Origin of the sequence: Seonamhaeicola aphaedonensis, assembly GCF_003386195.1 — a bacterium.
Classification (GTDB): domain Bacteria; phylum Bacteroidota; class Bacteroidia; order Flavobacteriales; family Flavobacteriaceae; genus Seonamhaeicola; species Seonamhaeicola aphaedonensis.
On record NZ_QRDX01000003.1, the window covers coordinates 346,028 to 403,698 of the forward strand.

Genomic DNA, 57,671 nt, shown 5'->3' on the forward strand with positions numbered 1-57,671 from the left:
CGTCGTTTGGTCCTTCCTTATTTTGATTAATTTCTTCCTGTTCGCTCTTTTTTAAATCATCTGTGGCTTGCTGTTGTTCTTTTTTTATTTCATTTTCTTCTAGCTTATCCTGAGGAATCTCCATAGGTTTTTTTAAAGCTTTATTGTCCTTTTTTAAATCTTCAAGCTCTTTTGTGAAATCTTCAAATTCTTTGTTTAGTTTTTCTTGATTTTCGGGAGTATTATTTTTATTGTTTTCCTGTGAAAGCTTATCTTGTTCTTCAGATAATTTATTTAAATCATCAGCTAACTGCTGAAGTTTCTTTTCTACATAAAAGCGTTTCGTTAACTCTAAAAGTTGTTCTAAACTTCGCTTTTTATTTTTATTTTGTTTTGCAAGCTCCTCTAGCTTATCAACCAACTCTTCTTTACTAATTTTATCTTTTAGTTTTTCTAATTCTTCAAGTAGTTTTTCATCTTTTTCAAGCTGTTCCTCATTATCCTTTAAACGCTCTTTTAAATCTTCTTTAAATTCATCTTGAATAATTTCATCTTGAAATTGTTCTAAATTTTCTTTGAATTTTTCATTGAAATTTTTCATCATCTGGTCCTGTTGTTTCTGACGCTTTAAAAATGACTCTAATTTCTTTTTATCGTTGAAATTTAAACTTGATTTTTCCTTTTGTGTTCTCGATAACTCCTCAAGTGTTTTTTCCTGTTCTTCAAACTTCTTAAAAGATTTGTTCAAATCCTTGATGGTTTTACTCTGGTCACTTAATTGTTTTTGAACCTCCTCCTCTTTGGTTCGCTTTCTGTAGGTATAAATACTACTTTTTACACTTTTATATTTGTTAACAACATCATTATCAAATACTTGAAAATATAAATTATAGGAAATACCATCTTGAATTTCTAAGTTATTAGGAAAAGCACTTATAAATTCTGAAACATTTGAGTTACCAATAGGAATATTTTCTGTTTGTTTAGCTTCTTCATCGTTAGATGGATAATAAACCAATTGTAATTTATGAAAACCATAATCATCTGTTGCTTGACCAAAGAAATACAATGTTTGCAAATCAAGGGTATCCATTTGCATTTTGATGTTCAAATCTGGAAATTGGTCTTTAACTACATCTATTCTAAAAGATAAATTCTCATAATTTATCAAATTTTTGTTGCTAGTACTTACACGGTAATCTAAATTCTTCAATACGCGCTTAGACGCTTCAAAAACACCCTTATTAGAGGCGCTTAGTTTGAGCGTATCTTCTGCATAAAGATTTACAAAGTCAGTTGACTTGGTTTCAAATTTCCAGGTAATAGAAGTACCTTCAGGTACTATAGCGTTACCCGTACTCTTTAAGCTTTCGTCTTTCTTTTTTGTATATTTAGGATAATCTAAATACATCTCAAAACCCAACAGCGATGGCGCTTCAATAATCTCCAAAGCATAGGTTTTAGATGTGACATTATTTGCAGATAACACAAAATCTATTGGGGCTTTAGGTTGGGTAAAAGTATGTTCAAACACTCCAACTCCAGTATTGTGCAAAAAGTAAACTTCATTATTATACTCAATTTGAACACTCTCTGGAATTAAATCCCCTACTGTTCTAACTACCAGTTTATAATCCTTATTTTCTATAGTTTGTAACTTGTCATTTACCACAAAAAACTGAAAAGGTGCTGGTGGTTCATACTCAGTTTTATAATGAACTACTCTCTTATAACTGTTACTAAACCAATTTAAATTATCGGTTAAAAAAGTAATTAATAGTATTAAAACAGGGATTGCAGCATACTTTAAATACTTTACGTTTTGTTTGAAATTGATGGCCAATTTAAATGGAATGGGCTTTAATTCAAGTGATTTCTGTTCAATACTAGCCAATAATAATTCCGATTGGGTGTGGTTTTCATTCAGCTGAAGAACATTCAACAATTTATCGTTCACTTCAGGAAAATGATTGCCAATTATTTTTGAGGCATCCTTGTAATTAATGCCGGTTTTCAGTTTAAATAATTTTGCAATAGGTGTAATTATAAACTTTATCAAAAGTGCTAATTCTACAGCAATAAATAACCAAAATAAAACTGTTCTAGCTTTAGTACCCAACCATAAAGCGTACTCAATAAATAAGGTAAACAATAGATACAATAAGCCTATGGCAAAGAACAAAATAACACCTTTAAGCAATTCATTGGTGTAATATCGCTTTATAAAACCTTCTAGCTTATCCTGTATTTTCCTGAAACTATCCATATGATTTTATAAAAATAGTATAAATCACTAAACCAAAACCTTTAATGTTTGTTAAACCTTTTGTAAGCTAATATTAAAAGCCACAACTAACATTCCAAACATCTTAAAATGAAATATTATTTGTCACTAATTATTGCCTTGGTATGCACTTCCATTTTTGCTCAAAGTGCATGGACTAAAAAAAAGGGTGAAATATATACCCAACTAGCTTTTACAACAATAAACGATTACAACCAAATATTTGGGAATCCCGATTACCAAACTGAGCGTAACCTAACAGATAATACATTTCAGATTTATGGCGAATACGGAATAACAGACAATATTACAATTATGGTTAACTTACCTGTAAAGCTAATAGAAGCTGGAAGTTTGGCTAACAATTCAGCATCCATGACAAGTTCCAAGTCTATCACAAGACTTGGTAATATTGATATTAGTATAAAACATCTTCTTTCAAATAAAAAATGGATAATCTCTACAGAAATAAATCTGGAAGCAAATACGAGTGCTTTTGATAATTCCTCTGGGATAAGGACAGGATTTAACGCCTGGTCTTTTACACCAACTATTAACTTTGGCAGAAGTTTTAAAAAATATTACACCCAGGTATATACCGGACTAAACATTAGAACAAACGGCTATAGTACTAATTTTAAATTAGGTGGTGAAGTTGGAACTAAACCTCTAAAAAAATTAACTCTCATAGCTTTTGTTGATATTCTAAAATCTTTTAAAGATGGTTCGGTGGAAATACCTCCAAACAATTTGCAAACCGCACTTTATATAAACAACCAAGAGTATGGTGCTTTCGGACTTAAAATAATTGGAGCGCTTGGTGAAAAATATGGCATTAACGCTGGATTTGGTGGCGCTTTTTTTGGTAGAAATGTTGCAAAGTCACCAGCCCTTACTTTAGGGGTATATCATAACTTTTAATCTAATCTTTTAGTTAACTATCCTAAATATCCTTTTATCTTTGCAGTCAAATTAATTAATAATGACCAAAAACGTTCGTGTGCGTTTTGCACCAAGCCCTACCGGACCATTACATATTGGAGGTGTTCGTACGGCACTTTTTAACTATCTATTTGCCAAAAAACATGGTGGTGATTTTATTTTAAGAATAGAAGATACCGATCAAAACCGTTATGTTGAAGGTGCTGAAAAGTACATTATTGAGGCCTTGAATTGGTGTGGAATACCTTTTGACGAAGGTCCTGGAAAAAACGAAAAATATGGGTCTTACAGACAAAGTGAACGCAAAAGCATATATAAACAATATGCACAACAACTTATTGAAAGTGGTCATGCTTACTACGCATTTGATACGGCAGAACAACTAGATTTTCACAGAAAAGACCACGAAGCTAAAGGGAAAACGTTTATCTACAATTGGCATAACCGATTAAAGTTGAGTAATTCTCTATCGCTTTCTAACGAAGAAGTCAAAGCAAAAATAGAAGCAGGAGAAGATTATGTTATTAGATTTAAGGCGCCTCAAAATGAAAAACTTCATTTAAAAGATATTATTCGTGGTGATATTAAAATTGATACCAACATTTTAGATGATAAAGTACTATTTAAAAGTGATGGAATGCCAACCTATCACTTAGCTAACATTGTAGATGATCATCTCATGAAAATCACTCATGTAATACGTGGTGAAGAGTGGTTGCCTTCTTTAGCCTTACATTATCAATTATACCAAGCTTTGGGTTGGGAAACACCAGAATTTGCCCACTTACCTTTAATTTTAAAACCTACAGGCAAAGGAAAACTAAGCAAGCGTGATGGAGATAAATTAGGCTTCCCGGTATTCCCTTTACAGTGGGAGGACCCAAAAACACACGACATATCAAGAGGTTATAAAGAAGATGGGTATTTCCCAGAGGCCGTGGTAAACTTTCTTACCTTTTTAGGCTGGAACCCAGGAACAGAACAAGAAATTTTTAGTTTAGAAGACCTTGTTAAGGTTTTTGATTTAAACCGTGTGAACAAAGCTGGAGCCCGTTTTGATCCTGATAAAATTAAATGGTTTAATCACCATTACATGCAAGAGCAACCCGAAAGTGAATTAGCCGAAGCCTTTAAAGAGCAGTATGAACAATTAAGTGATATTGATGTTAATTATATTGAGTTAGTTATTGGCTTAGTTAAAGAACGTGCTACCTTTGTTTCAGATTTTTGGGATTTGAGTTATTTCTTCTTTCAAGCTCCAAAAAGCTATGATGAAAAAGCTTCAAAAAAAGCACTCAAAGAAGATACAAAAGAGATTCTTAACGCTGTTATACAGCTCATTAATGATACGGAAGATTTTACCGTAGAAAGCCTTCAAACAAATATTAAAGGCTGGATTACTACTAATGAAATAGGTTTTGGAAAAGTTATGATGCCATTACGATTAGCTTTAGTAGGTGCTTTACAAGGACCAGATGTATTTGATATTATGTTTATGATTGGTAAACCTGAAACCGTGAAGCGTATTCAAGCTGTAATTAAATCTCTGTAAACTGTCGTTAACTAATTAAACTCTCTCATTCCCTAATTCTTATTTAGTGAATCATTAAATAGAGCGTTAAGTTTGTTTTTGATTAAACATTTTTCAGATGAAAAATATACTAGCTTTAACTCTATTCTTGGTAATGTCATGCCTTTTAAATGGTCAAACAATTTTAAAAGGAAACGTTTGGGATGGTGAATTTAATTATTCTGGAGTTAGTATTTCTTTAGAAAATACAGAAATATTGAATTTTTCAGATTTTGATGGAAACTTTCAATTGGATATTCCTAAGCGTATTGAAAAAGGTAATGTAATCTTTCAATACGTTGATTTAGCAATCAAAATTGAGAACTTCAAATTTAAAACTTCAATTATAGATTTAGGTAAAGTAATTATTCCGCTTTTAAAACATATTGATCCCTCTGAATACATAAAACTGCCTAAAGAAAAACAAAAAAACATTCAACCGGTTACTTGTTGGGGGCAAATTCTAGGTTATATCAAAAAAGATGTGTTAGAAGAAGATAGTCTAATTTTAAACTGTAATAAGAAAATTGAAAACTATTCTTTTAACTCAAAAACAGGAACAATTGTTTTAGACTATTCAGAAATTAGAGACTGTCTTAAAACGAAATCATAGCCCCAAAAACTAACATGTTCTGGTTTCCTTTAAAGTTTGATTCTCCTCCTGTTGCATCTAAACCCTGACTATTAAGTTTCTTAAAAATATTGGTAAAACCATAGATATATTGGGCTCTTAGCTTAATGAATTTATATCCAACTGATGCCCCTACCAATCCGTTAAGGTTAAAACGGGTAATAGATGAAATATCCTCTGCATTTAAACTGGTATAGTTATTTATGTAATACGCCTTTTGGTCTTCGTTTTTAATCTCTAATTTCCCGTTATATTGAAGCATAGGGCCTACATCAAGCGTTAAATAACTACCTAGTAGTTTAATATGCCCCAACAAAGCCAGTTGAGCCGCAAACATTTTATATTCAATAAACTCTTCCTGTCCTACAATCATTTCTGGCCTTGCTGAAATCTTAATGTTATTCTCAGAAAGTTGCATACCATAACTCATATCATACCACTTATGAGGTAAATCTACAGTTGCAGACATGCCAAATAAAAAACCATCACCTTGCTCAATAATAAAATTATCTGTATCTATACTAAATTTGGTTATGCCACCAAAAACACCTATACCATTTGTGATATTATAATTTCTTGGTTGAGCAAAGCCAATTGTAACAAAACATAGTACAAAAGCTACTAATAATATAAATTGATTTTTTTTCATTGAATCTGAAGTTGTCTGCGCAAATATAACTTAAATTAGTAACACATTCTTTTAACCATTTAATATATAACTATGGGCTCTTACTTAATTTATCCAATTATTTTTTTAGGATTAATAGTTTTAATCTCTTCATTCTTTATTGTAAAACAACAAACGGCTGCCATTATTGAACGTTTTGGGCGTTTTCAAAGTATTCGTCATTCTGGACTTCAATTAAAAATTCCTTTAGTTGACAGAATTTCCGGAAAGGTCAGTTTAAAAATTCAACAACTAGATGTTATTGTTGAAACCAAAACTTTAGACGATGTATTTGTGAAGTTGAAAGTCTCTGTTCAGTATTTGGTTATTAGAGATAAAGTTTATGAAGCTTTTTATAAATTAGAATATCCTCACGATCAAATAACCAGTTATGTTTTTGATGTGGTACGAGCCGAAGTGCCTAAAATGAAGCTTGATGATGTTTTTGTGAAAAAAGACGATATAGCTATTGCTGTTAAATCTGAACTACAAGACGCCATGTTAGATTATGGTTATGATATTATAAAAACGCTTGTAACTGATATTGATCCTGATTCCCAGGTAAAGGAAGCCATGAACCGCATTAATGCTGCTGAACGTGAAAAAATTGCTGCTCAGTTTGAAGGAGACGCACAACGTATTTTAATTGTTGAAAAAGCCAAAGCAGAAGCAGAAAGCAAGCGCCTGCAGGGGCAAGGTATTGCAGACCAACGTAGGGAAATTGCTCGTGGATTAGAAGAGTCTGTAGAAGTACTCAACAAAGTTGGTATTAACTCACAAGAAGCCTCTGCATTAATTGTGGTAACACAACATTATGATACTTTACAAGCTATTGGTGAAGAAACCAACAGCAATCTAATTCTATTACCTAATTCTCCACAAGCTGGAAGCGATATGCTTAACAACATGGTAGCAAGTTTCACCGCTAGCAATCAAATTGGTGAAGCCATGAAAAAGCAAGCTAAGAAAAAAGACAATGAATAAACTTACCAAAACTGTTATAATCCTGCTAGTGTTTAGCGGGATTACTTTTGCCCAAACAAGTGAAGAATTGAAGGCATCTGCCTTACGAGATGCTAAAATCACCTCGGAAGCCACTCTTAAATTTGATTTTGAAACAGTTTTTAAACATACCTATCCACCAATAATCGAAATAATGGTCGGGTATGAAACTGGAATGGAATTTATAAAGTCTACTTTTGATAAAATGAAAAGTGAGGGTTTTGAATTTGAAAATGCAGACATAATTAGCGTGTCTGATATTGTTTTTGAGCAAGATGAATACCGCTGTTATATTGAAGGTTTCAATCAAATGAAAATTAACAATATGCTTATAAAAGCTAAAAGTTATATGTTGGGGATTTACAACCCTGAAAAGGAAATTTGATACTTTTTAGAAGCTAAACAACTAAAAAATCCAGCTATAGCAGATATGATTTTACCCGATTTTAAAACCGAATTAAACATCCCTGATGATGAAATGACAACCGAGCAATTATAAATTAAAAAGACTACTTTAAACACGTGTTAAAAGTAGTCTTTTCAACTATTATAAGTTGTTTTCACTAATCGTTTTTAGTGACTACAGCAACTTCCGTTTTACTTTCATCAGAATTGCTTTTCCAGGGTTTGTAATTTTTGTATGCTGGCCCCTTTAATTCAGTTCTTTTTGAATTAAAAGCTATTTGAACATATTCTTTTTTGGAATTGTCTTTCCAAACCTTTCTATTTTTGTACGCTGGACCTGTTAATTTCTCTTGTTTTACGGCTGTATAAACCAACGTAGGTGTACTATTGTCTTTCCAGGGTTTATAATTTTTGTATGCGGGTCCTTTTAGGTCGTTCTTTTTTTGTGCATAAACCCCAAAAGAAATAAAAACCAATGCTAGTGTGAAAATAAGTGTTCTCATAGTCAGTTATTTTTAATTGTTAATCAAATATAAACAGACAACACCCTGTTTAGGGTTCATGGAAATCACTTAATTTATATCCGTATTAATACGGATTTTTAGCTAATAAGTTTCATTTTAACAGCCTTAATGATAAGTTCTGCAGTGTTTTTAACGTTAAGTTTCTTTAAGATGTTAGCCCGATGCGTCTCTATAGTTCTTGAGCTAACATAAAGCTCTGCAGCAATTTCCTTAGTTGTGTTTCCTTTTGAGATTAACAGTAAAACCTCTGCTTCTTTTTTGGAAAGTATGTCTTCACTAACAGTGTTCTCAGACATGTAGTCAATCATTTTCTCAGATATATTGGGAGAAAAATACTTTTTATCTTCACTAACTATACGAACTACTTTTACAAGCTCCTCTTGATCAGTATTTTTTAATAAATAACTAAAAGCCCCCATTTTTGCACATTTGGCTATATAATTTCCATCGTCATGCATAGAAATGATGATAGGCTTAACATTGGTATTTACACTCTTGAGTTTATTGAGGGCTTCAAACCCATCCATGTTGGGCATAGTAATATCCAGAAGAACAATGTCTATATCTGGATGGGTTTTAACAAACTTAATTAACTCCTCTCCATCACTAACACATTGTACAACCTCAATATCCTCGTGCCTTTTTAGTAGTTCTTTTAAACCATTTCTAAAAAGCTCATGATCATCTGCTATTACTAATTTAATTGTTTTCATGCTATATGGGTAATTCTATGTCAAAAGTAGTACTCCCTGGTTTAGATTGCATTTGAATTTTTCCATTACAAATTTCAACTCGTTCTTTTATGTTAATGATGCCAGAACCCAAGGATACATGATCTTCATTAAAACCCAGTCCATCGTCAAAATAAAACAATGATACAAAATCATCAAACTCAGACAATGTAATTCTGATATTTTTGGCTTTGGCATGTTTTAAGGTATTATTAACTAGTTCTTGAGTTATTCTAAAAATATGAATTTCTTGATTTTTAGTAATATTACTGTTTGCTGGTTTCAAAAGGTCTTCGAAAATAATTGAGATTCCAGAGGCTTTTTTGATGTCTCTTGTAAAGTTAGTAAGTGCAGCGCCTACACCAAAATCATCCATTATTGAAGGAGATAAGGCATTAGACATAATTCTAATTTCAGAAATAGTATTATCTATTATTTTTCCCATTTCTAAACGTAAATCTTTATCATCTACATGGTTATCTATGTAAAACTTTAAGGATGTTAATAATGGTCCCAAACCGTCGTGGAGTTCTCTAGAAAGTCGTTGTCTTTCGTTTTCTAAACCTTCCACCAATTGTCGTTTGTTATTTATACGGCTTATATGCTCATTATTTCTAAACTCTAAAAGCTTGTCTCTCATTTTAAGTAAACTCTTTCCTAAAACATCCTTTTTACTTTTAGGAGTATACTGTGTGTTTAAGTTCATACTACCTATCTCTTTCGAAAAATTTACAGCACCTTGAAGGGATTTTTTTAAATCAGCTAATGCTTCAAACATTTCATTTATTTCATTGGAATTTTTAGCAAACTTGCTAATTTCATTATAATTACCCCCTGCCATTTCCTTTAAACTGTTTTTCATGTTTAAAATAGGTTTGATAATGATTCTAGTTAAAAACAGAGAAATTAAAATAACAATTACAATAACTAAAAACATTAATACAAAGAGTCTCTTTTTTAGGCTTTTTAATGGTGCCTCTACTTCATCCTTATCTATTTCTGAAAGAATTACTAGTTTAAGATTCTCTACTGCAATTAGCCCATAAACACCATAAACGTCAATATTTCTGTAATCTTTGTATAATCCTTTACCCAATTTATTATTTAAAGCATTGGTTACACCTACTGTTTTTACAACAATGTTATGTGGTGTAGAATCTTTAAAGAATCGAGACTGGGTTCGCATTCTGTAATCCTCTCCAACCAGATAGGACTCTCCTGTCTCGCCCATTCCGGTGCGTTCCAACAAAATGTTCATTATTTTTTTATAAGGAATAGTCCTTACGCGACAATCTCCATCACTAGCATCAACTAATCCAATGGTGAATTCACGATTTAAATCATATTTAGTAAAATCATAGATGCCGGTTTCTAACACTTTATTGGGTAAGCTTAGTTGTAAAGAATCATCATGAAACATATCATCTGATGAACTCCTAAAACTCTGCCATTCGGCTTTAATCAACTTTTCTACCTGAAGTCTTTTTAAAGTCTTTATAGAATTTAATTGTTGGAGAATTCTATTTGTTAGTACCTCTGAAAACTGATTATAAAATGTAATGGATAGCACGATTGCTACCAAAAACACCAGCCCATTTATAATTAATAATATGTGAGATTTTAAGCTAATATCCTCAAGGATTTAATGGATTAAACCAATGTTACAAATATAATATATAAAGTAATTTTTTACTTAAACGGGTGTCTTTCCTCCCATTTTCGCATGGGGTTCATGTATTTAACCACACATTTCATAACCGTATTGGCAATAAGATTATTAGTGTGCTTCAAGTACACATACATGGTATTGGGTTTGGCACCAATAGAGCTTTTAATTTCCATGGCAGTTCTTGCATAAACAATGGTTTTGAAATTATTCTCAATGCCAAAAAAAGCCATATTAAATAGCATATTTAAATACATCTGATGCTTTTGTTGAAGTACGTTATTGTAACCTAAAAAATAGGTTTCTAGAATGTCGTAATTAAGTATCAAAGAATAAAAACCAACCAATTCATCTTCCAGAAAATAACCATAAACTTTAAAGTTGTCTTTAAGTTGCTGTTTTAAACTTAGAAAATGATTCTTAGCTAGTTTAAATGAATTAACTCTGGCGTTGTCTGACACATTTTCATAAAGTTCATAAAGTTTATCAGAATGTTTTTCTAAGTAGTATTCATCTAATGCTTTGCAAGTTAAATCTGTACTTTTCTTTCTGGCTGTTTTATATCGTCTTCTATATTTTTTGTTGAAGTCTGAAACGAAATTATTTGGCGTTTTCCATGTATCAAGAATATTAAATAGCATGTTAGGTTGTACCTGAACTTTGTACAAATTCTGCTTCTCAAAAAAAGAGGTACTCTGATGAATAGTATCTGTTTCAAAATAATCCTTAAAAACTATAATTCTAATGTTTTTATTAAAGGTTTGTTTTATTTCAATGGTTAAATCCGTAATGACTTTTTGAATTGTTCCTAAGAAATCATCTTGAGGAATTTTTTCAGAATTAAAATAAATACCGTGTTGTCCTGTATGCATCAAATTACCAACCACTAAAGCATTACCTCGTACAAATTTAGATACTAACTGTTTGCCTATTTGTTTTAAATAATTGTTTGAAGTACGTCTAAAAACATCATCTAAATACATTTGAACCCGCTGAATAATGGTAATACCTACCAACGTCTCAGATTCAAAGACACCAATAAAATAGGAGTTAATGTTATTGGGTGATGAAACCTCTAATGCTTTTAAAAAAGGTGTTTTTAAAAATAAGTCCCTAACTGGTAAGTCATCCCATTCCGATGGAATTTCAGAAACATTTCGATATATTTTATATGTTATCAATAGTAAAGAAAAAGACCGAAGTTAATCACCTCAGTCTTTGTTTATGTTAAAAATACAAAAATATTATACCCATCCACAAATAATTGCACCCATAACAGCCATAGTTACTACCCAATACCCCGTGTTAATGAGAATGTATTTAGCGCTTTTTCGCTCAAATAACGCATTCGTACCTAAAATTGGAAGTGCAACAAAAATACCTGCAAGTACACCATGAAAAGCCCCATGTTTAAAAGTTCTAAACTCGTTGGCATACTCTGCCATAAAAGCCTCATAAGAAGGTTGAACTCCTAATTCTCCTTGTGCTAAACTAAACGCTCCCATTTGGTGAATAACCATTGGCATTATTGACATAGCAAGTAGGATAGCAAAAATAAATGCCATAATAAAGATTTTAGCCATATTGGCGCCTTTTATCTTTTCTTCACTCATGTCTGCTGCTTTCATCCAAGCAGTTCCAAATACTTTTGGATTATACCAAATAAACCCTACAACAAGGGCAGAAATAGCAGCCGCAAGGATTGCTAGAAAATTCATTGATTCCATGATGATATTTTTTTAGTTAGATATTAAATATAGCTAAAAATATAATATAGAATATTTTATTTGTTAAATGATGTAGTATTAAAGTGACTGAACCTCAGCCACTAAAAGGTCATTTTTATCTTCTAAAGCCTTTGCTATAAAGCTATTTATAGTTTCGTTTTTTTGTAAACCATTATTAAGCAAAACACCTAATGCTAGTGCTGTTGCAATGCGTGTTCCCACCTTTTTAGCGGCAGTATCAAAAAGCGGTTCTAGGTCTTCGTAAGTCACATCTTTTGCAAGTTCTAATATTTCAGCCTTAACCTTTTGTTGTTTAGCCTCTGGCAAATTAGTGTACTTCTTTCCTAATTGTTTAATAACATCAATTGGTTTACGTTGTTGCTGAGGTTTTGGCTGATTTTTAATATTATCTTGAGGCTTATTTAAACTGTGCTCAGTACTAGTCTTTTTAGCCCAAGTATCTCGCAATCCAACCGTTTTATTGAATATTAAATGTTCTGAATTTGAATCATCATCAACATTAAAATATCCCAAGCGTTGAAACTGGAACCTATCTCCTACTTTAGCTTCAGCTAAACTTGGTTCTACATATGCTTTTAAGGTTTTCAAGGAATTTGGATTTATAAATTCCATGAAGTCTTTATCCTGATGTCCATCTGGAGATTCATCCATAAAGAGTCTGTCATATTCCCTAACTTCAGCTTTAAGAGCATGGGCAATAGACACCCAATGTAAGGTTCCTTTAACACGTCTTGCTGTATCTTTAGAATATGTGCAATGAATCTCGGTGATATTGCCATCTGTATCTTTTACAACACTTTCAGCCTTGATAATGTAGGCATTTTTTAACCGAACCTCACCCCCTAATTTCAATCTAAAAAACTTACTACTTGCTTCTTCTTTGAAATCTTCTTTTTCAATATAGAGTTCTCTTGAAAATGGCACTTTTCTATAACCTGCCGATTCATCTTCAGGATTGTTTTCAGCATCTAACCATTCTACCTTGTCCTCTGGATAATTAGTGATTACCAATTTTACAGGGTCTAAAACAGCCATGACTCTTGGCGCTGTTTTATTCAAATCCTCTCGTATACAAAACTCTAAAAGAGACACATCTATAACATTATCACGTTTAGCAACCCCAACAGTTTCAACAAACTTTCGTAAAGCATTTGGTGTATAGCCTCTTCTTCGTAAACCCGAAATAGTTGGCATTCTGGGGTCATCCCATCCATTAACCACGCCATCATTAACAAGTTGTAATAACTTGCGCTTACTCATAATGGTATAGCTTAAGTTTAATCGTGCAAACTCGCGTTGTTTTGGAGGCAATGGTAAGATCTCTTTACTGTATTCGTACACAATGTCCCTAAACCAATTATACAGTTTTCTGTGCGGTTTAAATTCCAAAGAACATAATGAATGTGAAATCTGCTCAATGTAGTCGCTTTCACCATGTGTCCAATCATACATTGGGTAAATACACCAATCATTTCCAGTTCTGTGGTGATGGGCATACATGATGCGATACATAATAGGGTCGCGCATTAACATATTAGGGTCTTCCATATCAATTTTGGCTCGCAATACATGTGTTCCTGCCTCAAATTCTCCATTCTTCATTCGTGTGAACAAATCAAGATTTTCAGCAATACTTCTATCTCTATAGGGACTACTGGTACCAACTTGAGTAGGGGTTCCCTTTTGTTCTGCCATGGCTTCACTTGTCTGTGAATCTACATAGGCCTTTCCATCTTTAATCATTTGAATGGCCCAGTCATAGAGTTGCTGAAAATAATCTGAAGAATACAATTCCTTGTCCCACGAATAACCTAACCAAGCTACATCACGCTTTATAGCGTCTACATACTCTTGTTCTTCTTTAGAGGGGTTCGTGTCATCAAACCTCAGGTTTACTGGAGCATTATACTTTTCACCCAAACCAAAACTAATCCCAATTGCTTTAGTATGACCAATATGTAAATAACCATTGGGTTCTGGAGGAAACCTGAACCGCAAACTACTTTTAGGCATTCCATTGGTTAAATCTTCTTCTATAATTTGCTCAATAAAATTAAGCGGTTTTCTTTCTTCAGACATTTTCTGAGGTATTTCAACTAAATAAGCCCCAAAATTAAGGAAAATCAACCTATTTTAGCCCAATAACTTTAGAAACAATAATGGGAACAATAAAAGTTGAAAACATAAAAGTTTACGCTTACCACGGGTGCTTAAAAGAAGAAACAAAAATAGGTAGTGATTACAGGGTTGATTTAGAGGTAAAAGCAGATTTAATAACCTCTGCAATGTCTGATGAGCTTATGGATACGGTTGATTATGTGTTTTTAAATCGCATCATAAAAGAAGAAATGGCTATTCCATCAAAACTTCTAGAAACTGTTGCAAAACGTATTTTAGATAGAATATTTTCTGAAGATACCATGGTAAAAAAAGCAACGGTTTGGGTTAGTAAAACAAACCCTCCTATTGGCGGTGATGTGGAGAGTGTAACGATAAAAATGACTGACAGACGTAAAAAGCAGTTTTAAATAAGAAAAAGTTATAAATTTTTTTACATTTGCACCTAAGGTAAGGGCGTCATGGCCGAGTGGCTTAGGCACAGGTCTGCAAAACCTGGTACAGCGGTTCGAATCCGCTTGACGCCTCTCAAGAGAGATACTTTTTCTAAGTATCTCTTTTTTCTTTTAAAAATTTAGTAAGCCATATTTTTATAAAACTCCTTCAACAAACAAAAATAATGCTTGTTAAACATTTTCCATTAATCTGGTAGTTTTTCTTTTATAGGGCTTATCTGCTCCAACTTTTCTTTATTCTTCTCATAAGCTTCAGGAAACAATCCCTGAATCAATAGCAGCACCCCAAAACCTAGAACAACTAAAGCCACTATTTTTTTGGTTTTATAAATTAGGCGTGGGGATAATTTATTCTTAATTCTTTTGGCTACTAATATTTTAGCGATATCAACCAATAAATACGTGGCTAGAATAGTTCCCAAAAAAACTAAAACACCATGCTCTGAGGTTGTTAAAGTATTTGCTAAAGCTATAAAAACAACCCAACCAATAAGCACACCTATATTAATGAAATTGAGTAAAAAACCCTTTACAAACAATCTGCCGTAGCCTTTTTTAAATTCAACAGCATGATATTCTCTAACAATATCCCTAAACGATTTTGAGGTTTTTATAAATGAGATAATCCCATAAGCAATGAGTAAAGCCCCTCCAAAAATTAAAAAATTTGGGTCTCCCTTTACCCTATCCAACAGTCTATTGGTACTAAAAAAAGCAACTAGAATAAAGATGATATCTGCCAAAATAACGCCTAAATCAAAAATCAGGGCGCTTCTAAACCCTTTGGTAGCACCTGTTTCTAACAGTACAAAAAACACTGGGCCAATGGTAAATGCTAGAACAATTCCGAAAGGAATCGCTGTTAAAATATCATCAAACATAATTTCTTTGAAGCTTTATTCAATACAAAATAAAGAAATAAAACTAATTATTATATCCAATGGATGTATTAAATAGAATTGTATTTCTGAGTAGCAAATTACTTTATATAGCTTATAAAATAATAGTCAATTTTCACCCATACAATATTTCTATTTAATAAAAGTAAATACCTATTTTTAAGTATTTTGTAGTATATTGTATCTACAACAAGTCTGTATAGTTATAATTTAGATGGGTGTTTATTTAAAATTTCTGTTTACGTTAACTCTATTTGTGTGTGTTTCCATTCAAGCACAAGTACTTCCTCCCATACAGGGTTATTCTCCAGAAATGTACGGTGCTGACAATCAAAACTGGTCGGTTTCTCAAACCGAAAACGGCTACATTTATGTTGCTAACAATAGTGGATTATTGGAGTTTGATGGCGAAACTTGGCAACTTCATGAATCTCCTAATGGTAAAATACGATCGGTAAAAGTTATTGATAATCTGGTTTATACTGGATGTTACAGAGAGTTTGGCTATTGGGGAAAAAATACGACAGGCGTCCTAAACTATACATCTTTATCAAAAAAACTTAATGTAAATTTTCTTGAAGATGAAGAATTCTGGAATATAATTGCCTTAGATAATTGGATCCTATTTCAATCTTTAAGTCGTATTTACATCTATAATAAAACAACCCAATCCCTTAATATTATTGATTCTGAATCCGTAATTTATAAAATGTTTGAGGTTGGAAAAGTTGTTTATTTCCAAAAAGTCAAAGAAGGGCTTTTCAAAATAGAAGGAGGCAAAGCTCAACTTGTAAGTAATCACCAAATTTTTAAAGAAAACTATTTGGTAAACCTCTTTAACTTGAACAATAAACTTTTAGTTCAAACAGAAGATAATGGCTTTTATTTGTTTTCTGAAGACCATAGTTTAAATAAGTGGGAAATTAAAGCCAATAATCTATTGTCTAACGTGAGTGTATATAGGAGTAAAAGGCTTCAAGACTCTAGCTTTATGCTTGGAACAAGGTCTAACGGAATCTTACATATAACACCAAATGGAGAAATTGATTATACTATTAATTTCTCTAATGGTTTACTTAATAATACTATTCATGATGTATTTGAAGATTCTGAAAACAATATATGGCTTGCCTTAGAAAACGGCATAAATTGTATCAATGTAAAATCTCCTTTTGAGTTGTATCATGATAAAGAAGGTAAGTTAGGCACTACATATACCTCCATTTATCACAATAACATCTTATATCTTGGAACCAATCAAGGCTTATTTTATAAATCTATCAATGACTCTAATGTGCCATTCAAATTTATTGAAGGTACAGAAGGACCCGTGTGGTCATTGGTAAGTCATCAAAACACTTTGTTCTGTGGACATAACATAGGCGCTTTAATAATTGAAAACGGAGAGATTAAAAATAAGATAGATATTAATGGTGCTTGGAACATAATTCCAATTCCTGATGTCTCAAATCAATTATTAGTAGGCAACTATGATGGACTGAGTATTATAGAAAAGAAAGATGATATCTGGAGTTTTAAACATAAAATTCAGGGTTTCAGTACTTCTAGTAGATTCTTTGAAGTACTGGATAACACTATTTTTGTTAGTCATGAATATAAAGGAGTATTTAAATTAAAAACTAATAGTGATTTTTCGAAAATAATTGAAACCAAAGAGGAAACATCTGTAGAGCAAGGTTTAAACTCTAGTTTAGTAAAATTCAATGACAAAATTTACTACGCATACAAGGACGGTATATATGCCTACGACAAGAAGCAAGAAATATTTATTAAAGATTCTATTATGAGTAATCTGTACAATAAAGAAACATATACTTCTGGTAAGTTAATTGTAGATGCTCAAAATAAAATGTTATGGAACTTTTCAAGAAAAAAACTAAGCTATATTTCATCAGGTAAACTGAGTTCAAAGCCAACTGTAACAACCATTCCTTTTTCAGAACTAATTCCCCATGGCTTAACGGGGTCTGAAAATATTTCTTCACTTAATGACCAAAGATATTTAATAGGAACTTCAGAAGGTTATATCATTCTAAACTTAAATAAAATCAAACACAAATCTTTTAAAATAGCTCTCAATTCTGTTATTGTGAGTGATATTGAAAATGATATTGTTCAACGTGTTGATAAATCTAAATCTAAAGAGTTTAAGAATAAACTTAACAATATAACTTTCAACTTTAGTGTTCCTGAGTATAACAAATATTTAGATACCGAATACCAATATAAACTCACAGGACTTTATCCCAACTGGAGTACATGGTCATTTAAATCAAATGTATTTTTCAAAAACTTACCGCATGGTGAATATCATTTCCACGTTAGGGCAAAAGTAGGTGACACAATTTCCAAGAACACCGAAACCTTTAAGTTTACTATAGATAAACCATGGTATTTAACTAATATTATGGTTTTAGTATACATAATAGGCGCTCTCATTATAATTATCACAACCCATAATATTTACAAACGTTACTACAGAAAACAGAGAGAAAACCTAATACGAAAAACAGCACGTGAGTTAGAACTAAAAGAACTAGAAAACAAACAACAACTTATGCGCTTTAATAATGAAAAATTAAGGCAAGATATAGATAACAAAAGTAGAGAATTGGGAATATCTACAATGAATATTATTAAAAAAAATGAAATTCTAGGGCGTGTAAAGAAAGAATTGAGTAACATAAACGAAGCAAGCCAGATAAAGAAAGTTATTAGTATTATAGATAAAAACTTAAATAACACTGATGATTGGAACCTATTTGAAGAAGCGTTTAATAATGCTGATAAGGATTTCCTAAAAAAGATTAAAGGAATGCATCCAGAATTAACTACAAATGATCTTAGGTTGTGTACCTACTTAAGGTTGAATCTATCCTCAAAAGAAATAGCGCCTTTATTAAATATCTCCCCTAGAAGTGTTGAAGTTAAACGTTATAGGTTGCGTAAAAAATTGAATTTGGAACACGAAGCTAGCCTTTCTGATTACATTTTAGAGATTTAAAGACCCCTACATCAACAAAAAACACCCATACAAGACCACAACATTGGCTTATTTCACTCAATTAAAGGGTTTACTTTGTCTTCATAAAACAGTAGTAAAATTAAAGGTTTAACAAAAAAATATGTGTTTTATTATCATGTATGTTTTTTGTTGGGGTAAAAAATATGAATACAACAATGTTTCGTGCTAAGTTTACATCAAACAAAAACTAAATTAACATGAGACACACGTTCTTAAAGATTCTAACACTCCTCTTCATGGTACACGCATCTGCGCAATCCATAGAGATAAGTGGAAACGTTCAGGACAATTCTGGATTCCCTATTCCCGGAGTCAACGTAATTGTTAAAAATTCAACCAAAGGAACCGTAACAGATTTTGATGGAAATTTTACACTTTCCAATGTCGAAATAGGTTCAACACTCACATTTAGCTACATTGGCTACGTTACCCAAGAGGTCATTGTTTCAAGTAATGCTCAACTTAACGTAAAATTAGAAGAGGACATTGCTAAACTAGATGAAGTAGTAGTAATTGGGTACGGTACTCAAACAAAAAAGGAAATTACTGGAGCCGTTTCAGTAGTTGGACCTGAAACGATTGAGAAGCTTAAACCAACAAGAATTGAGCAAGCGTTGCAAGGTCAGGTAGCTGGTGTAAATATAACCACCAACTCTGGGTCTCCTGGTGCAGGTTCTACCATTAGTATTAGAGGGGTATCTACAAATGGTGATAGCCGACCATTGATACTGGTAGACGGAAACGTAGTTGAAGACCTAAGTGTTATTAACCCGAGTGACATACAGAGTATCAACATTCTAAAAGATGCAACTGCAGGTATTTATGGCGTTAGGGCAGCAAATGGGGTTATATTAATTACAACCAAAACAGGTAGAAAAGCTATGCCACTCACTATTGAGTATAACGCTTGGGGTGGTTTTCAACAAACTACACGCAAAATACCAGTTTTAAATGCTACTGAATATGCAGTTATTGTTAACGAAGCTTATGCTGCTGCTGGTAGTACGCCTCCTTTTTCAGATTTATCAAGTCTTGGTATTGGAACCGATTGGCAAGATGAGGTCTTTGAATCTGCTCCTGTATTTAACCATAATATTAGCTTTAGAGGTGGAGGCGAAAAGTCTACTTATTCATACAGTTCATCATTTTTAACTCAAGACGGTATAGTAGGTGGTAAAAAATCCAACTTTTCTCGTTTTACCAATGCAGCTACTTATAATCTGGACTTTTTAGACAACTTCAAGTTTAAATCAGGTCTTACGCTAACAAGAACCAAAAAGAATAATCTCCCTGAAAGCACCTTAGGTTCTGTTTTATTTAATGCTCTAAACATGGATCCTACCAAAGCCGTAAGAGATTCTAACGATGAATTTACGTTAGCAAACGGTTTGGGAGCAGAAGTGGTTAATCCATTGGCACAAATAGCAAATACCTTTAATAGAAATAAAGTGATGAAGCTTAATGGTTTTGCCGGTTTGTCATATAATTTTTTAGATCATTTTACAGCCGAAGCAAATATTCAATTCAACTATTCGGAAGTTGATACTTATCGTTATGATCCAGAAGATTTTTATGGTACAGGAAAAGTATTTAACACATTTACAAGCGAGGTTTTTGAAGGGTTTGATATCTTTAGAGATTACACTTTTGACGGGTTTATTAAATATGAAAACACCTTTAATGATGACCATAAATTAAATGTGCTTTTGGGTACTTCCGTTTTTAAAACTACTGGTGTGTTCTCTGGACGCATAGGTAGAGATTTTCGTGATAACAATCCAACGTCTGCAAGAGTTGATTTAGCTTTAGATCAAGAAGATATTTTTGAAGAACGTGGGAGCAATCCAAAATTTGATGGCCGATTATTATCATACTTTGCAAGATTACAATACGATTATAAAGGCAAATATTTACTATCTGCTGTAATTCGTAGAGATGGTTCTACAAGATTTGGTCCCGGCAATAAGTTTGGGTATTTCCCATCAGGCTCTTTGGGTTGGGTTATTTCAGATGAAGAATTTATGGGTGATAGTAACTTCTTTGACTTATTAAAGCTAAGAGCCTCTTATGGTATTTTGGGTAATGATAGAATTGGTGATTACCGATTTGTCTCTCTTCTAACAGGTGAAGGTACTTATTTCTTTGGAGGAAATGATGCCGAAAATGAAGTCTTTGGAAAAGCTACTGGAGGTATTGCAAATCCTCAAATTAAATGGGAAAAACAAAAGACGATAGATGTTGGGGTTGACATGCGTATACTTAACAATAAGGTTAATATTACAGCAGACTACTTTAACAGAAGAACAGAAGATTTATTGGTTTCTCCTCAAGTTTCTGGATTATTAGGTACAGGAGCTGCACCTGTTGTAAATGCTGGAATTGTAGAAAATAAAGGTTTTGAATTTGCTATTGGTTATTCAGATACCTTAGGTGAAGAATTTAAATTCAACATAAACTATAATATTACTGGACTTAAAAATGAAGTTGTCTCTGTTAGTGGAGAGGGAGAATTCCTTGAAGGCGGTGCTTTTGGTATATCGCAGCCCGAGATTTCTAGAATGGAAGCAGGTTTTCCTTTAGGTTATTTTATTGGATATAAAACCGATGGGGTTTTCCAAACTCAGGATGAGGTAAACAATGCCGCTGTAACAGATATAGCAACACAACCTGGTGACTTAAAATTTGTTGATCAAAATAACGATGGAGTTATAGATCTAGATGACAGGGTAAATTTAGGCAATCCACTTCCAGATGCCACAATGGGACTTAATATATCATTTGACTACAAACAATTTGATTTTTCTGCTTATGCTTTTGCTTCTATAGGCAATGAGATTGTGCGTAACTATGAGCGTAATCAGCAATTGGTAAATAAACCTATTTGGTATTTAGATAGATGGACAGGATCTGGTTCCACCAATGCTGCACCAAGGCAAACTATTGGTACAAGTCCAAATACTTTGTTTTCTGATTTTTACGTGGAGGATGGTTCGTTCGTTCGCTTGCAAAATGTACAGTTAGGGTATACTTTTTCAAGTGATAATGAAAACCCTATTTTCGATCAATTCAGGCTATATGTATCAGCAAACAACCTGTTTACATTAACTGAATACCGCGGTTATGACCCAACTGCTGGAACAGGAGCTCCTATTGGCGGAGGTATTGATCAAGGTATATATCCTAGTGCTAGTACATTCTTATTAGGTATTAACGTAAAATTCTAAAAAAAGAGATATGAAAAATTTAAAATATATATACATACTGTTAGTATCCTTAGTGGTATTTTCCTGTAGCGATGATTTTGTAGATGTTGCTTCAGAAGACGAAAACTCTGAAGAATTTTTTAATTCAGAAAACGACTATCAACTAGCGTTGGTTGCTGCTTATGACTATTTACAAACAATGTCGAAGTTTTATCAATTTGCTGAAATAGCCTCCGATAATACCCTATGTGGAGGAGAAAGCGCCACAGACTCTCCTTATATTCAACAAATTGATGATATGATTCATACACCTGTCGGACAAGGGGATGGTGGATTAAGAACGATGTGGCAATGGATGTATGAAGCAGTAAACCGCTGCAATTATATTATGGAATTTAAGGATAAAACCGATTTCCCCAATAAGACAAGTGTGCTGGCTCAAACCAGATTTTTAAGAGCTTATTACAATTTTACTTTGGTGAAATGGTGGGGTGATGTGCCTATGCTTGTGGACAAACGCATTCAGTTTGGTGACCAATTTACAATTGATAGAACCCCAAAAGCAGAAGTTTATGCCCTCATAGAAGAGGATCTAACTTTCGCTGCTGCTAATCTTCCTTATGTTCAAAATGAAACTGGTAGAATAACCAAAGGAGCGGCCCAAGGACTTTTAGGTAGAGTCTATCTTTATCAAGATAAATTTGCTGAAGCAGCTAATGTTTTGGAAGATTTAATTAATAATGGCCCTCACAGATTATTAACATCTGCTGAATATCCAAACATGTTTGAGCGTGATTGGGAAAACAACATTGAATCTGTTTTTGAAATTCAATATTCAGATGTTGATGGAGGAAGTTTCGAGTGTTTCCAATGTTTGGAAGGAAACTATTCGACTTACTTTAATGGCCCTAGAGATTTTGTTGATGCCACCGGAAAATTTGATGCAGGTTATAGTTTTAATGTTCCCACTCAAGAAGTGGTAGATGCTTTTGAGCCTGGTGATTTACGATATGAAACTTCCATTTTGGATATAGAACAATATATTCTAGATAACCCTGGCTCTTCTTACAATGAAACTGCTGGATATGAGCAAACAGGTTATTTTAATAGAAAATATATTGCAAGAAAGGGGGATTTAGATATTGCAGATGCTGCTTTAACCAACCCAGACAACTATAGAGAAATCCGGTTTGCAGATGTTTTACTAATGGCTGCGGAGGCGCTTAATAGAGGAGGTATAAGTGACACTAGAGCTCAAGATTATCTTAATCAGGTTCGCAACAGGGCTCTGCTCCCAAGCGTTTCAACTACGGGGACTAATTTGACTAACGATATTTATAAAGAGCGCAGAGTAGAGCTCGTTGGTGAAGGCCATCGCTTTTTCGATCTAGTAAGAACAGGTAGAGCAGCACAAGAAATTGAAGGGTTTGTAGCTGGAAAACATGAAGTATTTCCGATACCTATAGAAGAAATTCAATTGTCGGGTAACAGATGGGCGCAAAACCCAGGATATTAAAATAAAAAATTATGAATATGAAAACATTAAAATATATATACGTTTTAAGTATGGCTTTTACATTATTGATTGGCTGTACTGAAGATGATAACGATTTGAGTTTTGTTGATGAAGTTGTGGCGCCTACAGAGGTTTCTGCGGTATTCAAAGTAACTCAAGACAACACTGGGGTGGTAACTATCACACCAAATGCTATTGGTGCGGCTCATTACAACATTACTTTTGGAGATGACACGGCAGAACCTGCAAATGTGGTTCAGGGAGACGGTGTTACGCACACCTATGCTGAAGGCAATTATGTAGTTAATATAGAAGCTGTTGGGATAACTGGTCTAAAAACAGAAGCTACTCAAAACTTAGAGGTTTCTTTCAAGGCTCCTGAAAATGTTAACGTAACCATAGAAAATGATATGGCTGTATCAAAACAAGTAAATGTTACTGCCAATGCTGATTTTGCCATTTCCTATGATGTTTATTTTGGAGAAGAGGGTACTGATGATCCTGTAAGTGCAAACATTGGTGAAAGTATTTCTTATGTTTACCAAGAACCTGGAACCTATACCATTCGAGTTGTGGTAATGGGAGCTGCCATTGAAACTACTGAATATACTGAAGAATTTACAGTAACCGAAATTCTACAGCCAATTGCATCAGCACCTGAACCGCCTAATCGTGAGGAAACAGATGTAATTTCTTTGTACAGTACTAAGTATAATGATGTACCGGGCACTAACTTTTTTCCAGACTGGGGACAAGGAGGGCAAGGTAGTTCATGGGCTGAATTTGACCTAAATGGAGATAAAATGTTACAGTATATCAATTTGAGTTATCAGGGTGTACAGTTAGCTGATGGAACTTCAATTGATGTTTCAGGAATGAAATACCTTCACTTAGATGTTTGGACGGCAGACGAGAACATTAGAATTGAAACATCCCTGATCAATAATGCCTCTGGAGATGTTACAGAAAAACCTGTTTGGAGCGATTTAACTGCTGGTGAATGGACGAGTTTAGATATTCCAATAACCGATTATACAGAACAGGGACTAACAGTAACCGAAATTTTCCAATTAAAATTCGTTGGAGATCCATGGGCTGCTGGAACCGTGTTTATAGATAATATTTATTTCTACAAACCTTCAACTGTTGCTGAAGTTCCAGAATATAATGCGCCATCCCCCACTCAAAATTCGGCTAATGTAGTTTCTATTTTTAGTGATAGTTATACCAATGTTGGAATAAGTGAGTTGAATCCAAATTGGGGACAAACAACAACATTGACGCCTGTAGATATAAATGGTAACAATATCTGGTTATATGAGGCCTTGAATTATACTGGTATAGTTACGGACTATGGTAATCCTACAGATTTATCTAGTATGGACTATGTGCATTTTGATTATTTCACCCCAGATGCTGAAGCATTAGGTTTAAAAATTGTCAATACCGTTGTTGGACAAGAAGATGTTGAATTTGTGTCAAATATTGTGAGAGGTACATGGGTTAGTGTAACAATACCTATGAGCAGATTTGACATTGATGCTTCTGCTGTTACACAATTACTTTTTGACACCGCCGGAGGTAGTGCAAAAGTTTATATAGATAATTTATATTTTTATTCTGATGCTTCTTCACAACCAGAAGTAATAGCACCAGTACCAACAATAGCACAGAATGATGTCATTTCAATTTATAGTGATGCATATACTGGGGTTACTCTCAATGAAGTAAATCCTAACTGGGGACAAACAACTACTTTATCAGATTTCAGTGTTTCTGGAGACAATATTTGGTTGTATCAATCTCTAAATTATTCTGGTATTGTAACAGATTATGGAAATCCTACCGACTTAACTGGAGTTAAGTATCTACATTTTGACTATTACACTCCAGATGCAACAACACTTGGTTTTAAAATTGTTAATACGGCATTAGATCCTGTACAAGAAGATATTGTTTTCTTACCTGAAGTAATTACAGGAACTTGGATTAGCGTTACTATTCCATTGTCTGATTATAATTTAGATTTCTCAAATATTACACAGCTAATTTGGGACACGTCAGGTGTTAGTGCAACCGTGTATGTTGATAATATTTATTTCCACAATTAAAAATAAGATTATGAAAAAAATAAAAATCAAATTAGGAATAGTTTTATCTCTTGCTCTATTAATAAATAGTTGTCAAGACGATGAAGGAGTTGTAGGAGATATTATTGCGCCAAGTAATGTTACTATGAGCGCAGAAATTGTTGGTGTTGATGCTAATAACCCTTATGGAGATGGTAGTGGATTTGTTAATTTCACAGCATCAGCAGATGGTGCCATAACCTTTAGATATGATTTTGGAGACGGTTCTAAGATTGCTGTTTCTCCTTCGGGAAATATAACCCATCAATTTAGCCTTACAGATGTGAACACCTATACGGTAACCGTAATGGCTTCTGGTGTTGGTGGAATTACAACAACCCATTCTATGAATATAGATGTGTTTAGCTCTTTTGAAGACGAAGAAGCCAAAAACTTCTTAACAGGAGGTGCTGGCAACAGCAAAACTTGGTATTGGGCAGCAGATAAACCAGGCAATATTGGGTTGGGTCCAAACGATGTCATGTCTGGAGGCGAACACACCTATGATTTTTGGTTTAGATCAAACGCATGGCATTCTGATAAACTATGTATGTATGATGCTGAATTTGTATTTACACAGTCTGCCGATGGTAAAGTAACTTTTGAACAATTAAAAGATATAGCATATACACCTGGTGATTATGCTGGTTCTATAGGTGTTGACGGAGACACTTGTCATGGTACAGATGTAGCTCCTACATTAGTTGGTGTTAAAGAAGTAATGTTTACTCCTTCATCTTCTATAGCGACAGAAGACGCTACTAACCCTGAGTATAGAGGAACAACTATAAATATCTCAGATGGTGGGTTTATGTGCTGGTATGTTGGTGAAGAACTTTCTGGTAGATTAGAAATTATTACAATAACAGAAAATGAATTATATGTTAGAATAGAAGAGGGCCCTAGAGCTTGGTATTGTTTATACCAAACAGACAACCCTAACGATTAATAGCTAAAAAAGTATCGAAGCTACAAGATTGAGCTTCGGTACTTTTATTCAACAACTTCAAACTAACTAACGGCTTTATTATAATGTTGAATCTAAAATACATTTTCAATATAACTCTGGTTTTACTTTTAATAGCCTCATGTTCTAGTGGAGAAGATGCAGATATAACTCTCAATGATCCTGAAATAATCAAGCCGACCAATTTAGTTTTAACTATTAATGTTGTTGGAACTGATAATAATAATCCTAACGGAGATGGTTCTGGAGTTATCCAATGTACTGCCTCAGCAACCAATGCTGTAAAGTATGGCTTCAAGTTTGGTAGTGAAGCTGAAATTGAAGATACCGATGGAGCAATACAACACACTTTTTCAACTACAGGTACTAACGAATACCTAATTACAGTGTTTGCATATTCAATCACCAATCAAACTATAAGTACATTTAAATCTATTAAGGTATTTGTTAAAGCATCTGGTCCTCAATTAATTTGGTCAGACGAATTTGATGGTAATGGAATGCCTAATGCTTCTAAATGGACATTTGATATTGGCGATGGTTGTCCAAACTTATGTGGATGGGGAAATAGTGAATTACAGCACTATACAGATAGATCTGAAAATGTGAAAGTAGAAGATGGCGTTCTAAAAATTAGTGCAAGAAAGGAGAGTTATCAGGGAGCGCAATATACTTCTGCTAGATTAATAACCAAAGGCAAGTTTGAATTTACCTATGGTAAAGTTGATGTGAGAGCCAAACTACCAGCCTCTAAAGGCACATGGCCAGCAATTTGGTTATTGGGTTCAAATATAGACACCGTAGGGTGGCCCGTGTGCGGAGAAATTGACATTATGGAACAAACAGGCGATAACAAAAACAAAGTTTTAGGTACTTGCCATTGGTCTAATAATGGTAGTAATGCAAGTTATGGACTTGAAAGCAACATTTCTAATGCTTCCTCAGAGTTTCATGTGTATTCTATGGAGTGGACAGAAACATTCATAAAGATATTTTTAGATGATGTTGAGTTCTATGAAATAACATTGAATGAAAGTTTACCCTTTAACAAAAATTTCTTTCTGATTTTAAATGTGGCCATGGGAGGAACTTTAGGAGGCACCGTAGATTCAGGTTTTACAGAGGACACTATGGAAATAGATTATGTAAGAGTTTATCAATAGTAGTTTAGTTGACAGGATTCAAGTAGGGATACTACTTCCACATAGTTCCCTTCTTGATGTCCAAAATTAGCTATTTGACGTCAGCTATTTATAATAAAATTAATATAAACATGAGTAGCACAACATATATAGAAAAAGAAAAAATCACTAACGATGCCTTTGTTAAAGGAGGCTTGGTAACTATTGGAAATGAGGAATATTATAAAATTTCCAATAGTCATCTTATGCGTCCATTTTTTATGAGTATTGTTTCAGATTCTAACCATTGGATGTTCATATCCAGTAATGGAGGCTTAACTGCTGGTAGAAAAAATAGTGATTTTGCGTTGTTTCCTTATTATACCGACGATAAGATTACAGAGTCTGTTGATAGCACTGGAAGTAAAGCAATATTTAGAGTTTCGATAAATAATAAAACGCATTTATGGGAGCCTTTTTCTATTCGGCAAATGGGGCTTTATACCACACATCAGAATCTTTACAAAAACACATACGGGAATAAAATCATTTTTGAAGAGATTAATGAAGATTTAGGGTTAACCTATAGGTATAAATGGAGTTCCAGTAACAAATTTGGTTTTATAAAAGAATCAACCATTATTAATAATTATGATAAAGAAGTAAACATTACTATTTTAGACGGTTTACAAAACATCATTCCGGCTAGTGTAGGTACAGAGCTTCAAAACTCCAGAAGCAATTTGGTAGATGCTTACAAAAGAAACGAATTAAATTCTAAAGCTGGGATAGGTATTTATGCCCTTAGTGCTGTTATAGTAGATAAAGCGGAACCTAGTGAAGCCTTAAAAGCCAATACCGTTTGGTCTTTTGGACTGGAAAATCCTGTTTACTTACTATCATCGCTTCAATTGGATAACTTTAGACAAGGTTTGCCTTTGAATCAGGAAGAAGATATTAAAGCCGAAAAAGGTGCTTATTTTGTCCATGCTTCAGTAACCTTAGAACCTAGAAAAGCAAAGTCATGGAACTTTGTAGCTAATGTTAACCAGTCTATCACTAACGTAGTAGAACTATCAGAACTCATCGAGAATACTGATAACCTAAAAGAGATTGTTGAAAGAGATATTCAACAAGGCACCAAAAACCTAATAAGTTTAACGGGAGCGTCAGACGGTCTACAAATAACTAATGATGCGCTTACAAACACCCGCCATTTTGCCAATACACTTTTCAACATCATGAGAGGCGGTATTTTTGATGACAACTATCAAATTGAAAAGGGAGATTTTTTAAAATACATTTCGAGAGCTAATACTCAGGTTTCTAATACCCAAGAAAGTATTTTGAACGCGCTACCTGATACTTTTAGCCTAAAAGATATTAAACAATTAGCAGAATCTAACAATGATAAAGATTTTGCTCGCCTATGCTTAGAATATCTTCCTTTGAAATTTAGTAGACGTCATGGTGACCCAAGTAGGCCTTGGAACAAATTCTCAATTAACACAAGAAACGAAATTGACGGTTCAAAAATTTTAGATTATCAGGGTAACTGGCGCGATATTTTTCAAAACTGGGAGGCATTAGCTCATGCATATCCTGAGTTTATTGAAAGTATGATTCATAAGTTTTTGAATGCCACTACGTTTGATGGATACAATCCATACCGTGTAACTAAAGACGGGTTTGATTGGGAAGTCATTGAAGAACACGATCCTTGGTCATACATAGGTTATTGGGGTGACCATCAAATTATTTATCTTTTAAAATTCTTAGAGTTTATTGAAGACTATTATCCTGGAAAACTGGAAACCCTTTTCGAAAAGGATGTATTTGTCTATGCCAATGTACCCTATAAAATAAAATCTTATCAAAACATCTTAGTCAACCCAAAAGATACTATAGACTTTGATTACGTATTAGATAAAAACATCAACAAACGGAAAAAAGTATTGGGGGCAGATGCTGCTTTATTAACAAGTAAGGATAATAATATTTATCATGTAAATTTCATAGAAAAAATATTAGCCACTGTACTTGCAAAAGTATGTAATTTCATTCCAGAGGGCGGCATTTGGTTAAACACACAACGGCCAGAATGGAATGATGCCAACAATGCTTTAGTAGGCAACGGTGTCTCTATGGTTACATTATATTATCTAGAGCGTTTTCTAAATTATCTTGAAGGTCTAATTGCCAATTCTAATCTAAATGAAGTTGCTATTTCAAAGGAATTAAAAGCTTGTTTTGATGGTATTTTACTTGCGTTAACATCGAACAAAAGTATACTTTCAGCAAACATATCAAATAAGGACAGAAAGATTGTTTTAGATGGTTTGGGTACCGCCGGAAGCACATATAGGGAAACCATTTATAATCATGGATTCTCCAATAAAAAACTAACCATTAATAAAAACAACATCTTAGATTTTATTAAGATCACAAAACAATATTTAGAGCACAGTATTAGGGCTAATAAAAGAGCTGATAATCTATACCATGCTTATAATTTAATGACTGTTGAGAACGACTCTGAAATTTCAATTTCATACTTACCTGAAATGCTTGAAGGTCAAGTGGCCGTATTAAGTTCTGGATATTTATCGCCAAAAGCATCTTTGACTTTATTGGATGGGTTAAAAAACAGTGCCTTATTCAGGCATGATCAATACAGCTACATTTTATATCCAAATAAAAACTTACCAGGTTTTGAGGTTAAGAATAACATTTCTAAAAAAGAGGTTGAAAAATCAGCACTCCTTTCTCAGCTAATAAAGAATAAAAACACACAAATTGTTGAAAAAGATGTTCAAGGACATTACCATTTCAATGGTAATTTTAACAACGCCAGCGATTTAAAAAAGGCGCTTAATGAACTCCCCGAACAATATAAGTCATTAAAAGATGATGAAAACCAATTGGTGTTAGATGTTTTTGAAAAAGTTTTTAATCATAAAGCCTTCACCGGACGCTCAGGAACCTTCTTTGGCTATGAAGGGCTTGGTTCTATTTATTGGCATATGGTTTCAAAATTATTATTGGCTGTTCAAGAAAATTGCTTGCTAGCCATTAATAATAAAGAAAGTGAGGAGACCATCGGTAGGTTATTAGAGCACTATTACGAAATTCAAGCAGGTATAGGGGTTCATAAATCACCAGAACTTTACGGTGCTTTCCCAACAGATCCCTATTCCCATACGCCTGCTACCAAAGGTGCACAACAACCCGGAATGACCGGGCAAGTAAAAGAAGATGTGCTTTGTAGAATAGGTGAGTTGGGAACTTTCGTAAAAGATGGGAAAATCCATTTTAACCCAAAATTGTTACGTAAAGAAGAATTTATTACTGCTCCTAAAACATTCCACTATATAAATGTTAACAAGGAAGAAAAGCAAATCAGCTTAGGTGAAGAAACATTGTGCTTTACTTATTGTCAAATACCTGTAGTTTACAAACTATCGGAAGTAGAAAATCTAAAAATAATCTTCAATGACGATTCTGTTTTAGAACAGGATAGATTAATACTTGATGAAAACACCTCTAAACAAGTATTTGAACGTACTGGAACTATAAAACAAATTGAAGTATCTATTGTAAAATAAGTGTTTTTAATGAAACACCTTTTAAAAATAACACAAGTGTTAATCCTTTCAATTATAATGATGGGATGCAAAAATGAACCAAAAAAAGAAAATAAAACACTATACAAACAACAAAACATGACGGCTGCAAACATTTTAGGTAACCCAGAATATTTAGCTATTTCTTATGGCGGCTATAGAACAACCTCAAGAGATGATCAGCCCACAATAGCTCAATTAAAAGAGGATATGAAAATCCTTCAAGCTATGGGGGTTAAAATATTGCGCACCTATAATGTTCAATTACCACATGCCTCCAATGTATTACGAGCTATTAGGGAATTAAAGCAGGAAGATGCCGATTTCGAAATGTACGTTATGCTTGGTGCCTGGATAGATTGTAAAAATGCCTGGACAGAATTAGAACCGGATCACAATATCGAAAGTGAAAAAAATGTTGAAGAAATTGACCGAGTCGTTTTATTGGCCAATCAATATCCCGACATTGTAAAAATTCTAGCTGTAGGTAACGAAGCCATGGTACATTGGGCTACTAGCTATTATGTACAACCTAGTGTTATTCTAAAATGGGTAAATCATTTACAAGACCTAAAGGCAAACGATAAACTGCCAAAAGATTTGTGGATAACAAGTTCAGACGATTTTGCTTCATGGGGAGGTGGAGATCAAAGCTATCATACTGAAGATTTAAATAAACTAATAAAGGCGGTAGATTATATTTCTATGCATACGTATCCCATGCATAACACACATTACAATCCTGCTTTTTGGTTAGTGCCTGAAGATGAAATAAACTTATCTGATGATAAAAAGATTGAATCTGCAATGCAACGTTCATTGGAATTTGCCAAAAAACAATATGATAGTGTTACAAATTATATGAAAAGTTTAGGAGTAAACAAACCCATACATATTGGCGAAACGGGTTGGGCAACGGTTTCTAATGGGCATTATGGAGAAACCAGATCAAGAGCTGTTGATGAGTATAAATCGGGGCGCTATTACAAGCTAATGCGAGAATGGACTAATAAAGAAAATATTTCCTGCTTTTATTTTGAAGCTTTTGACGAGCAATGGAAAGATGCCAAAAACCCCAAAGGTTCTGAGAATCATTTTGGGTTAATAAACTTAAAAGGTGAAGCCAAATACGCTGTTTGGAACTTGGTAGACCAAGGTGCATTTAAAGGTTTAACCAGAGATGGACAAACTATAAAAAAAACATTTAATGGGAATATAAATATACTTAAAGAAACTGTGCTTGCGCCTCCAGTAACCTATGAATTACAAACGCATTGACTAGCGAAACCATGAAGATATCAAAAGAAATAGTATTTATAATCGTTATGTTAATTTTTGTCTCATGTAATAGTGAAGTACAATTTAACAAGGTATCTGTAAACGAGCGCCAAATATTAGTTAACAATATACCTTACTTTATCAAAGGTATATGTTATCATCCTGTTCCAAAGGGTAAAAAAGAAAGAAACTTTGAGACTTTAGACCAAGACCTTGCATTGATGAAAGAGGCGGGTATAAATACTATTAGAGTATATGCACCTATTGATGATATTAACATTTTAGATAATATACATCAAGCCAATATCAAAATTATTATAGGTTTTGGATATGATCAAGGAGGTTTTTTTGATATTAAATCAGGAACATTTATAGATTATGTTAATAAATACAAGACCCACCCAGCAATACTTCTTTGGGAATTAGGAAACGAATATAACTACCATCCCGAATGGTTTGAAGGCAATATCACAAATTGGTATAAAGCTATGAATAACGCAGCGGGTATGATTCATGACAATGACACAAATCATCCGGTTACAACCGCTCATGGAGAACTTCCCGATGCATTAGCTTTAAACACATCTCCAAATATTGATGTTTGGGGCATGAATGTATACCGTTGGGACAATCCTGGGGATATTTACAACCAGTGGAGTACTGTAAGTAAAAAACCAATGTATCTATCTGAAGCTGGAGGTGACAGCTATATGACTATAGCTAAAGATGGTTATAAACAAGGTATAAATGAAAAAGCTCAAGCTGATGCTAATGCAAACATTTTAAAAAACATATTTAATAACACCAATATCTGCTCTGGTGTTACTCTATTTTCATTCACAGACGGTTGGTGGAAAGCAGGAAACCCAAGTCACCAAGATCCTGGTGGTTGGGCACCCAATAGCAGTGGTGTTCCTTATGACGGTTCTCCCAACGAGGAATATTGGGGTATTGTAGATATTGATAGAAACAAAAAAGAAACATTTGCCGTAGTCAAAACCATATACACCAACACAAAAAAAAATTAATGAGAACTCTCAATTATATAACACTAATAATGGCTATCGCAGTTTTGTCAAGTTGTAACAATGAAAACAACACATTGAATATTGAAGTTTATGAAACCTCTGAAGCAGGAAATAAACTTACCCGAATAACTCATTTTCAAAAATCTGAAACAGTCTCATTAATTAAATTAAATCCCAACAGAGAATTCCAGACCATAACTGGTTTTGGAGGAGCTTTTACAGAATCTTCGGCTTATTTGCTCAATCAGCTTAGTAATAAGAACAGGGACACTATTTTAAAAGCTTATTTTTCAAAAGAAGGAGCTAATTACTCCTTAACTAGAACGCATATGAACTCCTGCGATTTCTCTTTAACCAATTATTCCTATACCCCTGTTGAAAATGATAAAAACCTAGAATATTTTACCATAGAAGAAGATAAAGGTGACCTCATCCCTATGATAAAAGATGCTATGGCAATTTCTGAAGATGGATTTAAAATTTTTGCATCACCTTGGACAGCCGCTCCGTGGATGAAAGATAACAAGCATTGGGTTGGTGGCAAACTATTGCCAAAATATTATGACACATGGGCTTTATTTTTTTCAAAATATCTGGAAGCTTATAAAAATGAAGGTATAGATATTTGGGGTTTTACAGTAGAAAATGAGCCACATGGAAATGGTAACAACTGGGAAAGTATGCATTTTTCTCCAAAAGAAATGACCGATTTTGTTCAGTTCCATTTAGGGCCAAAATTAGAAGCAGATGGTTACAGTGATAAAATTATTCTGGGTTATGATCAAAATAGAGCAGGACTTAAAGAATGGGTAGATGAAATGTACAGAGATGAAGAGTCTTCAAAATATTTTGATGGAACGGCCATTCATTGGTATGAGAGTACCTATGAAGTGTTTCCTGAAGCTTTACAGTATGCCCACAACAAAGCACCTGATAAGTATTTAATTGAAACCGAAGGCTGTATTGACTCTCAAGTTCCTGTATGGAAAGACGATGCTTGGTACTGGAAAAAAGAAGCCACTGATTGGGGTTGGGACTGGGCTGCAGAAGAAGATAAATATTTACACCCAAAATATGCGCCTGTTAATAGATATGCGAGAGACATTATTGGATGCTTAAATAATTGGGTTGACGGTTGGGTAGACTGGAACATGGTTCTAGATAAACAAGGCGGCCCTAATTGGTTCGAAAACTGGTGTATTGCTCCCATAATTGTAAACCCTGAAAAAGATGAGGTTTATTTTACGCCATTATACTACATAATGGTCCATTTTAGTAAATATATAAGACCTGGAGCAAAGGTTATTGAATTAGAGAAATCTGATGACCAACTTATGGCAACGGCAGTAGTAAATCCTAACAAGAGTATTGTTGTTGTACTCTTTAATGAAAGTGAAGAATCCAAGTCCATCAACTTGAATTTAAATGAAAGCACAATGACGTTTTCCATTAGTGCTCAATCCATACAAACTATTTTAATTCCAAAAGTTTAAAAATTATGTCAACTTATAAAACAGCTAAAAAAGATAGAGTTCCAATAGCTCAGAAAGCAGCGTTTGGCTCTGGTCATTTTGTCTTGAACCTGCTTCCTGGAGCACTAAGCTTTTTTATGTTTTTTCTCTTGACGGGTTTTGGAATGAAACCTTTATATGCAGGAATTTTAGGTGCTTTACCTAGGCTGTTTGATGCATTCACAGATCCTATCATGGGATTTATTTCAGATAATACTAATTCTAGATGGGGAAGAAGAAGACCTTATATTCTAGTTGGGGCTATAGCTAGTGGTATTCTATTCATGATTTTATGGCAAATGGATGAAACCAACTCGCAGACATACAATTTTTGGTACTTTTTAATTCTTTCAATCTTATTCATTATTGGAAACACTATTTATGCTACGCCGTTGGTTGGGTTGGGGTACGAAATGACATCAGATTATAACGAACGTACTAGACTTATGGCTTATGCGAATACTATGGGGCAGATTGCTTGGATGATAGTCCCTTGGTTTTGGGTAATTATAGCAGATCCCAACCTCTTTAATAATCAAGCTGAAGGTGTCCGTGAAATGTCTGTTTATGTTGCCCTTGTATGTATTGTTTTGGGAATTTTACCAGCACTTTTTTGCAAAGGTATCGATTCATCATCTATAAAAAATAGAAAGGAAATAAACCTAAAAACGTTGGGAAAGAATATCATTCAGCTTTTCAAAAGTATTAAGGAAGTCGCCAAAAACAAGCCTTTTGTAAAATTGTGCGCTACAACTTTTTTGGTATTCAATGGATTTCAAATGGTTGCTGCATTCAGCGTATACATTATAGTTTTTTACATGTACAATGGCAGTTATGAGGCTGCAGGCACTTGGCCTGCATGGTTTTCAACCATTACGGCATTGTTAACAGCTTTTATAGTAATACCCATTGTATCAAGAATAGCTAATGTGGTAGGAAAGCGTAAAGCATTTATAATAGCTACCGTAATTTCAATTATCGGCTACCTATTAAAATGGTGGGGGTTTGATATAGAACTCAATCAAAAATTTAATGAAACAGCACTTGCACAATCGTTAAACAATGGTCTTGGAAGTTTTTTTGAAACTATTAATCCATTTTTAGAGAGTTTAGGAATGTCTTGGTTTAATATAGATACTAGTCAGGGAGTACCATGGCTTATCTTAATGCCTGTACCACTGATAGCATTTGGTATGGGAAGTCTTTTTACTTTAATGATGAGCATGACGGCTGATGTTTGTGATTTGGATGAATTAGAAAATGGCATGCCTCGTAAAGAGGGCACTTTTGGCGCTATTTATTGGTGGATGGTAAAAATAGGGCAATCTATTGCCTTGTTTTTAGGAGGTCTTGTGTTACAGTTGGTTGGTTTCATCTCTGATGCACCAGTACAAACCGCAGAAACTATGCATAGCTTAAGAATAGCAGATATAATTATTCCATCGGTTACTGCAGCACTAGCCATTTGGGTTATGTGGAATTATAGCTTAACAGAAGAAAAAGCTAGAGAAATTAAAGAAGAATTGGTTGCCAGAAGAGGTGAACTATAGAATTTAAACTTTACAATTATGTCATACAGAGCAGATAAAATACTTGCATTATCAGGAGGACATCTTCAGAATAAAACTGCTAAAGGATTACAAAATATTTTTAAGCGTGTATTAAATAATGGTATGCATGGCTTGTGCTTTAGTCCGTATGAAGAAGGTCAAAAACCTGGCGATCAAATTACTGAAAAACAAATTAGGCAACGTTTAAAAATAATTAAACCTTATACCAAATGGATACGATCGTTTTCTTGTACCGAAGGCAATGAATTAATTCCTATTATAGCTAAAGAATATGGTATAAAAACATTGGTAGGCGCTTGGTTAGGGAAAGATATCAAGAAAAATAACAAAGAAATTTCTGGTTTAATAAAACTTGCTAAAGATGGTTATGTAGACATTGCAGCTGTTGGTAATGAGGTTATGTATCGTGGTGATCTTACCGAAGAAGAACTAATAAAATACCTTCAAGAGGTAAAAAGCAAAATCACCAATGTTCCTGTTGGTTATGTTGATGCTTATTATGAATTTACTCAACGACCTAAAATAACGGAAACATGTGATATTATTTTAGCTAATTGTTATCCTTATTGGGAAGGCTGTAGTATAGAATACGCTCTCATTTATATGAAGGATATGTATAACCAAGCTTTAAAAGCTGCTAATGGTAAAAAAGTAATCATCACAGAAACTGGCTGGCCTAGTGAAGGTAAAGGTCTTTATGGAGCTTTACCATCTTATGAAAATGCCATGAAGTATTTTATAAATACCCAGCATTGGTCTCAAGAAGATGATATTGATATATTCTATTTTTCATCGTTTGATGAATCTTGGAAAGTGGGTTCTGAGGGCGATGTTGGTGCCTTTTGGGGACTATGGGATAAGCATGAACAACCAAAGTTTTACAGTAAACACTCTCTATCAATAAAAAAAATAAAGGTATTTCTTTAGAAAAATAAATAAATCAAAAAAGTATAGTTATTTATAAATGAAAAAGCCTGTTAGGTTTTAGTTGTAGTTCTTTTTAAGTTGATTTAAAAAGGTGGCTTTTATTAGCCACCTTTTTTACATACGTTTTACTCTACCTCCCAATGCAGTGCTTTCATTCACTTTTTCAGGATCTCCATAAATATATACATCACCACCAACTCTTATATTAACATCAACCAATTCCTTTGCGTTAACATGAGCTTCACCGGCAGCTTTAATTGATACCTCAGTTTTATCGGTTTTTAATTCAGCTCCTTTATAAACACCTCCTGTTAACAAGGATACATCCTGACTTTTAGCTTTTCCAGTAGCAACTATAATGCCACCTGTAACAGACTTAATATTAGCATAAGTTACATCAATTTTAACATTAATTTTTCCGCCTTCTTGCGCTTTTAAATCTATTTCAAATTGTTTTATGTTATCCTCTGATGTCACTGTAGCACCTTCATTAACATCAATCACATCAACTTTTGAATAATACAACTTTACTTGGGTTTCATTGCCATCAAAAATTTCCTTCAGATTCATTTTAATTTTTAATGTTCCGTTTTTATTATTTAATAAAACATTTTCTGTATTCTTTCCAGTAATCACAACTTTATTATGTTTTGATTCTATTAATTCTACATTAATTAAATCATAAACTTTAAGTTCATTAAATTCTCCAATTTCTTTTTCTATAGAGTTTTGTGCAACTAAGGTGGTAGTGAAAATTGATATTAGTAGTACTGATAGATATTTCATTTTATAATGTTTTTTAATTTGAACCTTAAACGTAAAATTATCAAGAATTATTCCTAATTATTAAACTTTAAAAAAAATTAATTACTGACTTATTCTTACAGCTGTTCCTGTAACCGAAACAAAAAAGTAAACACCAGATGATGTTTCTACATCTAAACTAATACCAACAATAGCATTTGCTTTTAAATTTAAAGCATTAGTTTTTAAATCTTGAAAAGCTTCCTCTTTAGCTTTATTTATGATATCTGATGTAATTTCTAAATTTTTATCAGTACGAAAAGAATACTTCTTTTTTATATCTGTAGAAACTCCTGTTACAATACCTAAATAATCTTCTATTTTATAACCTTCTATAGAGTCTGTTGTTGTGAGTACCATAATTTAAATTTTATAATAAGTTAGTATTTTTTATAAAATGTTACACTCAATCTTCAGCTTTACTAACTAAATGAAAGTCTAAATGCTTTTTAATTAAATCGGTGTTTTTTACTTTTACAACCACTTCATCACCCAATTGATACATATTTTTAGAGTGTCTTCCAACTAAAGCAAACTGACTTTCATCAAACACGTAATGATCACCTGTAATATCACGAATACTCACCATACCTTCACATTTATTAGAAATAATTTCAACGTAAATTCCCCAATCTGTTACTCCTGAGATTACACCTAAAAACTCTTGGTCTTTATGATCTTCCATAAAACGAATTTGCATATATTTTATAGAATCTCGTTCTGCTTTAGTGGCTAAATACTCCATATTACTAGAATGTTTGCACTTCTCTTCATAAACTTCTTCATTTACAGATTTTCCACCATCTAAATAATGTTGTAATAATCTATGTGCCATCACATCAGGATAACGACGAATAGGTGAGGTAAAATGTGAATAATAATCAAAAGCTAACCCATAATGACCTATGTTATGAGTGGTATATTCAGCCTTACTCATACTTCTAATAGTTAAAGTATCTACAAGATTTTGCTCTTTTTTTCCAACAACATCAGATAATAAACTGTTTAATGATGCTGAGGTAGATTTTTTATCCTTGAAATTAAGTTTATAACCAAATTTTGATACAATGTTTTGAAGTGAAGCTAATTTACTAACATCTGGTTCATCATGAACACGATATACAAATGTCTTTTTTGGATTTTGTTTACCTATAAATTCAGCTACTTTTTTATTAGCTAACAACATAAACTCTTCTATAAGTTTATTAGCATCTTTGCTGGTTTTAAAATAAACACCTTCTGGATTATTATCTTGATCTAAATTAAATTTAACCTCTACTTTATCAAAAGAAAGAGCACCATTTTTCATGCGTTTTTTTCGCATAATTTTTGCTAAGCCATTGATTTTTAAAATAGCTTGAGCAATTTTAGGATCTGTTTTGTATGTTTTACCAGTTAACGATACTTCTTCGGGTATTTGAGTGTTTATTTCATCAATATTATAGATTCCTTCCTTTAAAGGAATAACTGAATTATTTTGTTCAATAATAGCTTGAGCTTCTTCATAAGCAAAACGAGCATCGCTATACGTTACAGTTCTACCAAACCATTGCTCTTTTACTTCTGCATGATTATTAATTTTAAAAACAGCAGAAAAGGTATATTTTTCTTCATGTGGCCTTAGAGAGCAAGCATTATTAGAGAGTACTTCTGGTAACATAGGTACCACTCTATCAACTAAATATACAGAAGTAGCACGCTCGAAAGCTTCATCATCTAAAATTGTTCCTTCTTTTACATAATGCGATACATCTGCAATATGAATTCCTATTTCATACAAACCATTTTCTAATACAGTAAATGATAGGGCATCATCAAAATCTTTAGCATCTTTAGGGTCAATTGTAAAAGTTAAGTCCTTTCGCATATCTCTACGCTTAGCAATTTCCTGATTAGTTATAGAAGTATCTAATTTATTAGCACACTCTTCAACTTGATTTGGAAATTCATAAGGTAAACCATATTCAGAAAGTATCGCATGAATCTCGGTATTATGTTCACCTGGTTTACCTAAAACCTTAATAACCTTTCCGTAAGGAGAATCAGCTTTTTCTGGCCAATCTTCAAGTTTTACTAAAACCTTATCTCCATCTTCGGCTTTAAGAGTTTTATTTATAGGCACAAAAATATCTTTGTACATTTTATTACTGTCTGGTATTACAAAAGCATAGCTAGAATTCTTATTAATTTGAATAACACCAACATATTCGCTTTTTTCTCTCTTTATAACATTAGTAATTTCTCCTTCTATTTTCCCTCGTTTTCTACGTTTGTATACGTAAAATTCTACTTCATCTCCACTTAGTGCCTTATTTATGTTGTTTGATGCTATAAATACATCTTCATCAAAATCATCACATATAACATAACCAGATCCTTTAGTAGATAAATCTAAAATACCAGTATGATATTCAGTATTTATGATAGCTTTAAACTTACCTCTATCTACTTGTTGTATTTCTTGTTTTGCAGTAAGTTTGGCTAAAGTTTTTATAATTTGATTTCTACTACTTGCATCATTAACTCCTAGTTTTGCAGCTATTTGTTTATAGTTAAAGGCTTGGTTTCTATCTTTCTTTAATATACTTAAGATTGTATTAGTTAAGTTAGAAATACCTTTTTTTCTGGATTTCCCTTTTTTCTTTTTACTCATTTAATTTTTGTAATCATTTGTATTTCCAATGTTACTGGAAATTATGTTATAAAATAGCATTGTTTATAGGAGAAGATTAGCTATTTATTTTACACAAAACTACACTTTTAATATTAAACATATTTTCTTTATGCTAAATTTAGAAAATAAAGGTTATAAACATTATATATCATAATACTATATTCTTTTAAAAATTTTAAAAATAAAATGATGGTTATTATAGTATGTTAATAAGGCTGATAACTTTTTTTAGTTTTATTTTGAAATGTATTTTATAGTTGTTTATTGATAAGAAATTAACAGCTTTAAATATAGGTAACTTATTATTTTTTAAGCACTTTTATTACACTATCAACAATTGTTTATATTCTAATTAAACAAGATTTTTTTAATAACTATTTAAATTAACATAGCTTATAATTATACATTTTATTACTGATAACTTAACTAAAAATTTACATAAACTTATTTGGATGTTATGTGAATGTTATGAATTGTAAAAATTAGCCAATTTTGCAATTTTATTTTTTAGAAAATAATGAACAGTTATTAACAAGTAATTAATAACACCGTTCACAATGTTTAATATTACTACCTTTGTTAAAAGTATAAAACATAAAGTAAATTATGACTATTTCAATTGGAAACGACCATGCTGGAACAGAATATAAATTAGCTATTATAGATTTTTTAAAATCTAAAGGTATTACGGTAATAAATCATGGCACTAATGCTAATAATAGTGTAGATTATGCTGATTTCGTACATCCTGTTGCTGAGGATGTTGAGACTGGAAAATCTATTTATGGTATTTTAATTTGTGGTAGTGCTAATGGGGTGGCTATGACTGCTAATAAACACCAAAAAATACGCGCAGGTTTATGTTGGAATAAAGAAATAGTAGAATTAGTTAGAGGACATAATAATGCTAATGTATTATGTATTCCCGCAAGATTTACTGCTATACAACAAGCTATTCAAATGGTTGAGACCTTTTTGAATACCGAATTTGAAGGTGGGCGTCATAAAAAAAGAATAGATAAAATCCCTTTATCTTGTTAAATGAGTCACGCACATACCCATAATCATACAAGTTTAAAAGGTAGAAATCTTCTTATATCTATTTTTTTAAACATTATAATAACTACAGCTCAAGTAATAGGTGGTCTTCTATCGGGCAGTTTATCTCTCTTAAGTGATGCACTTCATAATTTTAGTGATGTAATTTCACTTATAATAAGTTATGGTGCTAATAAATTAGTAGGAAAAAAAGCCTCTTTACAAAAAACATTTGGTTACAAACGCGCTGAAATTTTAGCAGCTTTTATAAATGCAGTCTCTTTAATAGTTATTGCTATTTTATTAATAATGGAAGCCGTTGAACGTTTTTCTAATCCGCAAGAAATAAAGTCTAATCTGGTAATTTGGTTATCTACTATAGCTATCCTTGGTAATGGTTTTAGTGTGTTATTATTAAGAAAGGACTCTGAGTTAAATATGAATATTAAAAGTGCTTATCTCCACTTATTTACTGATATGATGGCAAGTGTGGCAGTTTTAATAGGTGGTTTATTAATGAAGTACTATCAAGTATTTTGGGTAGATAGTGTACTTACTTTGTTAATAGCATTATACTTAATTTGGATGGGTTTTGATCTTTTAAAACAATCTACAAAAGTACTTATGCTTTTTACACCAGATAATATTCCGGTTAAGGAAATAGTAAATGAAATCAATAATTTTGATTCTATTAAAAATATACACCATGTTCATATTTGGCAATTAAATGAAGATGAAGTTCATTTTGAAGCACATATAGATTTTAACAAGGATATTACTTTATCTCAATTTGATGATATTTTACAAGAGATAGAAGTTTTGGTTTTTAAAAAATATAAAATTAACCACGTTAATATTCAACCGGAGTTTGGTAAAGTAGATGCTAAAGATGTAATTGTTCAAGATTGATAAACTATTTATTTTACATAAAGAACTTGTTTTAATTTATCAGTTAATCATTTATGTTAAAAATTAAAACAAAACCATTTTCAGAATTAACTACCCTAGAACTTTATGATTTATTGCAATTAAGAAGCGAAGTATTTGTAGTAGAGCAAGATTGTGTTTATCAAGATATTGATGATAAAGATAAAAAAGCAATGCATATTTTAGGTTTTAAAGATGATGTTTTGGTTGCTTATACACGTATCTTCAAACCTGGAGACTATTTTGAATTGGCTAGTATTGGTAGGGTAGTGGTAGCTAAAAATCAACGCCAAAATAAATATGGTTATGATATAATGAAAGCCTCAATAAAAGCTATTAATGCTTATTATAATGTAAATAAAATTAAAATATCTGCTCAGGTTTATCTCAAGCATTTTTATAATAATTTAGGTTTTATAGCCACTGGACCGGAGTATTTAGAAGATAATATTCTGCATGTTGCTATGATTAAGTAAATTTAATCACCACCAACATAAGTTATTAATATTTCAACGCGTCTATCATATTTTGGGTCGCCACCTAATGGAAATTTTCTACGCATACCCATATATCGCATTCTTTTTTTGTTGACTCCTTTTTTTGCAAAATACTCATAAATATATTTTGCTCTAGCCTCAGAAAGATTTCTCTTTTTGGTTTTCCTATCAACCGCATCTCTGCTAAACTGGGTACAACACACATGCCCTTGAATAGTAAAGTAAATATCATCTCGCTCAACTAAGGCTTTAGCTATAGATTCTAAATCTTTTCTAGACTCTTGAGAAACAGTTGCATAACCTGTTTTAAACAAGATATTTTCAAAAACAATCTTATCGCCAACGTTTAGTTTTCCTTTTATTTGTTTTGGAACATCTTTCTTATTTTCAACAACTTTGGGTGCTTCTTCTTTTTCAGGAAGAATGGGAGGGTTGGGGTTTACAATAATCTCAACTTTACGATTTAAACCACGAATCTTATTAATATTTTTTTCTTCAACTATTTTTAATAGAATCTCACCTTTTCCATCAACATGTGTAATTAAACTTTCACTAATCTCATTTTCCGAGAAAATAGTTTTTATAGCATTGGCGCGTTGTTGGGATAGTTTTAAATTATAGGACGGTGCCCCTACATCATCACAAAAACCAAAAATGGCAATAGACTTTATTTCAACTTCATTCAAGCTTGAAATAAAGAGTAATAACCTACTTTCTTCGGTTGGTGGAACGTCATATTTATCGGTGTCGAAATAAACTTCATGAGTTAGGTTTTTTTGAGCTAAAACCAACATACTTGCTAGAAGCATAAATGATAAAACAAATAATTTGTTCATAGGGATAAAAAACGAGTATATAAAGATACTATTTTTAAGGAATTATTAATATTAGAACTGTATTTTCAATTTAATATTACTTTAAATAACTACTATATGTAGATGGGTTATCAAGTATTTCTGTAGCTTTTTTTATTTTTTGATCATGAATTTTATAATACTCATACAACCCTTCTCTATACACATATCTTTTTACAATTTCCTCTGTTAAAAGTTCCAATAAAAATGTTTTGTTTTCCGCAATCACATCTACTTTTGAATTATTTAAGTTTGAAATTAAGGTATTAAAATCGTTTTCAATATTATCATTTAATTCCTCTTTTGTAGCGGTTTCAAAAGCTTTATAAAGCGCTGTTTCAGTTTTGGTTTTAAACGAAAAATTATTGTCTTTTAAATATTTTTTAAAAGATGAAAAATCGCTATCATTCATTTTTAAGGTATTAATATTTTTAATTTTATGGTTGTAATAATACGATGTAGCAAAGTTGAAAATAAGATCGTCGTTTAAAATAGCATTGGTAATGGTTGTATTTTTTGAAGCCTCAAAAACAACATCGGGATATACCCCTCCACCATCAAACACTTTTCGGCCGTTTTTAGTTTTAAACTCATTATAATTTTCTTGTTTTACACGAACTGCTTCACCTTTTTCATCTCTATTCCAATAATCTAGTGACTGAATACAACGTCCTGAAGGTGTGTAATATCGTGAAATGGTAATTTTAACCTGTGTACCATAAGTAAGAGGCTTAGGGCGCTGTACCAAACCTTTTCCAAAACTACGTGAACCTACAATTACGGCTCTGTCAAGGTCCTGTAAAGAACCAGAAACAATTTCACTGGCTGAAGCACTATTACCGTCTATTAAAACAACTAAAGGTATTTCGGTATCTATAGGTTCGCCTTGCGTATAATAGGTTTTGTTATATTTTTTAACTTTAGATTTTGTGGTTACCACCAACTGTCCTTTTGGTACAAATAGGTTTACAATTTTAATAGCTTCATTTAATAATCCTCCAGGGTTTCCACGTAAATCTAAAATGATATGTTCTGCGCCTTGAGCTTTTAAATCACGCAAGGCATAATTAGTTTCTTTATAGGCTTTATTATTAAATTTATTTAAAACAATATATCCTGTTTTATCATTAATCATAGAAAAATGGGGTACAGCTTTAATTTCAACTTCAGCTCTTTCAATGGTAGCAATTGCTATCTTTCCTTGGCGTTTATAGGTGACTTCTACCTTAGAGCCCGATGTTCCTTTAAGTAAGTCGCCGCTATTTTCCTTATAATCTTCAATATTTATATTACCTACTTTTAGTATCTCATCGCCAGCTTTTAATCCTGCTTTATCAGCGGGATAATCTTTATAAGGCTCCACAATGACCAACTTATCTTTGAATGTTTTCACTTTTGCACCTATACCCGTATAATCTCCAGTATTGTTTATTCTTGCAGCTTCCACATCTTGCTCATTCATAAAGTTGGTATAGGGGTCTAAGTCTGCCAACATACTTTTAATAGCGGTATCCATTAAGTCTCCAGGGTTGGTTTCATCAACATAATTCATATTGAGTTCTTTGAAAAGGGTAGTGAATATTTCAATTTGTTTGGCTATTTCAAAGAAGTCGTTTTTAAAAGCTGTAGTACTAAAAAAAATGGTTGCTGCCATTGTTAGTAGCACAAATTTATTTTTGAGAACTTTTTTCATGGGATTTATGTTTATTATGAGATTTTGTTTAAAAAGTTTTCAAACAACACCTTCATTTTAGTTTCCACTTGTTTAAAAGTGGGTTTTTCTTTACCAATGTACAAAATCATTAACGCATATTGTGTTGTAATGTTGTTAAAAAATAAGGGTTTGTTTAATCTATAAGATTCTCTTAGTAAACGTTTTATGCGGTTTCTATCCACAGCATTTTTAAAATGTTTTTTACTTACCGAAACCCCTGTTTTGGCTACAACATTCTCTTCAAAAGACATTTCTAAAAACACCATCCGTAAGGGATAACTAGACACCGATTGCCCTTCTGCGAACAATTGATTTATGAGCTTTTTGCTTTTAAGTTTTTCTTTTTTACCGTAAGTGAAATTCAAGTTAGGTTGATTTTAGTATTCAAAGGTAGAAAAATAAAAACCACTAAGATATAAAGTGACTTTTAGAGTTTTTATAAGCTATAATATTTTATGTTTCTGAATATATTGGCAACTGCTTAGTCATGATATAAGTCATAGTTTAAAAGGTGTTTCAGAGCTAACTTAGCTTAGTTAAAGCGTTTTAAAATACAGTGTCATGAGAGATTTTAATATTATACAACTAAAGAACAAAAAAGATAGAGCTAATTATATTTACCATTTACTGAATGATATAAAGGCTCTAGATTTAATGATTGAAAGAGGATTAATAGAAGAAGGCTCCCTAAGGGTAGGAGCCGAGCAAGAGTTTTGTTTGGTAAATGAACAGTTTTTACCAGAAAATAAATCACTAGAACTTTTAGAAGCTATTAATGATGATCATTTTACAACCGAAATAGGCAACTATAACTTAGAAATTAATTTAGATGCTCAAGATTTAAAAGGGGATTGTTTTTCTAAAATGTATAATCAGCTAAAGTCATTACTAGAAAAAGCTGGAGAAGAAGCGTCAAAAAAAGGTATTAATATAATTCTAACAGGTATTTTACCCTCATTAACTGTAAAAAATGCCGATGAACAAAACATGACCGAAGTAGAACGTTATGCTGTTTTAAACAATGCCTTAAAGAGTCATAGACGCCAAAACTTTGATATTCATATAAAAGGTGTAGATGAACTCAATTTATTAAGTGATTCTGTTATGCTAGAAGGATGTAACACTAGTTTTCAAATGCATCTACAAGTGGGGCCTAATAATTTTATAGACAATTATAATTGGGCACAAGCCATTTCAGGCCCTATATTGAGCGCTTGTACCAATTCTCCACTATTATTTGGACAAGAGCTTTGGATGGAAACTAGAATAGCCTTATTTACTCAAAGTGTTGATACCAGAGCCAATTCTTTTTTATTAAATGAAAAACAATCTAGAGTTAGTTTTGGTAACCGTTGGCAAACAGGATCTATAACAGATATATTTAAGGACAACATTTCAAGATTTAGAAGCTTTATGACCACAGGTTTTATTAAAGATAGTATTGAAATGCTGAATAGGGGCGAAGTGCCCAAATTAAGAGCTTTAGGGATTCATAATAGCACGGTATACCCTTGGAATAGAGTTTGCTATGGTGTTATGGACGGTAAGCCAAACTTGAGAATAGAGAACAGATATATTCCGTCTGGGCCAACTATAAAAGACGAAATAGCAAATCTTATGTTTTGGGTTGGTGTTATGCTTGGAAAACCAAAAAAATATGAAAACATTCATGATCAATGGGATTTTAAGGACGTGAAAACTAATTTCTTTAATGCAGCCCGATATGGTATGGCTACACAGTTTTATTGGGACGGAAAATATGTTTCTAGTTTCGATTTAATTGTAAATGAACTATTACCAATGGCATACAAAGGCTTATATAAAGTTGGTATTTTGCCTCAAGATGCAGAGTATTATCTAAAAATTATTAAAAATAGAGTACATAATAATAATGGCTCAGAATGGATAACTAGAAATTACAGGAGTTTACTCAAAAACCACAAGCGTTATGAAGCTATGCAAGTGTTAACGGCCAGTATGTATGAAAAACAACAAAAAGGATATCCGGTGTCCACCTGGGGTATGTTGCATCATAGTACAGAATCTCGATTTAAAGATCAACGTGTTGTTAAACATATTATGAGTAGCGATATTTTTTCAGTAAGGAAAAAAGACAGTGTAGAATTGGTTTTAAATATCATGAAATGGAAAAATATACATCATATGCCAGTTATAGACGGTAATAGAAAACTAATAGGCCTCATTAGTTGGAATGATGTTAAAGATTATTTGGAAATACCCAAAAAATTAAACAGTAGTGTTGGTAGTGTTATGAAAACCGATATCATAACTACTGAAGAATATACACCTGCTAAAGAGGCTAAAGCTTTAATGGAACAACATGGTATTGGTAGTTTACCTGTTGTTAATCAAGGAGAATTAATAGGTTTAATTACTTTAAATGATTTTTAATGGAATGTTAGATATCTATAGTAAAGCATTGAATGAAACCATACAAGTTGAAAGATTTATAGGGAAGGCGTTTGGTGATAAACAGGGTCCTACTTTTGTAGTTTTTGCAGGTATTCACGGAAATGAAACTGCTGGTGTTTTTGCTTCTAAAGCTATTTTAAAAACAATCAAGCCAAAAAAAATAAACGGCACCGTTTATGCTATTTCAGGAAACCTAAAAGCACTTAAACAAAATCAGCGTTTTATTGACACCGATCTAAATCGCCTTTGGACACCTGAAAATATAGTATCTATAAAACAAAAGAGTAATTTAAGCGCTGATGAAGAAGAACTTGTGGCTTTATTAGATATTTTAAATAACATCATAGTCACAGGAAACCCTCCTTTTTATTTTATTGATTTACATACAACTTCTAGTAAAACACTACCCTTTATTACCATAAATGACGCTTTGATAAACAGAAAGTTCTCAAAACATTTTCCAGTACCTATTGTATTGGGTATAGAGGAGTATTTAATAGGGCCTTTATTAAGTTATGTAAACCAATTGGGTTATGTGTCTTTAGGTTTTGAATCTGGTCAACATGTCGAAGCCCAAGCTATTACCAATAGTGTGGCTTTTTTAAAAATGGCCTTAGTTGTTGCTGGTGTTTTGAAAAAGGATGATGTAGATTTTATAGATTGTTTTAACTTATTGAAAACTCAATCTGAAAATCAACAAAGTTTTTTAGAGGTTATTTATTTACATAAAATAGAAAAGAATGAAGAGTTTAAAATGTTAAATGGTTTCAAAAGTTTCCAGACCATAAAAAAAGGAGTTCCTTTAGCGGTTAGCAATGGCGCCAATGTGTTTTCAAAACGCAATGGTATTATTTTTATGCCACTCTATCAAAAACAAGGTAGCGAAGGTTTTTTTATCATAAGAACCATTAAACCATTTTTTTTAAGGTTATCGGCATTTTTAAGACGAATAAGAGTTGATAACTTGCTTGTATTGTTACCTGGAATCTCTTGGTTAAACAGAAAAGAAGGGATATTAAAAGTAAACTTAAAAGTTACTAAGTTTTATGCCAAAGCTATTTTCCATTTGTTGGGTTACCGAAGCAGACATACAGACAAAACCCATTTAAGGCTTAATAATAGAGAGCGTGTAGCTAAAACGATTATGTATAAAAAAGAAAAATGGTACAGCAATTTTTAGAGTCTTGCGATTTTAATTATAACAATAAAAAATGACAAGCTATTTTTGGTTTATTATTCTAATAAAAGGTCTGTTATTTCTTTAGATATTATTCTTCTTTTAATAAAGAAAGTACTTTTTTCCAAATTTCTGTATTGACATTCATTCCATTTTTTGTGTTGTATTTTTTGGCGTTTGCTGATCGTTCTCCAGGGTAATAGGTTCTGTTTCCATTATCAGTGGGTGTAGCATCATGTGTGTAATTGATAATTTCATTTATGAGTGCCTGTTGTAATTCTTTATCAGGAAATATCTCAGGACAAATACAAAGATAGATTTGTGAAATGGCGGTTTCATAATTGTTTAATCCAATTCTGTAAGTAGAGTTTCCTGCCGATAGTAAAGTTGCTATCATATCAAGAACTATAGAAAAAGCAGATCCTTTCCAGTAGCCAATAGGCAGTCCTTGCTCTGTTTTAAGAATTTCTTCTGGGTTTCGCGAGAGCTTATGGTTTTCATCCCAACCACCATGATAAGGCAGTTGTTCACCCTTTAATTTATAGTTATTTATTTTACCAAAAGAAAATTGAGAAAGCGCCATATCTAATACAATATGACCTTCTTTTCTTGGAATAGAAACTATAAAAGGATTATTTCCAATACGACTTTCCTTACCACCCCATGCTGGCATATTGGGTTGTGTATTGGTAAAAAGAATGCCAATACAATTTTCATTGGCGGCTTGCCAGCCGTAATAGCCTCCTCTCATCCAATGATTGGTATTTCTAAGAGCAACAAGTCCCATTCCGCTTTTTTTTGCTAAGGCTATTGCCCTGTTAGTACATGTAATGGCATTAATAATTCCAGGTCCTTGATGGCCGTCCCATCTTTCTATGCTCCCAAAGGCTTCTACTTTTTTGGCTTCTTTATCTATTTTTACTATGCCTTTTTTAACCGTTTCAATGAAAAAGGGAACGCGGTTGATTCCATGAGAATTTACGCCGTATAGGGTATTCTGTGTAAAAACATCGGCTAAGAGATGTGCTTTACTTTCAGTAAACTCATACTTTTTAAAGAGTGCATAAAGCACATCTTTCATTTCCTGTGAAGTGATTGTAAGCATCATCCGACATGTATTAAAATAGACTTATAATATGATTCTGGTAGCTACATTTATTAGTAAACCCCCCTAATATGACTGTGAATCTTATTATGATAAAAGTCTTCTAGTTGTTTCATTAACTGGCTAGAAAGCGATGGTAAATTACTTATTTTAGAATTTTCTATAACCTGCTTTGTTGAACTTGCTCCAGGAATAATTGTTGTTACCTCTTTGTGATCTAATATCCAGCGTAATGACATTTCCAATATAGACAGATTTTCTGGACAAAATGCTTTTAATTCATCCGATAGTTGTACACCAATTTTGAATGGAAGTCCTGCAAAAGTTTCTCCCACATTAAAGGCTTCTCCATTACGGTTAAAATTTCTATGGTCATTTTCTTTGAACTCTGTTTGGCTTGTAAATTTACCTGAAAGCAACCCACTAGCCAAAGGTAAACGCACAATAATTCCTACCCCTTTTTTGTAGGCACATGGCAGTAGCTCATGAGTTAATTTTTGTCTGAAAATATTGTAAATAACCTGAAGTGATTGAAGCCCTTCTTGTTCCAAACATATCAAACCTTGATTAACACTTTCAACACTAGCGCCAAAATGCGCTATTTTCCCCTCGTTTTTTAAGGTTCTTAGCCAATCAAAAATAGCTCCTTTTTTTAATTCCTCTGTTGGTATACAATGTAACTGTAATAGGTCAATACAGTCTTTGTTAAGTCGTTTTCTGGAATTATCAACAGATTTTCTAAGTGCTTGTTCACTATAATTGTTTGGATACACATTGGCATTACGGCCAAACTTTGTGGCAACTTTTACATCGATATTCGATTGTTGAATAAATTCTCCAATCACTTCTTCACTTCTACCATCTCCATAAACATCAGCAGTATCAAAGAAATTAATACCATTATTAATGGCTTTTTCAAGAATTTTCCTAGCTTGGGTTTTATTTATTTTATTACCCCAATCTCCACCCAATTGCCAGCAACCAAGGCCTATTTCGCTTGTTTGAAATCCATTGTTACCTAATTTCCTTTCTTTCATTTTTTATTTATTAGATGAACACCTGTAGTTAGCAAATCAATATTGTCACTAACTTACAAAAAAACAAAAGCAACGTCATGAACATCAGTGACGATTTTCAGAATTAGGTAGGAACTTAAGAAACTGTGAATTAAAACTTTTGTTAGAACTTGTTTCTAATGTTAATTTTTACAACTTGTAATCAGGGAAGTTTTTTATCTTCTCGCAACTTACTTGTTCCATAACTTGACCAAGTTGTCTTTTTAAGATGTTAATGGTATGGTCTCCTCCTTGTTTTCCTAAAGCGGCCACTCCATACATGAAAGAACGACCTAAAAAGGTGAAATCGGCACCAGAAGCCATGGTGGCAGCAATATCTGGGCCCGTGCGGATACCACTATCCATCATTACAGTAATTTTATCTTTATATTTTTGGGCAATATGGGTCAGTGGTTTTATGGTAGATTCTCCTCTATCTAACTGTCTTCCACCATGATTAGAGACTATAATTCCGTCTAAACCTAAGGCTATGGCTTTTTCTACATCTTCATCGTTGGTTATACCTTTAATGACTAATTTACCTTTCCATTTATCTCTTATTGGCTTAATACGCTCTGGGGTTAATCGACCATTAAAAGTTTTATTCATAAATAAACCTAAATGTTTTAGACTTAATCCTTTAGGCAGGTAAGGTTTTAACGTTTTAAATTCAGGCTGACCAGCCATTAATGTATTAAAGGCCCATGTAGGTCTAGAAAGAATTTGAATCATATTTTGAACCGTCATTTTTGGAGGAATAGAAAGTCCGTTTATAATCTCTTTGGAGCGATAGCCAAACGTAGGAGTATCAGATAATAATACCAAAACGGGATAATTAGCATCAGCAGCTCTCTGTATAATGTCGTTTCTTAGTCTGGCTTCCACAGGATAATATAGCTGAAACCAGGCATTACCTTCAGTTATATCGGCAATGGTTTCAATACTAGCCGTACCCACAGTACTGAGAATAAAAGGAATGTTATGTTCAAAAGCAGCTTTAGCTAAAATCTCAGAGGCTTTTGGCCACATTAAACCTTGTAAACCTATAGGGGCAATTCCAAACGGAGCGCTATATGTTTTATCAAACAAAGTAGTTTCTAAAGATGCTCCTTTGTAGTCTCTTAAATAGTATGGTTTAAGTTGAACATCTCTAATTTCTTTAGTGTTTCTGTGTAAATTAATTTCAGAATTACAACCACCATCTAAATATTCAAAAGCAAATTTGGGTATTCTTTTTTTAGCACGTTCTCTTAAATATGGAATATCTGGATATTTTGAATTGAATTTTTCTGTCATTTATTTTTATTATTTAGGCACAGAGTGGACTTTAGAATTTTTTGTCAAAAATAAGGAAATTATAAATAATCTATTGGTAATGTGCTATTCCAAAATAAAAGTTTAAAGAAAAAGCTTTTGTTTTAGAATCGTAAGAGAATCATATTCTATGAGCGAAATTTTAGAAAAAATGATTTCAATATTAAAAGTTTACTTTCCTTGCCTTTAAAAGAAGATAGTAAGCATGATAAGATTTACAAGCGGAAGGTCATAAGCAATGCACAATAGCAATTTTATATGGTATTTTAATTCAATCTATTGTATTTTAAATCAGTTTTTGTACTTTGCTTAAAATAAAGTATTTATTGAAATGAAACTATTAATTCAAATTTTCTTAGCTTTTTTATTTGTAACAGTATTTACAGACAACATTATAGCACAAAATGATATAGTTTTAAAAATTGATGGTACTGAAATGATTGGAAAAGTCATAGCCATTGGCGAAACAAGTATTAATTTTATCTACAAAGATGAAACTATTGAGTATAAAGTACCCAAGATCAAAATTGCAAAAATTACCTTTTCATCTGGGCGCGTTGAATTTTATAATGAATCTTCTAGTTTAGCAGATCATCACAATAAAGTGGCGATTTTACCCTTTGCTTTTTTAAAAAATAAAGACAATGGCTCTAGTGCTATGTCTAAAAAGATTCAACAGGAAACCTATTCAATATTTAATACTCACAAGGGGGTCTTAAATTTTCAAGACCCAATGACTACCAACAGATTGCTTGGTAAAGCAGGTATTGGAGCTGAGGATGAAGAAAATTACTCTATGGGAGAGTTATGTGATATACTAGGAGTTGAATTTGTTGTGCAAGGTTTGGTTTCTTTAGAAGAAACAAGTGTTTCAAGTTATTCGGCATCTAATACTAATATCCAAAAAAACGACAAAAAACCGGCAAAAACGTTTGTTGGTAAATTGTTTGATAATTCTGGTACAAATATTAGTACTAGCAGATCTAGCACCTCTATCAAAAATTACAGAACTACAATTACTATGAACGTTTATAATGATAAGGGCGAGAATATTTTTAGCAAGGATCACGAATCCTTTTGGCAATCTGATGATGCCTACAAGATAACTTTGAAATTTTTGGCAAAGAGAACACCTCTGTATACTAAATAATGTCAAAAATGTTTTTAGCTAGCTTATATGTTTTTAGTTTCTATAGGTTATGATTCACATCCTAAAATTTTAATTTTTTGTGCTAAGTTATTGAATAAACCCCTTTAAGTACAGGAGGTGTTAAATAAGCTATTGAAACAGGTATTTGGAATAGAAAAAATGAATTGCCTTACACCGAGAATTTTGTTACCAAATTAGCTTAAAATTACTTGTTTTTTAACTCAGTTGTATGTTTTGTTAAGTATTTTTATTTACTCAGTTTTAATATTCTAAATGCTCCTTGAGTAACCAAAACAAAAACGATTGTTCCAATAATCAAATCAGGTTTGCTTGAATTTAACCAATTTACCAAAACACCTGCTATTATCACCCCCAAATTGATAATCACATCATTAGACGTAAAAATCATAATCGCTTTCATGTGTGCCTCTTTTTTGTTTTTTGACTTTTGTAAAATGTAAAGACAAATCCCATTACCTATAAGAGCGAAAGCCGAAACGACAATCATTGTTGAAAAGTTAGGAAGTTTCTCCTCTCCGAAGAATCTCTTAAAAACCTCTATAAATCCTATTATTGCTAGTATTATTTGAACGTATCCAGCAAGTTTAGCAATTCGCTTTTTCTTTGTTAAAGTTCCACCAACCGCAAAAAGACTAATTCCATAGACAAAACTGTCCGCAAGCATGTCCAAACTGTCCGCAACTAATCCCATTGATTTTGAGATTATTCCGGTTGTTATTTCAATTAAGAAAAAGGAGAGATTTATTCCAAGTACTGTCCAGAGTAGTTTTTTCTGGTCTGCGTTTTCTTTAAATTCAGTTTGGTCGGTTTGTTCAGTCGAGATTTTCTTTCCGCCTAAATTCAGTTCGAGAACCGACTTTTCGATTTGGTCGATTTGTCCGCTGTGAAAAACGGTCAGTTTTCGGTTGGGAATGTCAAAGACCAAATTCACAATACTTGAGATTCCGTCCAATTTCATTCGGATTAGATTTTCCTCAGAGGGGCAGTCCATTTTTGTAATCTTAAATATTGTTTTGTTCATTCACATTTCGGTTTTATAGATTTTGTTTGGTTATGGTTTTGTTGCGTGACACGAGCGCAGCAAAATCCGTTATGAGTTTTCAACTTAAACAGAAGATAGCAAAATTGCATGGACTATCCGAGAGGAAATTCAGAAGCAATTAACTATAGCCGGTATTAACAAAACTTGTTTTATCCATTTAAATATTCATTCCGCTTAAAATCAATTCCTTTTCTTATTAAATAAGCGTGATATGTACTTGGTATGTCATGAGTCCATTTGGGTAAAATCAGGGTTATTAAAATTCTATCAATATGAGATATCAAGCCCATAATAATAGCTAAATTGAAAGGAATTCCTGCATAGTTAAATCCTATTAACGAAGTAAAGGCAATTAATAAAGTAATTCCCCATAATTTTGAAAGAAAAGCGTGTGTGCAAGTTTCCCTTTTGAATTTTACTAAACTTATAATGTAACAACTCATTTCCATCCCGAGAATTGTCCAGATATAAACAGAATTATCGGAAATTAATTTAGGGTAGAGTATCCAAGTTGCAAACCCCATCGATAACCAAAATATCATATCGGTTTGACTATCCATTCGCCTTATTTTAGCCGAAGATATACTTAGCTTTCTTGCTATGATGCCATCTAATATGTCAGATATAAGTCCCAAATACATTAGAACTACAATAATTATTTTAGCATTTTCTCCTATGAAATAGGCTAAACATAAAATAACAGGCGCTAATAATAGCCTAAACAATATTAATGAAATAGGAATGTTCATTTTTAATTAACCAACGGTTTAGTCACTAATTTACAAAATAAAACAGGTAATAGATTCGGTAATAGATATCACTTAGATTTCCCATAATGACTATAGAACCTGAAACGTTATTTTCTTAATAGAAAGTATATATTGATTTTTTTGCATCACTTTTATTTAAAAACTACAGAACCATACTTAAAACTTATTATCATCTCGTCAAACTGTTTTATAAAGTCTTGACCTAAGTTTCCGTAAAAGTTACTAACGTCTCCTTTGATATCATTTTTGTGAACTCGTATACTTTTTAGGCTAGCACTAGAATTACCTACAGACAATACTAGACTATCTAATAAAAACCCATCAAATTCAACAATGCCACCGGCGCTTCCTGATTTTAATGCTTGAGGTGTATAGTTCTTTTCAATAGTATCTTGATATTTTCTGTAAAAGGGAGCATACAAAGAAGTGGTTCTAGCACCTGTATCAAAACTAAAACTTAAAGTATCTTTTTTATAATTAATTGCTATTATTGGCGTAAGACCATCTAAAGCAAAGTTTTCTTGTTTGTAATCTATTGGATCTTTTGGGGTAAAAATGGTATTGTTTTTTGAAATGCGCACTTCATCCATAGCTTCAATTACAGGAAAACCAATAATACCATTTATGTAGTATTCTATTTGAGGAAAGGAAATATCCTCATCATCTAAAACTAAAAACACAACATTTTTAAAAGTGAGATCCCCAATCATCAACTCATTAGCGATAGCCAAATCACTATCTACTTTTTCTCCTGTGAATGCCGTAACATAAAAATCAGATTCTATATACGTTAGCCCTAGCTCCTTAACAAGAGATCTCTTTATGACAGAAATATTTGCTCCTGTATCAAAAATATAATGCTTATTTTGGTGATTGATTGATACATCAATATTAAAAAGCCCTACTTTATCTTTTGTCATCGGAAATGAAACATCAGAATTTTTTTCAATTTCTTGAGTAGGTATATTTTCTAAAGATTTCCAGATATTCAGTTCGTTTTCTAACATTTGAACTTTTGAAGAATCATTTAAATGGCTATAGTTTTTTAAAATAAGTTCACTAACCTCTTTAGCCTGTTTATATTCATACAGGTTTATATGATTTAAAATTTTAGTATAGTATAATTTGTTTAACATGGTGTCTGTTAAACTTAGCGGTTCTATACTCAGCAACTCTTCTATTTTAGAGTTTGATTTAGATAAATCATTGAACAGATTTAAAACAATGGCTTCGTAATAAAGACATAGCTCTTTTGATATTAGGCTCTTTTTAGAATTAAGGCTTTGTCTTAATTTAAAATAGTCTTGAGCTTTAGCTAGAGAATCTAGATGTTTAGTTACAACCAGGTCATTTACATTTTTAGTTTGTGAGTTTTTACAGGCAATAGTTAAAATTATAAGTAAAAAAAGAATGTTTCTCATGGTTATAGTTTTATAATGTTTGATCTTATTTTCCAGTTTAAATTTTATATATCTCTCTCATAACTTGATTCTAAGTTTACCTTGATATGGAAAATTTTATTCTATTTATTAATAAAACATCTATAGATAAACAA

Annotated in this window: 45 protein-coding genes and 1 tRNA gene (1 of these 46 cut by a window edge); 25 read left to right on the forward strand and 21 right to left on the reverse strand. The window is 32.6% G+C overall.

Translation table 11 applies throughout. From position 1 onward, the window contains the following. Positions 1-2,245 carry the 5' portion of a DUF4175 family protein gene (locus DFQ02_RS07295; protein ID WP_116523756.1) on the reverse strand. 1,145 nt of this gene lie to the left of the window's left edge, so 2,245 of the gene's 3,390 nt are visible here — the first part of the coding sequence; the start codon lies at positions 2,243-2,245; its stop codon lies off the left edge, out of view. Between the two features lie 108 nt (positions 2,246-2,353). Between DFQ02_RS07295 and DFQ02_RS07300 the strand changes: the two genes are divergently transcribed. From DFQ02_RS07300 to DFQ02_RS07310, 3 genes are all read left to right on the forward strand, one after another. Continuing rightward, complete coding sequence (locus DFQ02_RS07300; RefSeq protein WP_116523757.1) at positions 2,354-3,184, forward strand: hypothetical protein; 831 nt, start codon at positions 2,354-2,356, stop codon at positions 3,182-3,184. 61 nt (positions 3,185-3,245) lie between these two features. Next, entirely contained in the window at positions 3,246-4,757 is a 1,512-nt protein-coding gene (gltX, locus tag DFQ02_RS07305; protein WP_116523758.1) for a glutamate--tRNA ligase, read from the forward strand. A 97-nt stretch (positions 4,758-4,854) separates the two neighbouring features. Beyond that, a complete protein-coding gene (locus DFQ02_RS07310) occupies positions 4,855-5,388 on the forward strand; it encodes a hypothetical protein (RefSeq protein WP_116523759.1) in 534 nt (177 codons plus the stop codon). On the opposite strand, the gene DFQ02_RS07315 is transcribed toward DFQ02_RS07310, so the two are convergent. Further along, positions 5,372-6,055, reverse strand: coding sequence for a hypothetical protein (locus DFQ02_RS07315; protein ID WP_116523760.1), 684 nt, complete (start codon positions 6,053-6,055; stop codon positions 5,372-5,374). The genes DFQ02_RS07310 and DFQ02_RS07315 overlap by 17 nt on opposite strands. A gap of 72 nt (positions 6,056-6,127) precedes the next feature. On the opposite strand from DFQ02_RS07315, the gene DFQ02_RS07320 reads away from it, so the two are divergent. Continuing rightward, complete coding sequence (locus DFQ02_RS07320; RefSeq protein WP_116523761.1) at positions 6,128-7,057, forward strand: SPFH domain-containing protein; 930 nt, start codon at positions 6,128-6,130, stop codon at positions 7,055-7,057. After that, complete coding sequence (locus DFQ02_RS07325; protein WP_116523762.1) at positions 7,050-7,460, forward strand: hypothetical protein; 411 nt, start codon at positions 7,050-7,052, stop codon at positions 7,458-7,460. The genes DFQ02_RS07320 and DFQ02_RS07325 overlap by 8 nt, the downstream gene beginning before the upstream one ends. A gap of 178 nt (positions 7,461-7,638) precedes the next feature. Here DFQ02_RS07325 and DFQ02_RS07330 read toward each other — a convergent pair whose 3' ends face one another. The 6 genes from DFQ02_RS07330 to DFQ02_RS07355 all read right to left on the reverse strand — a co-directional run bounded on the left by DFQ02_RS07330 (position 7,639) and on the right by DFQ02_RS07355 (position 14,228). Next, the gene (locus DFQ02_RS07330) at positions 7,639-7,983 is read right to left on the reverse strand and encodes a hypothetical protein (protein WP_116523763.1); all 345 of its coding nucleotides are present in this window, start codon (positions 7,981-7,983) and stop codon (positions 7,639-7,641) included. A gap of 98 nt (positions 7,984-8,081) precedes the next feature. After that, positions 8,082-8,717 (reverse strand): response regulator, encoded by a 636-nt coding sequence (locus DFQ02_RS07335; RefSeq protein ID WP_116523764.1) that lies wholly within the window; start codon positions 8,715-8,717, stop codon positions 8,082-8,084. Between the two features lies 1 nt (position 8,718). Continuing rightward, entirely contained in the window at positions 8,719-10,317 is a 1,599-nt protein-coding gene (locus DFQ02_RS07340) for a sensor histidine kinase (RefSeq protein WP_181896372.1), read from the reverse strand. 107 nt (positions 10,318-10,424) lie between these two features. Next, positions 10,425-11,582: a GNAT family N-acetyltransferase gene (locus DFQ02_RS07345; protein ID WP_116523766.1), complete on the reverse strand. Its 1,158-nt coding sequence runs from the start codon at positions 11,580-11,582 to the stop codon at positions 10,425-10,427. A 63-nt stretch (positions 11,583-11,645) separates the two neighbouring features. Then, positions 11,646-12,128: a DUF1761 domain-containing protein gene (locus tag DFQ02_RS07350; RefSeq protein ID WP_116523767.1), complete on the reverse strand. Its 483-nt coding sequence runs from the start codon at positions 12,126-12,128 to the stop codon at positions 11,646-11,648. A 78-nt stretch (positions 12,129-12,206) separates the two neighbouring features. Beyond that, positions 12,207-14,228 (reverse strand): glutamine--tRNA ligase/YqeY domain fusion protein, encoded by a 2,022-nt coding sequence (locus DFQ02_RS07355; protein WP_116523768.1) that lies wholly within the window; start codon positions 14,226-14,228, stop codon positions 12,207-12,209. Positions 14,229-14,308: 80 nt separating this feature from the next. On the opposite strand from DFQ02_RS07355, the gene folB reads away from it, so the two are divergent. Beyond that, on the forward strand, positions 14,309-14,677 hold the full coding sequence (folB, locus tag DFQ02_RS07360) for a dihydroneopterin aldolase (RefSeq protein WP_116523769.1): 369 nt from the start codon (positions 14,309-14,311) through the stop codon (positions 14,675-14,677). Positions 14,678-14,722: 45 nt separating this feature from the next. Beyond that, a tRNA-Cys gene (locus DFQ02_RS07365) sits at positions 14,723-14,794 on the forward strand. A gap of 113 nt (positions 14,795-14,907) precedes the next feature. Here the strand turns inward: DFQ02_RS07365 and DFQ02_RS07370 are convergent. Then, positions 14,908-15,603 (reverse strand): LysE family translocator, encoded by a 696-nt coding sequence (locus tag DFQ02_RS07370; RefSeq protein ID WP_116523770.1) that lies wholly within the window; start codon positions 15,601-15,603, stop codon positions 14,908-14,910. A gap of 232 nt (positions 15,604-15,835) precedes the next feature. On the opposite strand from DFQ02_RS07370, the gene DFQ02_RS07375 reads away from it, so the two are divergent. The 12 genes from DFQ02_RS07375 to DFQ02_RS07430 all read left to right on the forward strand — a co-directional run bounded on the left by DFQ02_RS07375 (position 15,836) and on the right by DFQ02_RS07430 (position 37,541). Next, entirely contained in the window at positions 15,836-18,646 is a 2,811-nt protein-coding gene (locus tag DFQ02_RS07375) for a triple tyrosine motif-containing protein (protein ID WP_116523771.1), read from the forward strand. A 218-nt stretch (positions 18,647-18,864) separates the two neighbouring features. Next, on the forward strand, positions 18,865-21,891 hold the full coding sequence (locus DFQ02_RS07380) for a SusC/RagA family TonB-linked outer membrane protein (RefSeq protein ID WP_181896373.1): 3,027 nt from the start codon (positions 18,865-18,867) through the stop codon (positions 21,889-21,891). A 10-nt stretch (positions 21,892-21,901) separates the two neighbouring features. Next, the gene (locus DFQ02_RS07385) at positions 21,902-23,386 is read left to right on the forward strand and encodes a RagB/SusD family nutrient uptake outer membrane protein (protein ID WP_116523773.1); all 1,485 of its coding nucleotides are present in this window, start codon (positions 21,902-21,904) and stop codon (positions 23,384-23,386) included. A 17-nt stretch (positions 23,387-23,403) separates the two neighbouring features. Then, a complete protein-coding gene (locus DFQ02_RS07390) occupies positions 23,404-25,497 on the forward strand; it encodes a hypothetical protein (protein ID WP_147297744.1) in 2,094 nt (697 codons plus the stop codon). Positions 25,498-25,507: 10 nt separating this feature from the next. Continuing rightward, a complete protein-coding gene (locus DFQ02_RS07395) occupies positions 25,508-26,464 on the forward strand; it encodes a PKD domain-containing protein (protein ID WP_147297745.1) in 957 nt (318 codons plus the stop codon). An 83-nt stretch (positions 26,465-26,547) separates the two neighbouring features. Next, the gene (locus DFQ02_RS07400) at positions 26,548-27,645 is read left to right on the forward strand and encodes a glycoside hydrolase family 16 protein (RefSeq protein ID WP_116523776.1); all 1,098 of its coding nucleotides are present in this window, start codon (positions 26,548-26,550) and stop codon (positions 27,643-27,645) included. A 110-nt stretch (positions 27,646-27,755) separates the two neighbouring features. Next, entirely contained in the window at positions 27,756-31,208 is a 3,453-nt protein-coding gene (locus DFQ02_RS07405) for a hypothetical protein (RefSeq protein WP_116523777.1), read from the forward strand. Between the two features lie 9 nt (positions 31,209-31,217). Continuing rightward, positions 31,218-32,504 (forward strand): glycosyl hydrolase family 17 protein, encoded by a 1,287-nt coding sequence (locus DFQ02_RS07410; protein WP_116523778.1) that lies wholly within the window; start codon positions 31,218-31,220, stop codon positions 32,502-32,504. Positions 32,505-32,515: 11 nt separating this feature from the next. Then, a complete protein-coding gene (locus DFQ02_RS07415) occupies positions 32,516-33,532 on the forward strand; it encodes a glycoside hydrolase 5 family protein (RefSeq protein WP_245940219.1) in 1,017 nt (338 codons plus the stop codon). Further along, complete coding sequence (locus DFQ02_RS07420) at positions 33,532-35,025, forward strand: glycoside hydrolase family 30 protein (RefSeq protein ID WP_116523780.1); 1,494 nt, start codon at positions 33,532-33,534, stop codon at positions 35,023-35,025. The genes DFQ02_RS07415 and DFQ02_RS07420 overlap by 1 nt, the downstream gene beginning before the upstream one ends. 5 nt (positions 35,026-35,030) lie before the next feature. After that, positions 35,031-36,593 carry an MFS transporter gene (locus tag DFQ02_RS07425; RefSeq protein WP_116523781.1) on the forward strand — a complete coding sequence of 521 codons (1,563 nt, stop codon included), beginning with the start codon at positions 35,031-35,033 and terminating at the stop codon, positions 36,591-36,593. 18 nt (positions 36,594-36,611) lie between these two features. Continuing rightward, positions 36,612-37,541 carry a glycoside hydrolase family 17 protein gene (locus DFQ02_RS07430; protein WP_116523782.1) on the forward strand — a complete coding sequence of 310 codons (930 nt, stop codon included), beginning with the start codon at positions 36,612-36,614 and terminating at the stop codon, positions 37,539-37,541. Positions 37,542-37,655: 114 nt separating this feature from the next. Here DFQ02_RS07430 and DFQ02_RS07435 read toward each other — a convergent pair whose 3' ends face one another. The 3 genes from DFQ02_RS07435 to DFQ02_RS07445 all read right to left on the reverse strand — a co-directional run bounded on the left by DFQ02_RS07435 (position 37,656) and on the right by DFQ02_RS07445 (position 40,998). Next, on the reverse strand, positions 37,656-38,327 hold the full coding sequence (locus tag DFQ02_RS07435; protein WP_116523783.1) for a head GIN domain-containing protein: 672 nt from the start codon (positions 38,325-38,327) through the stop codon (positions 37,656-37,658). Positions 38,328-38,408: 81 nt separating this feature from the next. After that, positions 38,409-38,705, reverse strand: coding sequence for a heavy metal-binding domain-containing protein (locus DFQ02_RS07440; RefSeq protein WP_116523784.1), 297 nt, complete (start codon positions 38,703-38,705; stop codon positions 38,409-38,411). Positions 38,706-38,751: 46 nt separating this feature from the next. After that, the gene (locus tag DFQ02_RS07445; protein WP_116523785.1) at positions 38,752-40,998 is read right to left on the reverse strand and encodes a ribonuclease R family protein; all 2,247 of its coding nucleotides are present in this window, start codon (positions 40,996-40,998) and stop codon (positions 38,752-38,754) included. A gap of 627 nt (positions 40,999-41,625) precedes the next feature. Between DFQ02_RS07445 and rpiB the strand changes: the two genes are divergently transcribed. From rpiB to DFQ02_RS07460, 3 genes are read left to right on the forward strand one after another with little or no spacing between them, the layout of a single operon-like run. Next, entirely contained in the window at positions 41,626-42,060 is a 435-nt protein-coding gene (rpiB, locus tag DFQ02_RS07450; protein ID WP_116523786.1) for a ribose 5-phosphate isomerase B, read from the forward strand. Next, positions 42,061-42,966, forward strand: a complete 906-nt coding sequence (locus tag DFQ02_RS07455) for a cation diffusion facilitator family transporter (RefSeq protein WP_116523787.1) — start codon at positions 42,061-42,063, stop codon at positions 42,964-42,966. Between the two features lie 53 nt (positions 42,967-43,019). Next, the gene (locus DFQ02_RS07460) at positions 43,020-43,460 is read left to right on the forward strand and encodes a GNAT family N-acetyltransferase (RefSeq protein WP_116523788.1); all 441 of its coding nucleotides are present in this window, start codon (positions 43,020-43,022) and stop codon (positions 43,458-43,460) included. A 2-nt stretch (positions 43,461-43,462) separates the two neighbouring features. On the opposite strand, the gene DFQ02_RS07465 is transcribed toward DFQ02_RS07460, so the two are convergent. The 3 genes from DFQ02_RS07465 to rnpA all read right to left on the reverse strand — a co-directional run bounded on the left by DFQ02_RS07465 (position 43,463) and on the right by rnpA (position 46,414). After that, positions 43,463-44,317, reverse strand: coding sequence for an OmpA family protein (locus DFQ02_RS07465; RefSeq protein WP_116523789.1), 855 nt, complete (start codon positions 44,315-44,317; stop codon positions 43,463-43,465). Positions 44,318-44,393: 76 nt separating this feature from the next. Next, positions 44,394-46,028 carry a S41 family peptidase gene (locus tag DFQ02_RS07470; protein WP_116523790.1) on the reverse strand — a complete coding sequence of 545 codons (1,635 nt, stop codon included), beginning with the start codon at positions 46,026-46,028 and terminating at the stop codon, positions 44,394-44,396. 14 nt (positions 46,029-46,042) lie between these two features. Beyond that, positions 46,043-46,414 (reverse strand): ribonuclease P protein component, encoded by a 372-nt coding sequence (gene rnpA, locus DFQ02_RS07475; RefSeq protein WP_116523791.1) that lies wholly within the window; start codon positions 46,412-46,414, stop codon positions 46,043-46,045. A 196-nt stretch (positions 46,415-46,610) separates the two neighbouring features. On the opposite strand from rnpA, the gene DFQ02_RS07480 reads away from it, so the two are divergent. Beyond that, positions 46,611-48,461 carry a CBS domain-containing protein gene (locus tag DFQ02_RS07480; protein WP_116523792.1) on the forward strand — a complete coding sequence of 617 codons (1,851 nt, stop codon included), beginning with the start codon at positions 46,611-46,613 and terminating at the stop codon, positions 48,459-48,461. Next, a complete protein-coding gene (locus tag DFQ02_RS07485) occupies positions 48,451-49,662 on the forward strand; it encodes a succinylglutamate desuccinylase/aspartoacylase family protein (RefSeq protein ID WP_245940220.1) in 1,212 nt (403 codons plus the stop codon). Before DFQ02_RS07480 ends, DFQ02_RS07485 begins: the two co-directional genes overlap by 11 nt. Positions 49,663-49,750: 88 nt before the next feature. On the opposite strand, the gene yiaK is transcribed toward DFQ02_RS07485, so the two are convergent. From yiaK to DFQ02_RS07500, 3 genes are all read right to left on the reverse strand, one after another. Further along, positions 49,751-50,767 carry a 3-dehydro-L-gulonate 2-dehydrogenase gene (gene yiaK / locus DFQ02_RS07490; protein ID WP_220340238.1) on the reverse strand — a complete coding sequence of 339 codons (1,017 nt, stop codon included), beginning with the start codon at positions 50,765-50,767 and terminating at the stop codon, positions 49,751-49,753. A gap of 50 nt (positions 50,768-50,817) precedes the next feature. Then, positions 50,818-51,801, reverse strand: coding sequence for an aldo/keto reductase (locus DFQ02_RS07495; RefSeq protein WP_116523793.1), 984 nt, complete (start codon positions 51,799-51,801; stop codon positions 50,818-50,820). Between the two features lie 168 nt (positions 51,802-51,969). Then, positions 51,970-53,115 (reverse strand): alpha-hydroxy acid oxidase, encoded by a 1,146-nt coding sequence (locus DFQ02_RS07500; RefSeq protein WP_116523794.1) that lies wholly within the window; start codon positions 53,113-53,115, stop codon positions 51,970-51,972. Positions 53,116-53,464: 349 nt separating this feature from the next. On the opposite strand from DFQ02_RS07500, the gene DFQ02_RS07505 reads away from it, so the two are divergent. Beyond that, positions 53,465-54,283: a hypothetical protein gene (locus DFQ02_RS07505; protein ID WP_116523795.1), complete on the forward strand. Its 819-nt coding sequence runs from the start codon at positions 53,465-53,467 to the stop codon at positions 54,281-54,283. 247 nt (positions 54,284-54,530) lie between these two features. On the opposite strand, the gene DFQ02_RS07510 is transcribed toward DFQ02_RS07505, so the two are convergent. From DFQ02_RS07510 to DFQ02_RS07520, 3 genes are all read right to left on the reverse strand, one after another. Continuing rightward, positions 54,531-55,325: a cation transporter gene (locus DFQ02_RS07510; protein ID WP_116523796.1), complete on the reverse strand. Its 795-nt coding sequence runs from the start codon at positions 55,323-55,325 to the stop codon at positions 54,531-54,533. A gap of 170 nt (positions 55,326-55,495) precedes the next feature. After that, complete coding sequence (locus DFQ02_RS07515; protein WP_116523797.1) at positions 55,496-56,095, reverse strand: CDP-alcohol phosphatidyltransferase family protein; 600 nt, start codon at positions 56,093-56,095, stop codon at positions 55,496-55,498. A gap of 152 nt (positions 56,096-56,247) precedes the next feature. Next, on the reverse strand, positions 56,248-57,537 hold the full coding sequence (locus DFQ02_RS07520) for a retropepsin-like aspartic protease family protein (protein ID WP_116523798.1): 1,290 nt from the start codon (positions 57,535-57,537) through the stop codon (positions 56,248-56,250). Positions 57,538-57,671: the final 134 nt, after the last annotated feature.

Excerpts from the sequence above, each read along its gene's own strand:
- DFQ02_RS07300 (WP_116523757.1), top strand. The coding sequence starts at position 2,354 with ATGAAATATTATTTGTCACTAATTATTGCCTTGGTATGCACTTCCATT.
- gltX (WP_116523758.1), top strand. The coding sequence starts at position 3,246 with ATGACCAAAAACGTTCGTGTGCGTTTTGCACCAAGCCCTACCGGACCA.
- DFQ02_RS07310 (WP_116523759.1), top strand. The coding sequence starts at position 4,855 with ATGAAAAATATACTAGCTTTAACTCTATTCTTGGTAATGTCATGCCTT.
- DFQ02_RS07315 (WP_116523760.1), bottom strand. The coding sequence starts at position 6,055 with ATGAAAAAAAATCAATTTATATTATTAGTAGCTTTTGTACTATGTTTT.
- DFQ02_RS07320 (WP_116523761.1), top strand. The coding sequence starts at position 6,128 with ATGGGCTCTTACTTAATTTATCCAATTATTTTTTTAGGATTAATAGTT.
- DFQ02_RS07325 (WP_116523762.1), top strand. The coding sequence starts at position 7,050 with ATGAATAAACTTACCAAAACTGTTATAATCCTGCTAGTGTTTAGCGGG.
- DFQ02_RS07330 (WP_116523763.1), bottom strand. The coding sequence starts at position 7,983 with ATGAGAACACTTATTTTCACACTAGCATTGGTTTTTATTTCTTTTGGG.
- DFQ02_RS07335 (WP_116523764.1), bottom strand. The coding sequence starts at position 8,717 with ATGAAAACAATTAAATTAGTAATAGCAGATGATCATGAGCTTTTTAGA.
- DFQ02_RS07350 (WP_116523767.1), bottom strand. The coding sequence starts at position 12,128 with ATGGAATCAATGAATTTTCTAGCAATCCTTGCGGCTGCTATTTCTGCC.
- DFQ02_RS07355 (WP_116523768.1), bottom strand. The coding sequence starts at position 14,228 with ATGTCTGAAGAAAGAAAACCGCTTAATTTTATTGAGCAAATTATAGAA.
- folB (WP_116523769.1), top strand. The coding sequence starts at position 14,309 with ATGGGAACAATAAAAGTTGAAAACATAAAAGTTTACGCTTACCACGGG.
- DFQ02_RS07370 (WP_116523770.1), bottom strand. The coding sequence starts at position 15,603 with ATGTTTGATGATATTTTAACAGCGATTCCTTTCGGAATTGTTCTAGCA.
- DFQ02_RS07375 (WP_116523771.1), top strand. The coding sequence starts at position 15,836 with ATGGGTGTTTATTTAAAATTTCTGTTTACGTTAACTCTATTTGTGTGT.
- DFQ02_RS07380 (WP_181896373.1), top strand. The coding sequence starts at position 18,865 with ATGAGACACACGTTCTTAAAGATTCTAACACTCCTCTTCATGGTACAC.
- DFQ02_RS07385 (WP_116523773.1), top strand. The coding sequence starts at position 21,902 with ATGAAAAATTTAAAATATATATACATACTGTTAGTATCCTTAGTGGTA.
- DFQ02_RS07390 (WP_147297744.1), top strand. The coding sequence starts at position 23,404 with ATGAAAACATTAAAATATATATACGTTTTAAGTATGGCTTTTACATTA.
- DFQ02_RS07395 (WP_147297745.1), top strand. The coding sequence starts at position 25,508 with ATGAAAAAAATAAAAATCAAATTAGGAATAGTTTTATCTCTTGCTCTA.
- DFQ02_RS07400 (WP_116523776.1), top strand. The coding sequence starts at position 26,548 with ATGTTGAATCTAAAATACATTTTCAATATAACTCTGGTTTTACTTTTA.
- DFQ02_RS07405 (WP_116523777.1), top strand. The coding sequence starts at position 27,756 with ATGAGTAGCACAACATATATAGAAAAAGAAAAAATCACTAACGATGCC.
- DFQ02_RS07410 (WP_116523778.1), top strand. The coding sequence starts at position 31,218 with ATGAAACACCTTTTAAAAATAACACAAGTGTTAATCCTTTCAATTATA.
- DFQ02_RS07415 (WP_245940219.1), top strand. The coding sequence starts at position 32,516 with ATGAAGATATCAAAAGAAATAGTATTTATAATCGTTATGTTAATTTTT.
- DFQ02_RS07420 (WP_116523780.1), top strand. The coding sequence starts at position 33,532 with ATGAGAACTCTCAATTATATAACACTAATAATGGCTATCGCAGTTTTG.
- DFQ02_RS07425 (WP_116523781.1), top strand. The coding sequence starts at position 35,031 with ATGTCAACTTATAAAACAGCTAAAAAAGATAGAGTTCCAATAGCTCAG.
- DFQ02_RS07430 (WP_116523782.1), top strand. The coding sequence starts at position 36,612 with ATGTCATACAGAGCAGATAAAATACTTGCATTATCAGGAGGACATCTT.
- DFQ02_RS07435 (WP_116523783.1), bottom strand. The coding sequence starts at position 38,327 with ATGAAATATCTATCAGTACTACTAATATCAATTTTCACTACCACCTTA.
- DFQ02_RS07440 (WP_116523784.1), bottom strand. The coding sequence starts at position 38,705 with ATGGTACTCACAACAACAGACTCTATAGAAGGTTATAAAATAGAAGAT.
- DFQ02_RS07445 (WP_116523785.1), bottom strand. The coding sequence starts at position 40,998 with ATGAGTAAAAAGAAAAAAGGGAAATCCAGAAAAAAAGGTATTTCTAAC.
- rpiB (WP_116523786.1), top strand. The coding sequence starts at position 41,626 with ATGACTATTTCAATTGGAAACGACCATGCTGGAACAGAATATAAATTA.
- DFQ02_RS07455 (WP_116523787.1), top strand. The coding sequence starts at position 42,061 with ATGAGTCACGCACATACCCATAATCATACAAGTTTAAAAGGTAGAAAT.
- DFQ02_RS07460 (WP_116523788.1), top strand. The coding sequence starts at position 43,020 with ATGTTAAAAATTAAAACAAAACCATTTTCAGAATTAACTACCCTAGAA.
- DFQ02_RS07465 (WP_116523789.1), bottom strand. The coding sequence starts at position 44,317 with ATGAACAAATTATTTGTTTTATCATTTATGCTTCTAGCAAGTATGTTG.
- DFQ02_RS07470 (WP_116523790.1), bottom strand. The coding sequence starts at position 46,028 with ATGAAAAAAGTTCTCAAAAATAAATTTGTGCTACTAACAATGGCAGCA.
- DFQ02_RS07480 (WP_116523792.1), top strand. The coding sequence starts at position 46,611 with ATGAGAGATTTTAATATTATACAACTAAAGAACAAAAAAGATAGAGCT.
- DFQ02_RS07485 (WP_245940220.1), top strand. The coding sequence starts at position 48,451 with ATGATTTTTAATGGAATGTTAGATATCTATAGTAAAGCATTGAATGAA.
- yiaK (WP_220340238.1), bottom strand. The coding sequence starts at position 50,767 with ATGATGCTTACAATCACTTCACAGGAAATGAAAGATGTGCTTTATGCA.
- DFQ02_RS07495 (WP_116523793.1), bottom strand. The coding sequence starts at position 51,801 with ATGAAAGAAAGGAAATTAGGTAACAATGGATTTCAAACAAGCGAAATA.
- DFQ02_RS07500 (WP_116523794.1), bottom strand. The coding sequence starts at position 53,115 with ATGACAGAAAAATTCAATTCAAAATATCCAGATATTCCATATTTAAGA.
- DFQ02_RS07505 (WP_116523795.1), top strand. The coding sequence starts at position 53,465 with ATGAAACTATTAATTCAAATTTTCTTAGCTTTTTTATTTGTAACAGTA.
- DFQ02_RS07510 (WP_116523796.1), bottom strand. The coding sequence starts at position 55,325 with ATGAACAAAACAATATTTAAGATTACAAAAATGGACTGCCCCTCTGAG.
- DFQ02_RS07515 (WP_116523797.1), bottom strand. The coding sequence starts at position 56,095 with ATGAACATTCCTATTTCATTAATATTGTTTAGGCTATTATTAGCGCCT.
- DFQ02_RS07520 (WP_116523798.1), bottom strand. The coding sequence starts at position 57,537 with ATGAGAAACATTCTTTTTTTACTTATAATTTTAACTATTGCCTGTAAA.